The organism is Streptomyces sp. NPDC050617, from assembly GCF_040654795.1.
Classification (GTDB): Bacteria; Actinomycetota; Actinomycetes; order Streptomycetales; family Streptomycetaceae; genus Streptomyces.
Window position 1 is genome coordinate 176,500 of record NZ_JBFAIS010000010.1, and the last position, 53,753, is coordinate 230,252.

Below are 53,753 nucleotides of genomic sequence, written 5' to 3' on the forward strand. Positions count from 1 at the left end.
TGCGGCGCGCTGCGCGTGGGGCGGGGCTTGGGGCCCGGGGGTAGTTTCCGCCCGCTGGGCGGGGGCTTGGGGTGGGGAAACCCCCATCTGGCGGCCAGCGTGACCGATATGCCCGGCCTGTGAAGTTGATGGGGCAACGGGGTGGGGTTACCGCCCACTTCCGTGTCCGGTAAAGCGCTTTTGTCGGGCGGTAACTCCACCCTACCCGCGAGTACCCCTGCGGAGCGCAGCGCAGTTTCTTGCGCCCCGGCCTCGGGCCGGGCGACGGACAGCCAACGGGCCCCAGCCTCCGTCCCCGCCGCTCTTGGATCACGGCACCGCAACCACGACACCCCCGCACCCCACCATCTCGCCACAGCCACTTCGCGGCAGCGGCCAGCCGCTAAGCGCAGCGAGCCTCTCTAACCTCAGCCCCCGGCACGGCGGCAGGCAGTGAACTGGGCCCGGCCCGCCCCCTTCCCTGCCGCTGCCGGCGCTTTGGGCCCGCAGGGTCCGAGATGAGACCGGCAGTCGGACCACGCCGAATGCCGCCCCACGCGGCAGCGCCCCACCGTCAGCCGAAGAACCCGCCGCGCGCCGTCGCCTGTCGTTGGATCACAGGCCCGAGCCCCACTCCGCCCGCACCCGAAGCCCTCACCGTTGCCACTTCGCGGCGTCGGCCAGCGGCGGCAGGGGGGGTGGCCTTGCCCGTCGGTCGGTGGGTGGCCGGGGTGAGAGAAGGCTCGCTCCGCTCTGTCGCTGGCCGCTGGCAGGCTGTTACTCATAGGTAGGGTGGAGTTGCCGCCCGACAAAAGCGCCATACCGGACCCGGAACCGGGCGGTAAGTGCACTCTGTTGAATGGCGGGCCTGGCGTATCGGGCATAAGGGGCGCGCTGGCTGTCGGAGCGGGGTTTCCCCGGCCTCGGGCCGCTCTTCTACGGGCGGGAACCCTCCCCGGCCAGTGCCCCCGCGTGCAGCGCCGCCGCCCATCGCCCGCCCGCCGTTGGATCACAGGCCCGAGCCATCCCGCATCCGCACCCGATGACCCCGCCACAGCTACTTCGCGGCAGCGGCCAGCGCTATGCGCAGCGAGCCTCTCTGACCTCAGCCCCCGACACGGCGGCAGGCAGTGAACTGGGCCCGGCCCGCCCCCTTCCCTGTCGCTGCTGGCGCTCTGGGCCCGCAGGGTCCGAGACGAAACCCGCGCCCGCCCACGCCGAATGCCGCCCCACGCGGCAGCCGCGCAGGTGCCTCAACTCCACACCGGGCAGCACGTAGCGAACTAACCCTCAGTCCCACCGCCGCTGGTCCCTTGGATCACAGGCCCGCGCCACTCCCGCTCCCGCGCTCGATGACCCCACCGCGACCGCTTCGCGGCAGCGGCCAGCGCTATGCGCAGCGAGCCTCCCTAACCTCACCCTCGAACCCACCCGCGCCCAGCGAACCGAGCCCGGCCCGCCCCCTTCCCTGCCGCTGCCGGCGCTTTGGACCCGCAGGGTCCGAGATGAGACCGGCAGTCGGACCACGCCGAATGCCGCCCCATGCGGCAGCACCCCACCGTCAGTCGAAGAACCCGCCGCGCGCTGTCGCCTGTCGTTGGATCACAGGCCCGAGCCCCACTCCGCCCGCACCCGAAGCCCTCGCCGTTGCCACTTCGCGGCGTCGGCCAGCGGTGGCAGGGGAGGGGTGGCCTTGCCCGTCGGTCGGTGGGTGGCCGGGGTGAGAGAAGGCTCGCTCCGCTCTGTCGCTGGCCGCTGGCAGGCTGTTACTCATAGGTAGGGTGGAGTTGCCGCCCGGCAAAAGCGCCATACCGGTCCCGGAACCGGGCGGTAGGCGCACTCTGTTGAATGGCGGGCCTGGCGTATCGGGCATACGGGACGCGCTGGCTGTCGGAGCGGAGTTCCCTCGGCCTCGGGCCGCTCTTCTACGGGCGGGAACCCTCCCCGGCCAGTGCCCCCAAGTGCAGCGCCGCCGCCCCCACCGCCCGCCGTTGGATCACAGGCCCGAGCCCTACCCCGCCCGCACCCGAAGCTCCCACCACAACCACTTCGCGGCAGCGGCCAGCGCAAAGCGCAGCGAGCCTCTCTAACCTCAGCCCCGCCCCCCGCCGCAGGCAGCGAACCGGCCCCGGCCGCCCCCTCCCCTGCCGCTGCTGGCGCTCTGGACCCGCAGGGTCCGAGACGAGAGCCGCAGTCGACCGGGCGCAATGCCGCCCCACGCGGCAGCCGCGCAGGTGCCTCAACTCCACACCGGGCAGCACGTAGCGAACTACCCCCCAGCCCCACCGCCGCTGGTCCCTTGGATCACAGACCCGCGCCACTCCCGCTCCCGCGCTCGATGACCCCACCGCGACCGCTTCGCGGCAGCGGCCAGCGCAAAGCGCAGCGAGCTTCTCTAACCTCAGCTGCGAACTCACTCGCAGGCAGTGAACTGGCCCGGGCCGCCCCCCTTCCCTGCCGCTGCTGGCGCTTTGGGCCCGTAGGGTCCGAGACGATGCGCGCAGTCGACCGGGCGCAATGCCGTCCCACGCGGCAGCTGTCCGTGACGCCAACCCGCACCGGCCGCCAGGTAGCCACCCGACCCCTGCATCCATCGCCGCTGATCTCTTGGATCACAGGCCCGCGCCACCCCCGCCCCTGCACTCCGCCAACTCACCGCGACCGCTTCGCGGTAGCGGCCAGCGCTATGCGTAGCGAGCCTCTCTAACCTCAGCCGCGAACCCGCCCGCAGGCAGTGAACCGAGCCCGGCCGCCCCCCTTCCCTGCCGCTGCTGGCGTTCTGGGCCCGTAGGGTCCGAGGCGAGACCGGCAGTCGGGCCACGCCGAATGCCGCCACACGCGGCAGCACCCCGCCGTTGGTCGAAGAACTCACCCCCGACCCATCGCGGCAGCGGCCAGCCGCCAGTGGTACAGGGCGTTGGAGCTTCTCCGGGCCCCAGTTGTTGGTACATGGGCCGCCCCTTCCAGGGCGCATGATCTGCGGATTGCCGGGCCCGGACCCGCCCGTGGTGACATACGCCAGATCCCTCGGCTGTTCACCGCCTGCCGCTGCCGGCCAGGCCGGGGAACCGCTCTCTTCTCGTCCAGGCCGTTCCGGGCCGCCGGGGCGGCCGTCGCCCGCAGGGGTCTCCTGTGCGTACCGACACCGCTCCAGCGAGCAGAACGAAGTCCTACGCCGTCTCACGGCCCTGTTCGGTGGGCTGCTGCTCGCCCTGCCCGGGGCGCTGGCCGCCGCCGGGCCCGACGGCGTCGACATCGTGCTGTTCGGGCCGGTCGATTCAGCCGATCCGGTGCAGGCCGGCACCGGCTGCACCTACGACTACGCCGTGCCCGGAGCGAACTCCGAAGTCTTCGGCGTGACCTCTTCCCTCACCTTTGCTCCACCTCGGACGCCGCCGACGTCAACGGTTCCCGGTCCACCACCATCACCGCGCCCGCCGCCGCAGCCACGAACCTTTCGGCCGACTGCACCACCAGCAGCGGCACGGCTCGATCGCGGGCGCCGCCGACAGCGCCAAGTCGTTCCGCCTCCCGCCCAACCTGCTCTCCCTCGGGCAGGTCTCGGTCACCGGCACCCGCACCGCCTCCGCCCCGAGTGACACCAACGCCGCCAACGACAGCGTCTCCGTCATCCTCGCCACCTGCCCGTAGCCCCCCGCCGATCGGCCTGACGGCCCGAACGTCGGCCCGCAACGGTCCGAGCGACCCCGAACTGACAACGAGACCGGGGCCGCCCAGCGGCCGAAGCACCTCCACCGCCAGGGGGGTGTGGCTCACCCGGGCCCCCGCCCCCTGCCGTCAGGGCGGGGAGCGGGAGCCGCAACGACTCGTACGACTCGGTGCGTTCCGTGCCGCAGGTCTGGCAGCGACGTATCCCTCCGCCCTCGACCCGCCACTGGCGTGCGTGGTCGCACGACGGGGGGAACCAGCCAATTGCCGTCACCGTGCGGCGAGTTGGCTTCACGCCTCTGCCTGTGGTGCCACCGGGTGGCCCTGCCCTTCGTGTCGTGCCAGGAGTACGCGACAGTCCAGTGCCGCGCTGGCGTCGCGCTCCCGTTCCGCCCTGGCGAGCTTCTCCGTCAGGGACTGGCAGTAGTCGCAGGTGGTGACGTTCTTCGCCGTCATGCCGCAGCCTCTCTCGTGGCCGTAACCGTTGTACGGGCAGGGGGAGTTGCGTCCGCCGTGCCGGGCGGGGCTGCTTGGGTGCAGCCCCCGCTACGGCGACGCGCTGTGACGGTAGCGTCACAGCTCGATCGTGGCAAGAGTGCTACGTGGCAGATATGTCGAACGGTTCACGACAAGAGCCCCTCGCCGCTGGGGCTGAGGGGCTCGATCGCTGGTCAGCGACGGGTTAACCGGCGAAGTGGTCGAACTTCCCAGCCTGAACACCCTTGATGAGCGCGGCAAATTTGCTACGGCTCGTGCTCGTGCGCGCGTTCGGGGTGTCACTCTCGCGGATCATTATGGTGCCGCCCCGCTCCGCGATCTCGACGCAGTTCTCGCCCCCTGCGCCGGAGAAGGAAGACTTCTGCCATTTCGGTTCCATGCTTGGATTTCTCACAGTTCTCGCGCGATGTGGTGGATGAGCTGCCGTGATTCTGTTACGTCGAGTGCGGCGGCTTCTGCGGTGTCGAGCAGCGCCCGGTATTTCTTGAGTTCGGCGTCGGCGTCCAGGAAACGCCCTCCCAATGCGCTGTCGATCTGGACGGTGTCCAACTGTGGGACGACGCCGCCGGCGTACAGGACCGGTTGCGTGGCTTCGATGAAGCTTTCGCAGGTGAAAGGGATGACGCGGACGGTGACGCTGGGCCACTCCGAGACTTCCATGAGGTATTCGAGCTGCGACCTCGCCACCTTGCGTCCGCCGAAACGCATGCGCAGCGCGGCCTCGTGGATGACCGCCTCGAACTGTGGCGGGTCTTGTCGCTCGAAGACGCTCCGACGTCGCATCCGGTGTTCCACGCGCACGTCCGCCTCGTCGGAGGGGAGGGCGGGTACGTGGCCGGCGTAGATGGCGCGGGCGTATTCCTCGGTCTGGAAGATGCCGGGCATGGTGACGGATTGCATGGAGCGCATGAAGGTCGCGTGGTGTTCGAGCTCCGCGATATCGAGGAATCCCGGAGCGAGCAGTCCGCGGTACTCGTCCCACCAGAATTGGCCGCGGTGCTCGCGCGCTATGGCGCAGAGCGCGTCGATCAGTTCCGCGTCGTCGCACGAGTAGAAGGTGGCCAACCGGCGGATGCGTTCCTCGGAAACACCGATCCTGCCGGATTCGGTGTGGCTGATCTTCGCTTGATCGGTCGACAGCAAACCGGCCGCCTCGCGCGCTGCCCTGCCCGCGCTTTCGCGCAGCTTCCGCAGCTCGGCACCCAAGCGCGCCTGACGTGCGGTCGGGTTGTCCCTCGCTGGCATGTCACCTTCCCCTGTCTGGTCGGAGTGTCCCGCGTAACCGTGCCATGGTCCACCCGTTCGCACTACCAGTGCCCGCCTACTTGCTACGTAGCATGTATGCCACTAGCTTTCAGGCAGCACAGCGCCCCATGCCAGTAAGACCGCAGTGCAACCGCTCGGGCATGCCCGCAGGGCGTGTCCGTGGAGGCCGAGCCACGACGGCAAGCAGCGCGTGCTACCGACGCGTTGGGAGACGTAGCCATGAGCCTTGTACCCCGCAACCGCCACCCGGAAGTTCCGCAACGCCAGTCGTTCCGCGTCAGCCTGCCGAGCGGCGTCCTCGCCCCGAAGATCGCTCGGACGCTCGTATCCGATCTGCTGGTCCTGACCGACCACGGCTGTCTCGCCGACCCCGCCCAACTGCTCGTCAGCGAGATCGTCACGAACGTGCACATGCACACCGGCACACCCGTCGTGCACGTCGACGTGGCCGTGCGGTTCGCCCGTATCCGCGTGGCCGTGTGGGACGACGCGCCCTACGTACGGCCGCAGTTGAAGGAGGAGCGGGACGCCGACGAGCGGGGGCGCGGGCTGCACCTCGTGCACGCGCTCGCATCGCACTGGGGCGTGACGTGGCCCCGTAGCAACGAGCAATCCATCGCCAAACACGTGTGGTTCGCGCTCGATCACGAGGACAGGGAGGAGCTCGCAGCGTGCGCCGTCGCCGCGGCTCCTCCGAGGGCGAACCCGACGTCCCCTGAGTGACGCGAGTCGCCCGCGCCTCAGCGCGACGTCCGGACCTGCTCGGGTTCGGGGGCGCCGACCCCGTCCGTACGGTGCCGCGAGGGCCCGTCCCCCGCAGCCGGCCCCGGGCGGACCGGCCACCAGATGGCCCGGCCGAGGAGCGCGGCGAGCGCGGGGACCAGTACGAGGGAGAGGACGAGCGCGGAGAGCATGATGCCGAGCGTCATGGCGAAGGCGATCTGCTCGTTGCCCGGGGTGGCGGCGAGCGTGGCGAAGGAGGCGGCGAGGACCAGACCGGCCGTCGCGATGGCCGGGGTCGTGTGCCGTACCGCGCGGGCCACGGCGGCGCGGGCCGGGCCCGGTCGTCGCATCTCCTCCCGGATCCGGTCGCTGATCAGGATGTTGTAGTCGGTGCCCAGCGCGACGACGAACAGGAACAGCACCAGGGGGAGGGTGAAACTGACGCCCGGTTCGCCGAGGCCGTGCTGGAACAGCAGGGTCGCCGCGCCGAGAGTGGCGGCGAAACCGAGGCCGACGGAGAGCATCAGGATCACCGGTGCGAGCAGGCTGCGCAGGAGCAGCAGCAGGATCAGCGCGATCAGCGCGGCCGCGACCGGGAACACGATCCTCAGATCGTGGTCGACGGCGGTCGAGATGTCGGCGAAGATCGCCGCCGTGCCGCCCACGTGGGCCGTCGTCCCGGCGGGCGTGTGCTGGGCGACCGCGGCCCGGATCGGCCCGGAGGCCAGGTCGCGGGCGCGCTCGCTCCGCGAGTCCGCGGTCGGGTAGACGTCGATCCGGGCGGCTCGGCGGTCATCGTTCAGTACGGTCCGTGCGACCTGTCCCACGCCCTTGACCTGGGTGAGCGCGTGGGAGAGGCCGTCGAGCCGGCCGGTGGTGAGGGCGCTGCCGTCCTCGGCGGTGACGAAGACGCTCGTCGGGTCCGAGACGCCGGCGGGCAGCGCACGGGAGATCTCGGCCGCCGTGGCGGCGGAGGGGGTGCCGTCGCCGGAGTCGCCCTGCCCGTAGTCCATGCGGAGGCCGACCAGACCGGCCCCGAGCGCGGCGAGCAGCGCGACGGAGGCGGCCAGCATCGTCAGCGGCCGTCGGCCGACCAGCGCCCCGAAGCGGGCGGCACGGCCCTCGCGCGGCTCGTGGCGGAGGGTCCGGGACGGCCAGAACATCTTGCGCCCGGCGGCCGCGAGCAGCGCCGGCATCAGGGTGAGGCTCCCGGCCAGCATCACCAGGACGGCCACGGCGATCGCGGGGCCCATCGAACGGAACTGCCCGAACGTCGCCACGCCCAGCGTCGCGAACGCGGCCACGATGGTCAGCGCCGCCGAGGCGATCGCCGTGCCCACCCGGCCGGACACCTGCTCGGCCGCCTCGCGGGCGGGCTGCTCGGGCCGGGCCCGCAACTGCTCGCGGAAGCGGAACAGCAGGAACAGCAGGTAGTCGATGCCGATGCCGAGCAGCACCACCGAGATCAGGTTCGGGGTGCCCGCGTCCAGCTTCCGCCCGGTGAGCATCGCGGCGCCCGCGACGGCTCCTCCCGCCACGCCGCCGATGAAGGCGACCGTGAGCAGCGGCAGCAGGGCCGCCAGCACGCTGCGGAACGCCAGTACGTTCAACAGGATGATGAGCCCCATGATGAGGGCGCTGCCGACCTTGGCGGCGACCTCGTGGGCGTCGGTGGTGTCGACGGTGTCGGCGAGGTCCCCGGTGAACCCGGTGCGCATCCCCGCCTCGGCGAACTGCGTCCGGGCGGCGTCCCGGAAGGCCCGGTAGACGCCCTGGACGCCCTCGTCCGTGGGAGCGCCCCTCAGCTGGACGGAGAGCAGTTCGAAACTTCGGTCGGGCACCACCATCGCAGGGGCTATGGCAGGCGTCTGGGAGCGGTCGGGCACCAGGAACGCGGGCTTGTCGTCCACCCTCGGCATGACGACCCGGCGCTTCGCGAGCTTCGCCGCCTCGTTCTCGATCCGCTTCTGGTCGGCTGCGCCGAGAGCCTTGCCGTCGGAACGGGCGACCAGCACCGTCACCGTGGTGGCGTCGGCGTCCACCCCGAACCGCTCCTCGGCTACGCGCAGCGCGGCGGCCGAGTCGTAGCCCTGGGGCAGGAAGTCCCCGGTCCGGTTCTGGGTGACACGGGCCATCAGGGCCGGGGCCAGGGCGCTCAGCACGACCCCCAGCACCGCCCAGACGACGATGACCTTCCACGGGTGCTGGGTGGAGTACCTGGTCAGGGCGCGGATCATGCTGTCCTCCGGCGGACGGGCTCGAAAAGGAAGGGGGAGGGAGAGGAGGGGAGGGGGGTCGGCCGGTGTTTCCGGACGGACTCCAGCCCATCACCGTGACCGGGCCCCGGGCGTCGTGGCAGCGGATGATCCGGACCGGGGGACCTGGGTCCTTTCCCGGGCGCGACCAGGAGCCTGGTCCTGGTCCTGGGTGCGGGAGGCGTCCGTGAACCGCTGCCGCCACCGGCCCCTGTGCAACCCTGTTCAGGGGGCCGGGAGGCCGTACACAGAGGAAACGACATGCCCAGGAGCCGTCACACCGGTCCCGCCGACGCCCAGGAACCACCGCACGCCGCCGACACGGACAACGCCGGCGGGGCCGACAACGCCGGCGGGGCCGACAACGCCGGCGGGGCCGACAACGCCGGCGGTGTCGGCAGCGCCGCCGACATCGACAACGCTGCCGGCACCCGCAGCACTGCCGACGCCGACAGGGGCGGCAGCGCCGAGCCGCCGTGGTCGCGCAACGACGCGCTCGTGGCCGCCGGTGCCTGCGCGATGAACCTGCTCAGTTACGTGTTCTTCGACGCTCCCGGCGGCCGGAGCGAGGTGAGCGTGCTCGGGTTCGTCCTCGTGGCGCTGGCGGCCGTGCCGCTGCTCGCCCGGCGCCGGTACCCGGTGGCGACGCTCGCCGCCGTGCTGGCCCTCGACGCGACGGCCGCGCTGGCCGTACCGCTGCCCAGCCACTTCGGCGCCGTCCTGGTGGTCGCCGTGTACCAGGTCGCCAGGGACTGCTCCGGGCGCGGCACGGCGGTCGCGGCCGTCGCGACGGTGGCGGTGACGCTGCTGAGCCAGAGCGGGGGCCGGATTCCGCCCTGGCAGGAGGTGATCACCCCGCCGCTCTCCACCGTGATCGTCGTCGCCACGGGCCTGGCGGTCAAGCGCTGGCAGCGGGAGGTGGCGGCCAACCGCAGGCTCCTCGCCGACCGCGCGGTGGCCGACGAACGCCGCCGCATCGCGCGGGAGTTGCACGACATCGTGGCCCATCACATCACCACCATGCAGCTGATGGCCGGCGGCGCCCGAGCCAACCTCGGCGAGCCGGAGGTGGTCCGGGACGCCCTGGTCACCCTGGAGTCCTCCGGACGGCTCGCGCTGCGCGAGATGCGCCAACTCCTCGACGTACTGCGGGCCGGCGACGAACCGGAGGCCGCTCCATCGCTGCCCCAGCCGGGCGCCGACGACCTCGGCCGGCTGGTGGACGAGTCCCGCCTCGCCGGGCTGCCGACCGAGTTCGACGTCCGCGGGCCGCGGCGCCCGCTGCCGCCGACCGTCGGGCTCACCGTGTTCAGGATCGTCCAGGAGGCGCTCACCAACACCCGCAAGTACGCGGGGGCCGCCCGCGCGACCGTATGGCTGACGTACCGTCAGGACGCGGTCGTCGTGGAGGTACGGGACGACGGCGGGGGCGCGCCGTCGCAGGAAGCGCCGTCGGCTTCGGGAACGGGCGGTTACGGCCTGATCGGCATGCGCGAGCGCGTTGCCCTGCACGGCGGCACGCTGACCGTCGGCCCGCTGCCGGGCGGAGGGTTCGCGGTGGTGGCCGATCTGCCGCTGCCCACCGACGAGGCGACGGAGGGGGCGCAGCCGAAAGAGAACGCTGACGCCGTCCATGACGAATCGGGCGAGGCAGCGGCCCACAGCGAGGGAGCACATCGATGACCGGGCCCGAAAGCGGGAGCACGCGGACGCCACCGGAGATGCCGAAGGCCCCGCAGATGCCGGAGACACCGGAGACGCCGAAGATCAGGGTGTTGATCGTGGACGACCAGCCACTCGTCCGGCGCGGCCTCTCGCTGATCCTCTCCCCCGATCCGGCCTTCGAGGTGGTGGGCGAGGCCGAGGACGGCGCGCAGGCCGTCGAACTCGCCGGCCGACTGGCCCCCGACGTCGTGGTGATGGACGTCCGGATGCCCGTACTCGACGGGGTCGGCGCGACCGAGCAACTGGCCGCCACCGTGCCCGGCTGCCGCGTCCTGGCCCTCAGCACCTTCGACCTCGACGAGTACGTCGTGGGCGCCCTGCGCGCCGGAGCCTACGGATTCCTGCCCAAGGACAGTTCCCCGGAGGACCTGAGCGCGGCGATCCGCACCGTCCACGCCGGTGACGCCGTCGTCGCGCCGCGCCTGCTCACCCGGCTGATCTCCGCCTACGTCCGTACGCCGCGCGACGCGCGATCGGCCCCGGCCTCCCGAGGCGGTCATCCCGGCCGGAGCGACCTGACCGCCCGCGAGGTCGAGGTGTGGCACCTGATGGCCACCGGTCTCGACAACACCGGGATCTCCCGTGCCCTGGACATCAGCCCGTCCACGGTCAAGAACTACATCACCAGCATTTTCGACAAGCTGGCCGTCCGCGACCGCGCCCAGGCGGTCATCGCGGCCTACGAAACGGGCCTGGTCACCGCCGGCGACGCGGCCCGACACCGGCCCGGTGGCGAGTCCGGCGGCGGACCCGGTGACGGTTCCGCCCGGTAGCGGCCCCGAGGCCCGGGCCCAGGCCCGTACCGGTGGCGCCCTCGCCCACCCACCGGCGCGCGTCGTTGTGCGCGACGGCCCGTGCCGCTGTCGGCGCTGCCACCTCGGTCGCCGCTCCTACCTCGGTCGCTGCTGCCACCTCGGTCGGCGCTGTCGCCTCGGCCACCGCTGCCGCCTTGGTCGCCGCGGTCAACTCGGTCGCCTCGGTCACCTCGGTCGTCGCGGTCGCTTCAAAGGGGCCCGGCTCCGGCGGCGGCAGCATCACTTCCTCGTAGCGGCCGAGCGCCAGCACCATGCCGAGTGCCGCGGGCGGGATCAGTAAGGCGATGAGTACGACGGCGAGCGCTGCCATGGCCCTGTCCTTCCGTGAGAACAGCGTCCGAGTCACCCCGCGCGCGCCCGCGCAAACCCCGCTCCGCCGGCGCGCTCACGGCCGTTTCGGGGGCGCTTCCGTCACGTCGAGGAACACCTGGTCGGCCTGGGGCCAGGTGCGCGCCACCGAGCGCTTGATGCGCTCCGAGACCGTCTCGACGTCCTCGCTGTCCAGGCCGGGCACCAGGTCGATACGGGCCGCCACGAGCGTCGAGTCGAGGCCGAGCCGCATGGTGAGCAGCGTGGCCACGTTGTCGATCTCGGGCTGGGCGTCCAGCAGCGCCCGTATCCGGCCCCTCAGCTCCGGGTCGACGGCCTCGCCGATCAGCTGGCCCCTGGAGTCCTTGCCGAGCCGGTAGGCCACGTACACGAGCAGCAGCCCGATGGAGAGCGAGGCCGCGGCCTCCCAGAACACCTCGCCCGTGGCCATGTGCAGCACCATTCCCGCGATGGCGAGCACGACGCCGAGCACGGCGGTGCCGTCCTCCGCGACGACGGTGCGCAGCGCCGGGTCCCCGCCCAGGCCCGTACCGGGCTGATCACGCACCTGGTGCAGCGCGCGCAGCAGCGAGCCGCCCTCGGCGCCCAGCGCCACGCCGAGGACCGCGAGGCCGGTCGCGTAGCCGCCGGTGGTCTCCTGTCCGTTCGAACGCAGCGCCTCGACGCCCTGGAAGAAGGAGAAGCAGCCGCCCATCACGAAGATGCCGACGGCGGCGAGCAGCGACCAGAAGTACCGCTCCTTGCCGTAGCCGAAGGGGTGCCTGCCGTCGGCGGGGCGGCGGCTGCGGCGCAGGGCGGCCAGCAGGAAGACCTCGTTCATGCTGTCGGCGACGGAGTGCGCGGCTTCGGAGAGCAGCGCGGGGGAGCCCGTGGCCAGGCCGCCGACCGCCTTCGCGGCGGCGATGAGCAGATTGGCGGCCAGCGCCACGAGGACCGTCACCCGTGTCTTGCGGTCGGTACGGGCTTCCCGCCGGTCAGGCGGTGTCACGGTGTTCCAGCTCCGCCAAGCGGTGCTGCAACCGTTCGTTCTCCGCGGCGAGTTCGCGGTGACGGGCTCCGGAGGAGAGCGACGGGTCGTCCTCCCACCAGTCGATGCCCATCTCCTTGGCCTTGTCGACGGAGGCGACGATCAGCCGGAGCTTGATGGTCAGCAGCTCGATGTCGAGCAGGTTGATCCGGATGTCGCCCGCGATGACGATGCCCTTGTCGAGTACGCGCTCCAGGATGTCGGCGAGGTTCGCCCCGCCTTCGGGGCCGTACGTACTGGGGAGGCGGCTCGCGGTCGTCATCGGCGGCCGCGGTTCCCGGCGTGCGCGTACTCCCGCTGCTTGCGCGCGTCCGTGTCCTCGCCGTCGTCATCGACGTCGGCCTCGTCCTCGGCGTCCTCGTCGACCAGTTCGCCTTCGCCTTCACCTTCGCCTTCGACGTCGGCCTCGTCCTCGTCCTCGGTCTCGTCCACGTCCTCGGCTTGGTCGTCCGCTTCCGCTTCCGCTTCCGCGTCGGTGTCCTCGGCCTCGTCGTCGTAGGAGTCCTCGGCGTCGGCTTCCTCCTCGGCCCCGTACCGGTCCTCGGCCTCGTCCTCGGCCCCTTCCGTACGGTCCTCCTCGCCGCCCTCTTCCCGGCCTGCCTCGCGCTCCTCCTCCGCGACCGCGTCCTCGTGGCTGACCACGACCTCGCCGTCCCGGATCTCGCCCCGCCAGCCGTCCTGGGCCTCGCCGCGCAGTGAGATGTGGCGTGCGAAGTTCTTGAGGTCCAGCCGGGCGCGGCGGCCCTGGGCGCGCCAGATGTTGCCGGTCCGCTCGAAGAGGCCCTTCGGGTAGTACTCGATGATCAGCAGCACCCGCGTGAGGCTCTCCGCCAGTGCGTGGAAGGTGACGACGCCCTTTGTGGTGCCCTTGGCCCCTTCCGAGGTCCATACGATCCGGGCGTCCGGCACCTGTTCCGTGGTGCGCGCCTTCCAACTGCGGGTCGACCAGAAGATCTTGAGCTTCCAGTCCGAGGCGGTGTCGTCGGCGGAGTCCGCGCTCCGGACGCCCTTGGCGAAGGTGGAGAACTCCTGGTACTGGGTCCACTGGTCGTACGCCTCGCGCACCGGAACCCCGACGTCCACGGACTCCACGATGACGGTCGGCTTCCGGCCGCCGCCGCCCTTCTTGCGCTTTCCGCCGCCCAGCCCCTTGGCCGTCTCCACCACGTTGTCCTTGAGGTGGGACGCGCCGGCCTCCAGGGCGCTGCGCACCGGGCCCTTGCCCTCGGTGATCTTCCGGCCGCTGTCGAGCGCCAGCTTCGCGAAGCCGGGGCTGCGGCCCTCCGCGATGTCGGTCAGCTTCACGGTGCTCTCGCCGAGCTTGCGGCCCGCGCCGGTGAGCAGGCGCTCGGCCTGGGCGAGCGCGTACTTCTGGAGCTCCGTCTTGAGGCGGTCCACCGCCGGGTTGGCGGTCAGGGACTCAGCCACGGTCACCACCCGCCTTCCTCGTCCGCGATCCGGCTGTCCCGCCGCCGGTCTTTCCCGCGGTCTTCCCCGTGGTCCTTCCTGCGGTCTTTCCGGCGGCCGTTCCGGTGGTCTTCCCCGCGGACTTTCCCGCCGTCCTTCCGGCTGTCCTCCCGGCCGTCTTTCCGGCGGGCGCCTTCTTGGACGCCGTGCGCTGCGCGGACTTGGCGGCTCCGGCGGCCTTCCCGGTCGTCCTGGTCGCCCCGGTCGTCGTGGACCTGCGCGCCGACGGCTTCCGGCGGCTCCCGCCGCCCGCCGTGGCGGATTCCTCCGCGTCGCCGTCGGAGCCGGCGGCGGATTCCTCCTCGCCGCGCTCCTCGCCGCGTTCCTGGCCCTGCTCTTCGCCGCGCTCTTCGCTGTCGTCCTCGCCGTCGTCCTCGCCGTCGTCCTCGCTGTTCAGGACGGAGCCCGGAACCACACCCGACAACCGGTCCTGCACCCCGGCCGTACGGTCGTGCAACCGGTCCGCCAGCCCCTCCAACTGCCGGTTGACCAGCGCGCCGGTCGCGGCCTTGCCGACCCCGCGCAGGTCCTCCCGCAACTGGTCGCCGATCTCCTTGAACTGGGGGTTGTCCGCCAGTTGCGCGGCGGCGAAGTCCGCGATCGACTTCGGGTTCAGCTGGAGGCGCTTGCCCATCACCAGCGTCCCGATGCCGAAGGCGAGCTTCGCCTTCTTCGTCCGCCCGAGCACGTATCCCGCGCCCACGGCGAGCCCTACTGCCAGCCGGCTGTTCATATCTCTCCCGTTCTCGTCTGTTGCGTGTGCGTCTGCCTCTGCGTCTGTGCCTGTGGTTCGGTCTGCGCCTGAGCCTGTGCCTGCGGCTCGCTCTGCGGCTGTCGCGCCTGAAGCCGGTCGAGGAGTTCGTCCTCGCGCCGGTCGAACTCGTCCTCGTCGATCTCGCCCGCCTCCAACCGCCGCGACAGCGCGGCCAGTTCGCGCTGTACGGCCGACGGGTCGTAGTACTGCCGCTCGGCCTCGGTCACCACCTGCCGCAGCACCCAGCCGGTGCCGCGCAGCGGGGCCATGGGCAGGAGCAGCAGTTCTCCCAGGAGGCCCATGCGTCACTCCACGAAGCTGTACGGCGGCAGGGGGCCGTTCACCCGGAGCACGAGGTGCGGGTTCTCGCGGCGCAGCGCCGCGACGGCGGCGACGAACTCCTCGCCGTGCTCCCGGTCCACCAGGAACGAGATGTTCGCCAGCCAGCCGCCGCTCGGCGGTCCGGGGCAGGTGTCCTCCGCCTCGCCTTCGAGGGCGTCCCGCAGGAGCGCCGCGTCCTGCGGCTCGCGCTTCTGCACCGCCGTCGCGACCAGCTCGCCGAGGCGCAGCCGGTCCTCGTGGCTGCCGCCGCCCGCCGCCTTGTTCGCCTCGTGCAGTTCCCGCAGCTCGGGGGCGTCGATGAGCACCCGGTGGAGCACGGCGTCCTCGTCGTGGGTGGCCTTCACGTTGTACTCGGCCTTGCCGTCGAGGGTCTTCAGCCGTTCGAGATAGTGCTCCTCGTGCGCGGCGAGCGCGGCCGTGACCGCGTCGTCGTCGGGCGAGACCCCGCCGAACCGCATCGGCAGCACGGGCCCCGCCGAACTCGCCTCGGCGAGCACGCTCTGGTGCGCGAGCAGTTCGCGCCGCTTGGGCTTGAGGTCCGGCGGCGCGTCGCTCACCAGGGCCGCGAGCCGGCCCGCCGCGACGACGCGCACGGGTTGCGGCGGATCGCCGACGCCGGCCGTCTCCTCGGGCAGGCGCGGATGCGAGCTGCGCGTGATGCCGTAGACGTACGTGCTCACTCCTGCTCCTCCTTCCGGCTCCTCGAAGCGGTGCGCTTGGCGCGCGGCCGGGACTCGCCCTGGGAGTCCTGGGAGCTCCGGCTCTCCTCGCGGGCCTGGTTGAAGGCGTTCGAGACGGTCTCCGCCGCGCCGGACAGGGCGCCCTTGGACTTGCCGCGGGCGCCGGACTCGGTCATCTCACCGACCAGGTCCGGCAGGCCGGGGTCCTTGCGCGGGCCGGCCTCCAGGTCGAGCCGGTTGCACGCCTCGGCGAACCGCAGATAGGTGTCGACGCTGGCGACGACGACGCGGACGTCGATCTTCAGGATCTCGATGCCTACGAGCGAGACACGGACGAACGCGTCGATCACGAGCCCCCGGTCGAGGACGAGTTCCAGGACGTCGTACAGGCCGCTGGTGCCGCCCGAGCCCCCGCCTTGCTGTGCCGGGACAACAGTCATCGCGTGGTGCCTTCCTCTCATGGGATGGATCTCGTGGGGTGGATCTCGTGGAATGGGTCTCGAATCGGGTGGGTCTCGTCGGATGGATCTCGGCGAGTGGGTCTCGTCGGGTTGATTGGGCGCCCGGTGAGCCGGGCCGGGGGGCGGGCCGCGTCATCGGGCCGCTGTCCGGTTCGGAGTAGCCCCGGAAGCCGGGACCAAACACCGCCGCCTCTCCCAAACCGCCCTCGGAGAGCCGGTGGAGGGTCTGTCGAACGGGCGCAAGACCGGCCCGGGGATCACCCGAGGGATCACCCGGAGGATCAATCGAACCGTGATCGGCGCGGAGGAGCGGCTGTACGCGACGGTGGCAGGTGCCGCGTGACGGGCAGGACTTGGCCGGCGGCGTGCGGCACACGGCGCGCGGCCCCCATCCGGCACCGGCCCCCGCCCCCGGCTCAGGCCCCCGCCCGGCCCCTGGCCCCCGCCCCCCCCGGCTCAGCGCGACTGCGGGGCGCCGTGTCGCAGGCCGTCGAAGAGGAGGGCGGTGATCTGTCGGGCCTCGGCCAACCAGCCCTCCGTGGCGCGCATTCCGCAGATGCCGCCCAGGGCGCGCAACAGGGTGGAGCCTGTGACGTCGTCGCGTACGGTGCCGGCCGCGCTGCCGGATTCGAGCAGCAGGGAGAGGGCGTCGGCCATCCGGGTGCGTGCGTCGTCGAAGACCGGTGAGTCCGTCGCCATGATGCTTTCCAGCACGCTGGACATCCCCTTGCCCACCGCCGCGTGGTCCACGAGCAGCAGCAGGAAGCGCCGCAGCGCCTCCTCCGGGGCGTGTTGGTCCAGCAGGGCGCCGGGTGCGGCGCACAGGTTGTCGACCTCCTTGCGGTAGACCTCCTCGATCAGCGCTTCGCGGGTTTCGAAGTGGCGGTAGAGCGTTCCGACGGCGACGCCGGCGCTGCGGGCGATGTCCTCGACGTGCGCGTGCGCGTCGGCGTCGGCGCCGAGGAACGCCTGGCGGGCCGCGGACAGCAGTGCCTCGCGGTTGCGTCGCGCGTCGGCGCGCAACGGGCGTGATGCCGGCAAGAGAACCTCCATAAAGTGAGTCTGATTCCGTTTATGTGTATCGTTTCGTTTCCGGAGTCAGGTTCATGTTACGGAGGAGAGACCCCATGCCCATCACGGACAGCAGTCTCGACGGCCTTCGGGTACTGGTCACCGGCGGCAGCCGGGGCCTGGGCGCGGCGACCGCGCGCCGCTTCGTCGCCGCGGGCGCGACCGTGCTGACGGCCTCCCGCAGCCGGCCCGCGGAGGACACCGGCGCCACCTTTCTCGCGGCGGACCTCTCCACGCGGCAGGGTGTGGCCGAACTCGGCCGCCGTGTCGTCGAGCAGGCAGGCGGTGTGGACGTGCTCGTGAACAACGCTGGTGCGGCGAGCGCCCCGGCGCCGACCCTGAGCCGGTCGGACGAATCCTGGCTGGCGGACCTGGAGATGAACCTCCTCAGCGCCGTGCGCCTGGACCGGGCCCTGGTGCCGGGAATGGTCGAGCGAGGCTCCGGCGTCGTCGTGCACGTCTCCTCGATCGCCGGCCAACTGCCTCAGCGCACCGAGGCGTCGTACGCCGCCGCCAAGGCCGCGCTCAACGCCTACAGCCGCGAACTGGCCACCGAGGTCGGCGAGCACGGGGTGCGCGTGGTCTGCGTCCTCCCCGGTTTCGTCGTCACCGAAGGTGCCACCGCCCACCTGAAGCACATGGCCGAGAAGCAGGGCATCACCGCCGAAGAGGTCACGCAGCAGATCGTGGACCACCTGAAGGTCCCCATGGGCCACCCCGGAGATCCCGAGGACGTCGCCGAGCTGATCGCCTTCCTCGCCTCAGGCCGCGCGAAGTGGCTCACTGGAGCGCAGTTCCGCGTCGACGGCGGCATCATCCCGACCGTCTGAGCATCCACCGGCAGGTCGACGGCGGCATCACCCTGACCGTCTGAGCAATCACCGACACGTCGACGGCGGCATCATCCCGACCGTCTGAGCAATCACCGACAGCACGAACAGGACACCCCCATGCCCATCACCCTGACCTCCGTGGTCATCGACGCCGCCGACATCGAGAAGGAGAGCGCTTTCTGGCACCGGCTGCTCGGCGGTTCGCTCACCCCCACGCCGACCCACCACTTCGTCCAGGCCCCCGGCCTCCCGGTGCTCGTCGTCCAGTCCGCCCCCGGACACACCGCCCCGAACTGGCCGGACGGCACCCCCACCCCCCAGCAGATGCACCTCGACTTCGGCGTCGAGGACCTCGCGACCGCCGACCGTACGGCCACCGACGCCGGCGCCACCCGGCTGCGGCCCACCGACGAGGTCACCCCGGACACCCGCACCGGCAGCCGCGTCTACGCCAGCCCGGCCGGACACCCCTTCTGCCTGCGCTCGGTCTGAGCCGTTCACTTGAGGGCGCCATCGGCCAAGGCGGGCGGTGCGGGCTGTGCAGGACGTGTTGGCCGGTCGGGGGCGTCGCGGCGGCGGGGATCGAGGGCGGCGGTGAGGCGTCGGCGCAGGAGGCGGCCGAGTATGCGGTCGACCAGGCGGTTCAGCGCGGCGGCCAGCAGCAGGGAGGCGAAGAGCCCGAGGCCGATCGAGGGGAGCAGGCCGAGGCCGGGGACCGCTTTGAGGATGGCGCGGCTGACAGGAATGCCCAGGCTCTGGTGGACCAGGTAGAAGGGGTAGGTCAGGGCGCCGGCGTAGACGAGGAATCGCCATTGGACGTGGCGCAGCGGGCCGGTGGCGGCCAGGGCGAGCAGCACGAGGAAGCCGGTGAGAACGGCCGCGCCGACCGGCCAGTTGGAGCCGGCGTGTGCGGCGACACGGTCGTCCAGGACGGTCAGGGTGTAGCACCAGGCGAAGCCGGCCAGGAGCCACAGGAGGAGGTCGGGTCCGAAGCGGTGCATCAGGTAGAGCGCGATGCCGGTCACGAAGAGCCCGGCGTACTGGCTGAGCAGGAACTCGTCCAGGGCCTCGGAGTGCAGTTCGCGGCCGATGGACGCCAGGACGAGCCAGAGGAACCCGAAGGCCACGGTGCGCCGGTAGGTCAGGCCGATCAGCATCAGCACGCCCATGAGGAGGTAGAAGCGGGCTTCCACCCATAGCGTCCAGGCGACGCCGGCGGTGAAGTCCAGGCCGAGCGGGCTGGGGATCATCGTCAGGTTGCCCAGGGTGGTGCGCAGGTCCGTGGGCGCCCCTGACCGCTGTCCGGCGAGCACGGCGACCGTGCTGACGGCGACGATGATCAGGACGACGGCCCAGTACAGCGGGAAGAGCCGGGCGATACGGGAGACGGCGAACTGCGCGGGGGTGCGGCCCCAGCAGCTCATACAGATGACGAAGCCGCTGATCAGGAAGAACGCCTCGACGCCGAGCCAGCCGTAGCCGCTGATCGCGTGGAGCAGCGGTGCTGCCCGAGGGAGGTCGTAGGTCTCGCCCCAGAAGTGGGGGGTCGGGGTGCCGAGGTAGTGGTAGGCGGCCACCGCCGCGGCTGCGAGCAGCCGCAGCCCGTCGACCGCGGCCAGGCGCCCGCCCTTGGCGGACGCGAGGGATATCCGCTTCCCGGCTGCCGGGGACGGGCTGTGGACGACGGCGCGCGGGGCTACGGAGATGGGCATGGGAAGTCCTGTGGCCAGGCGGCCGAGGCGGCCGAGGCGGCCGGTCGAAGAGCGCCGTCTGTAGGGGGGAGGAGAGGGCGGTGCCTCCTGCGCGCCGGGCGGCGGAGGGCGCAGCGGGGCAGTCCGGGCCCGAAGTGAGCGTCACGGTCTGCCCCACCGCGTCCCGACGGTCGGCAACCTGCCTGGGTTCAGGCGGGGTTCACGGTGTCGGAGCCGTTGCCGCCTCGTAGCCGCAGTACGGCGGTGGTGGCGGCGAAGGCGCCGAGGAGCACCAGGAGCACCACGCTCTCCCCCCACCCGGAGAAGTAGATCGTCGCCATGAACGGCACGGCGCAACAGATGAGTTGAACGATGTTCCGGATGCCGGCGAAGGCACGGCGGCCCGCCAGGAACAGAGCCCCGATCATCGGGACGCCGAACTCCCACGGGATCAGCATGCCGATCCCGAGCGGGTCGATGACGACGACCGCGGCTATCAGCAGGACGGCCCACGCCAGCAGCGCGAGCACCCCCGCCGCGCCGCGCACCCGGCGGGCCGGTCGCAGGTCGGGCGGGCAGGCCAGCGGGAGCGCGGCGACCAGGATCGGAGCGAGCAGGAGGCCCACGAGTCCCGACCACGGGCCGGGCGGCGCGTGCCAGATCGGGGCGAGGAAGATCACCGAGCTGGCCACCGCCCCGGCGATCGCGCACAGCACCCCTGGAAGGTAGAACCCTGCCAGCGCGACCACCGCACCGAACAGGGTCAGCAGGTAGCTGCCGTTCGTGGGGGTCGCGAGCGCGTCGATGGCGCCGCCGGTGCCCGCGGAGCGCATGACGTACCAGTTTCCGGCGCTCTCGATGAGGTTGAAGGCGGCGTAGGCGGCCGTCGCGGCCAGGGCGAAGGGCGCGACGGCGGCGAAGAGCCGTCCGCCCGGGTGCGCGGAGCCGAGGCCGAGGCGCAGCCGGGCGGCGTGCGTGGCGATGCCGGCGCCCTCGCGGAGGCGGGTGCCCCGGCCCGCTCCCTCGGTCGCCTCCCGGTAGGACTCGGCTATCTCGTCGCCGAAAGCGCGGCGGAAGCCGGCCGGGTACAGGCGCAGCAGTGCGGGGCTCACGCGGTGGCCGCCTTGCCGGTGGCGCCCAGGCGCCGGGTGGCCTCGCGCGCGGTGGCCGCGATCCGCTCGGCCTCGACGGCCAGGGCCGCGCGACCGGAAGCGGTCAGGGTATAGGTGCGTCGCAGCCGGCTGTCGACGACCTCCTCTTTGTGTACCTGGATCAGTCCCTGTTGCAGCAGGCGCTCCAGCGCCCCGTACAGCGTTCCGGTCCGCATCTTCACCCGCCCTCCGGAGATCGACTCCACCTCGCGCGCGGCGGCGTAGCCGTGCCGCGGCTCGTCGGCGAGGGCGGTGAGAAGGAGCAGGGTCGGTTCCTGCATCGCACGGTCAGTCATGACACCACCATATGTCATTCACCGGCATATGCTGAAAACCGTCCACCACGGCACCCGTCACGCGGCACCCGTCACGCGGGAACCGGACGCGGGAACCGGACGCGGGTTTTCCGCCCGTGGCGCGGGATACCCGGACCCATGACCTGGTACGAGCGCATCCCGGCGAGCCGGGGCCCGGCCCCGCCCCCGGCAGGACGGCCGGGGATGCGCAGCGGCTGAGTGCGGGTGCAAAGCGGTCTGCGAGCGCCTGCGGGGAGGAAGCAGAAGCTCGTGATACCCCAACTACCCCTGGAACAACTGGCGGTGTCCGCGTACTCCGTCCCCACCGACGCACCCGAGGCCGACGCCACGCTCGACTGGGAGACGACGACCGTGGTCGTCGTGGAGGCCCGCGCCGGGACGGTGTACGGCACGGGCTGGACGTACGCCCCGGCCGCCGCCGGGCTGTTCGTCGACGAGCAGCTGGCGCCCGCGACGCTGGGCCGCTCGGCCCTCGACGTGCCCCGGCTCCATGACGCGATGTGCCGGGCGGTACGCGACTCCGGCCGCCCCGGCATCGCCTCGTGCGCGATCTCCGCCGTGGACCTCGCCCTGTGGGACCTCAAGGCCCGGCAGTTCGAGGTGCCGCTCGTGGGGCTGCTCGGCGCGGCCCGCGAGTCGGTGCCCGTGTATGGCAGCGGCGGCTTCATCACGTACCACGACACGCATCTGGCCTCCCAGCTCAGCGGCTGGGTGCACGGCCAGGGCATCCCCCGCGTGAAGATCAAGATCGGCGAGTGCCGGGGCCGCGCGGTCGTCCGCGACCTCTCCCGCGTCCGGCAGGCCCGCCAGATCATCGGCGACAAGGCCGAGCTGTACGTGGACGCGGGCGGCGGCTACAACCGCAAGCAGGCCGTACGCGTCGGCGGCGCGCTCGCCGAGTACGGCGTCGGGTGGCTGGAGGAGCCGGTCGCCGCCGACGACCTGAACGGCCTGCGGCTCATCCGCGACACGCTCGTCTGCGACGTCGCGGCCGGCAAGTTCGGCTACGACCTGCCGTACTTCGCCCGGATGGTGAGCGCGGGCGCGGTCGACTGCCTCCAGGCGGACGCCACCCGGTGCGGCGGCATAACGGAGTTCCTGCGGGCGGCGGCGCTGGCGCAGGCGCACGGCCTGGAGATCTCGGCGCACTGCGCCCCGCACGCGCACGTCCACGCGGCGGCGGCCGTGCCCAACCTGCGGCACATCGAGTGGTTCCACGACCACGTACGCATCGAGTCGACGCTGTTCGACGGGGCTCTCGACCCCTCGGGCGGCCGGCTGACCCCGGGGCCGGCGCCGGGACACGGGCTGACGCTGCGGCGCGAGGACATGGAGCCGTACCGGATCGCGTGAATGGCTGGAGTGGCCGGCCGGGGGGCGGGGAATCGGCCGCCTGTAGCCCCCGCCCGTAGCCTGCGATACGCGGGTACGAGGCAGGTACGACCCAGGTACGACCCAGGCACGACCCAGGCACGACCCAGGCACGACCCAGGCACGACCGGGGCCCGGCAGCGCTGGCTTCCGCCCCGCTGCCGGGCCCCGACCCTGCTCAAACCCCTTTATATGGAACAGAGTCACTGTCGGCGATCCGCCGCCAGGGGCCGGTCCCCCCGGCCGTCAAGGAGCCGTCGCCAGTGTGAAGGAGTGGCCGGCCGGGTCGGAGTAGGTGCGTACGTCCCGCGGTCCGTTGTTCTCCTTGGTGTCGATGGGGCGCGCGCCGAGGTTGACCGCCTCGCGCTCCGCCTCGTCCATGTCCTCGCGCGCGACGACGATCCGCAGGTGCGCCTGCTGGGAGTCCTCGGGGCGCGGCCAGCTCGGCGGCGCGTAGCCGTGGTCGCGGTGGATGGCCAGGAAGACGCCGTGGCGGCCGGTGACTTCGACGAAGTCGGGGTCCTTGCCCAGCGTGCTCTCCCCTCCCAGCAGGCCCGCGTAGAACTCGGCGAGCTGCTCGGGCTCCGCAGAATCCAGGACCAGGACGGTGGTCTTTTCTACGGTCATCGTCTCCCTCTCTGAGAAATCGACCGCAGTCGACCGCAGTCGGCCGCCATCGGCCGCAGTGGGCCGAGTCGGTCCGAGACGGGTCGAGTTGCGCCGGGCGAATGGTTGAGCTGGTGAAAAGCCGTGTTCCGGGTCCCCCGCCGGGGCGGCCCCAAACGCCGGCCGTCCAGCCTTCACCTATTCCGATCGGGCGCCTTCGAGGTGAATTTCCATCTTTACGCCGGCTTGTAGTTCCGAACTCGGTGAATAGGGCAGGTGGACAGAGCGGGGATACGCCTTGCAGCAGTGGACGGAGACCATGGACGAGCAGGTCGTGGCCAAGACATTCGTGGAGCTGGCGGACAATCTGGATGCCGCATTCGACCCGCTGGCCTTCCTTCGCCTCCTCACCGACCGCTGTGTGGGTGTGCTCGGGGCCAACGCCGCCGGGGTGCTCCTCGCTGACCGGTCCGGCGAGCTGAGGCTCATGGCCGCGTCCGACGAGCGCGTACGCCTGCTGGAACTCCTTGAGGTGCAGCAGTCGGAGGGCCCCTGCCTGGACTGCTTCCGGCGGGGCGCCGCCGTGAGCGTCCCCGATGTGATGGCGGAGGCGCGGCGCTGGCCGCGATTCGCGCCCCAGGCCCGCCACCGCGGCGTCGCGGCGGTGCAGGCCCTGCCGATGCGCTGCCGGAACGAGACCGTCGGCACCCTGAACCTCTTCTGCGCCGACGCGCGGCTCATCGGGCCGGTCGGCTCGCCCATCGCCCAGGCCATGGCCGACGTCGCCGCCATCAGCCTCGTGCAGCGGCGCTCGGCGCAGCGCAGCGCGCAGCTCAACGAGCAGTTGCAGACCGCCCTCGACAGCCGCATCGTGATCGAGCAGGCCAAGGGGAAGCTCGCCGAGCGCTACGCCATCGACATGGAACGGGCCTTCAACTTGCTGCGCCGCTACGCCCGGTCGAACAATCTGCGGCTGTCCGACGTGGCCCGCGACGTCATCGAGGGCTGCGCGTCGCTGCCTGCTCCGGGCGAGTGACCGCCGGCCGACCAGGTTGGGCGGGCCGACCAGGTTGGACCAGCCGACCAGGTTGGGCGGGTCGAACCGATGGGACCGGTCGACCTGACTGGACCGGTCGACCTGGTGGGAGCGGACGTTCCGGGTAGACCGCCAGGCGGCGGCGGAGCCCGCTCGCCCCCAGCGCGCGGGAGACGGATGGCGACGGCGCGAGGACGCGCAGCTCACCGCCGTGGAAGCGGGCGCGGCGGGCGGTGGCGACGAGCACGCCGAGGGCCAGTGCGTCGCAGTAGGTGACGCCCGACAGGTCGAGGACGATCCGGACGCCGGGGCCCTGCGCCCGGCGCAGCAGTTCGCGCAGCCGCGGCACGGTGGTGCGGTCCAGCCTGCCGCTGACGTCGATCCTTGAGGTGGCGGGGGCCGCGGGCGCCGCGACCACGGTGGCAGCGCCCAGGGCGGGAAGTGAAGGTTCGAGACCTACGGCCATGGGGAGCGCCTCCTCGGAACGGAGCGGTTCACACATCGCCGGGTCCGGGGCGCACCACTCAGCGTAGCCCTGTCGGCACGCCGCGAACAGCGTCGGCGCACAGTCGTCCGGCATACGCGCGGCGTCCACGCGGGCGATGAGAGGCGGCATCAGGCAGCACCGGGCAGCATCGAGCGACACCGGACCGCATCGGACCGCATCGAGCGACACCGGACCGCATCGAGCGACACCGGACCGCATCGGACCGCATCAGGCGCACCGGGCAGCGACGGCGGTACCCGGCAGCGACGGCGGTACCCGGCAGCCACGGGCGGCGTCGGGAGGGGCGTCACGCCCCGTCCGGCTCCAGCCCCGCGTCCGCCTCCTCGACCGCCAGCCGCTCCGCCGGCAGGTCCAGCGAGCGGCATACGAGCAGGTAGACGCCCGCCGACACGAGCAGCCCCACCGGCATCGACACGTCCAGCCCGCCGAGGAGCCGGGCCATCGGCCCCTCCGCGTCGCCGATCACCGAGAACGGCAGCATCACCGCGAAGCCGGTCCCGTACGCGAGAAGCCCCCGCCAGTTCCAGCGGCGGTAGATGCCGCGCGGGTTGAAGATCTCCCGGATCGAGTAGCGGCCCCGGCGCACCAGGTAGAAGTCGGCGAGGTTGACGGCCGTCCAGGGGGTGAAGAGCGTGCCGAGTACGGACAGGAAGTGGCCGAACTCCTCGACGAAGTTCTCGCTCGCGCCGAACGCGATCCCCGTCGAGACCACGGCCACGACGAACAGCGCGCCGACCCGCCGGGCGACGGTCAGCCGGAACCGGCCGAGCGAGTCGAGGCTGGAGAGCAGGGTCAGGCTCCCGCCGTACACGTTCAGCGCGCCCATCGTCAGCAGCGGCAGCACCGTGACGACCAGCAGCACCGTCCCGAAGCCGCCGAACGCCCGGTCGCCCGCGGCGATCACCGACTCCACGAGGCTCTTGCCGGGGAACAGCCCCGCCGCCACCGTGCCGACCAGCATCATCCACGCGCCGCCGACGCCCGCGCCCAGATACGTCCACCAGAACGAGGAGCGGACGCCGACCGTCGGCGGCAGATAGCGGGAGTAGTCCGAGACGTAGATGGACCAGGAGAGCTGGTAGACGGCGGCGGTGAACATCTGGATCAGGAACGGCGTGAGCGCGAAGGACCCCAGGTCGAGCTGTGGGTCCGTGAAGGGGCGGACGGCGATCACGCAGACCGTGAAGAGCGCCAGCGCCACCAGCACCACATACGTCAGCCAGCGGGACGCCTTGTGGATGACGTCGTAGCCGACCACGGCCAGCACGATGGCGATCACCGCGTAGCCGACGTAGCTGGCCCCCTTCGGCACCTCCGCCAGGTGGTCGAGGGTGGAGCCGACCAGGATCTGGTTGAAGGCGTTGTAGCCGATGTACGTCGTCAGCGCGACCAGCCACACCAGCAGCGCCCCGATGAACCCGAACTGCGGCCGGGACTGCACCATTTGGGGCAGCCCGAGCTGCGGGCCCTGGGTGGAGTGGAAGGCCATGAAGAACGTGCCGAGCGCGCAGCCGAGCACCACCGCGATGGCCGTCCAGACGAGGTTGCCGCCGAGCCCGACGCCGATCGCGCCGGTGGCGACGGTGGCCAGGTGGGCGTCCCCGGCGAACCACACCGGAAAGAGGTGCCACACCTTGCCGTGCCGCTCGGCCAGCGGCACGTAGTCGATCGACCGCGCCTCGATGACCGGCCTGCGACCGTCCGGGGGCGGCGCCGCCGTCCCCGAGCGCTCCGGGCCTTCGGCGCCCGTGGTGCCGGGTGAGCCGGTGGTGCCGACTGCCATGTCGCGTCTCCTCGCTCGCTGATGCGGTGGTGGGTTGCTCGCTGTCGCTCCTCGACGGGGCGGGCAGTCCGGCGGTACGGGCGCGGGGGCGGGTACGGACATACGCACGCGCACCCCGGCCCGTAGCCCCCCCGCACCGCAGCCCCGTAGCCCCCGCCCGTAGCCCCCCGCCCGTAGTCCCCGCCCCGTAACCCCTGCCCCCTCAGCCCGTCCGGTTCAGCGCCGCGTAGGCGAGCCGTTCCAGCAGGAGCGCGGACTCGCGCGGCGCGTCCGTCGCGGCGGTGATCACCTGCTTGGTGACCGACACCGCGAGCGGCGGGTGCGCGGCCAGCTCGCCCGCGATCTCCAACGCCCGTTCCAGATGGCCCCCTTCGGGGGTGACCTCGCTGAGCAGCCCCCACTCCCGCGCCTCGGCCACCGGCATCCGGCGGGCCCGCAGCACCAGGTCGCGGGTGCGGGCGGGGCCCACGGCCCGTACCAGCCGGGTGATGCCGCCGGAGCTGGGCAGGATGCCCAGGCCGACCTCCGGCAGCCCCAGCCGCGCTGTGGGGTCCGCGACGCGGATGTCGGCGGCGAGCGCCAGCTCCAGGCCGCCGCCCAGGCAGTGGCCGGCGATGGCCGCGACCGTGGGCTGCTCCAGGGCGGCGACCTCCTCGTAGACCGCGCCGGAGGCCCGGTAGTAGGCGGCTATCGCCTCCGGCGTCATCTCGCGCAGCTCGCCGACGTCCGCCCCGGCGGAGAACACCGCCGGGCCGCCGGTGAGCACCACGGCCCGGCTGGTCCGTACGGGCTCCGAGCGCACGGCCGCGAGGAGTTCGGCCTCCAGGCGGGTGGAGAGCGCGTTGAGCTTCGCCTCCCGGCGCAGGGTGAGCACGGCGACCGCGCCGTGGCGCGCGGTGTGGACCGTACCGAGGGCGTCGTCGGCCGTGGCGGGGGCGTCATCGACGGTGCGGGCCTCGGCGCTCACTTACGCCTCCGTCCGGAAGGAGAGCAGCCCGGACAGCCCGCGCTTGTCGATCTCGTTGGCGATGACGAGGCGCTGGATCTCCGAGGTGCCCTCCCAGATGCGGTCCACGCGCAGCTCGCGCCAGATCCGTTCGACGGGGTAGTCGCGCATATAGCCGCGGCCGCCGAAGATCTGCTGGGCGCGGTCGGCGACCCGGTTGGACGCCTCCGAGGCGGCGAGCTTGACCGTGGCGGCCTTGGCGTGCAGCAGCTTGCGGCCGTTCTCGGTGGTGTCGGCCTGGTCGAACTCCCAGGCCACCTGGTGGGTGAGGGCCCGGTTGGTGGCGATGTCCACGACGGAGTCGGCGAGCATGCCCTGGATGAGCTGACGGTTGATCAGCGGCTCGCCGCCCTGCATACGGCCGCGCGCCCACTCGGTGGCCAGCGACAGGGCCCGCTCGGCGGCGCCGATGGTCCGGGCGCCGATCATCAGCCGCTCCTCGGTGAACCAGTCGCGGGTCAGCTCGTACCCCTGGCCGACGCCGCCGAGCACGGCGTCCGCGCCGACCCGTACGTTCTCGAAGACGAACTCCGGGTGCTCGTAGACGAAGGTGTGCGTGTAGCGCGGGGTGCGCTTGAGGGTGACGCCCGGGTGGTCCTTGTCGATGATGAACAGGGTGGGCGCGCCCTCGCTGCCGGCCGTGCGCACGTTGGCCAGCACGATCAGGAAGTCCGCGGCGTCGCCGACCGTGACGAACCACTTCTCGCCGTTGACGACGTAGCCGTCGCCGTCCGGTTCGGCGGTGGTGGCGATGCCGGACGGGTCGGAGCCCGCGTCGGCCTCGGTGATCGCGACGGCGTCGCGGCAGCGGCCCTGGATGCCGGGGAGCAGATAGCGTTCGCGCTGCTCGGGGGTGGCGGCGCGCAGGCAGTTGGCGGGGCGCCAGACGGTGTCCCACAGGGCGTTGGTGAGCTTGCCCAACTCGTCCTGGACTACGGCCTGTTCGAGGACGCCGAGGCCCGCGCCGCCCCACTCGGCGGGCATATTGATCGCTTGCAGGCCGCTGGCCAGCACCTCCTCGCGGATGGCGGCGAGCGCTTCGGGCGGCAGGCCGTTGTCGGCCTCGCAGGCGTCCTCGTACGGCATGATCTTCTCGGCCAGTCCGGCGGCGCGCCGCTTCAGCTCGGCCAGCCGGGGGGTGAGGGCGAACTCCATGTGCTGCTCCTTATCAGTGCTACGCGTCGGGGGCGCGGTTCAGTTCTCCAGGACGATCCGGGCGTCGAGGCCCAGGCAGCCGTCCTCCGTCGCGAGCAGGGGATTGACCTCCAGCTCGGTGATCTCCGGGTGGGCGGCGGCGACTTCGGTGACCGCCGCCACGGCCGCGGCGAGCGCGTCGAGGTCCACGGACGGTCTGCCGCGCACGCCGCGCAGCAGGGCGGCGGCGCGCAGCTCGCCGAGGATCGCGCGGGCGTGCGCGGGAGCGACCGGGGCCAGCGCGAAGACCACGTCGCGCAGTACCTCGGTGGCCACCCCGCCGAGTCCGACCATCGCCACCGGCCCGAAGCGGGGGTCCCGCTGGACGCCGACGATCAGCTCCACGCCGCCGCCGAGGTCGGCCATCGCCTCGACGCAGAACCCTGGCGGGTCCAGCCGCCGCGCCATGTCGGCGTGGGCGGCGCGTACGGACTCCTCGTCGCGCAGGCCGAGCGCCACGCCGCCGGAGTCGGACTTGTGCAGCAGCCCGAGCGCCTTGAGGACGACGGGCCCGCCGATGGCGCGGGCGGCGTCGGCGGCCTCGTCGGCCGTACGGACCAGGCGGGCCGCGGGGAAGGCGACCCCGGCCGTACGGATCAGCTCGCGCGCCGACCAGTAGCCGTCGTCGTCCACCGGGGGCGCGGCGGATACCGGCCGGGGCGCCTCCACCGGGGCGGCGGTGCGCCGGGCGAGCATGCCCAGCGTCCGGGCGGCGTCCTCGACCGCGCCGAACACCGGCACGCCCTGCGCGCGCAGTTCGTCGGCGGCCGGGCTGTCCGCGCACATCGTGTGCACCACGACGGGCCTGCCGTGCCGCCGCACGGACTCGCCCATGGCGCGGGCGGTGGCGATCTCGCGGGCGGCCAGCGCCTCGCCGTACGTTCCGTAGCCGCCGAAATAGCCGGTGACCAGCACGGAGTCGGTGTCCGGGTCGGCGAGCAGCACGTCGAGGGTGCGGGTGAAGGAGGCGATGTCCTGCTCGCCCGCGCCCGCGAGGTCCACCGGGTTGCCGACGCCCGCGGAGGGCGGCAGCCCGGCGCGCAGCGCGCCCGCCGTGGCCGGGGCGAACTCCGGCACGTCCAGCCCGCACGCCTCCGCCACGTCGCAGGCGACGGAGGCGTGGCCGCCGCCGTCGGCGAGCACCGCGACCCGGCGGGCGGGCGCGGGCCCGAAGCGGTGCAGGGCGGCCAGCAGGTCCGCCATCTCGCGGGGGCTGTTGACGCGGTCCACGCCGGCGGCCCGGCAGGCCGCGTCGATCACGGAGGTGTCGCTGGTCAGCGCCCCGGTGTGGGACTTCGCGCCGCGCACGGACGCGGCGCTGCCGCCGACCGTGAGGAGTACGACGGGCTTGCCCGCCGCGACGGCCTCCGAGGCGGCGGCGACGAACGCGCGGCCGTCGCCGAAGTCCTCGCAGTAGACGGCGATCAGCTCGGTGCCGTCGTGGGCGGCGTAGGCCCGTACGAGGTCGGCGGCGTTCAGGTCGGCCTGGTTGCCGAGCGAGGCGAAGCGGGAGAAGCCGAGGCCGCGGCCGGTGAGGAACGCGCTGAGTTCGAGGGCCATGTTGCCGCTCTGCGAGATCAGCCCGACCGGGCCGGCCGGCAGCGGGTTGGAGGCGAGGTACAGCCCGGTCGTGCTGTCCAGCACGCCGAGGCAGTTGGGGCCGAGCAGCACGGCGCCCGCCCCGCGCACCCGCTCGGCGAGCGCAGCCTCGCGCGCCTTGCCGTCCGCGCCCAGCTCGCCGAAGCCCGCCGTGATGCCGACGATCGCCCGCGCGCCCACGGCCAGCGCCTCCTCGACGGCGGCCTCGAACCCGGCGGCGGGCACGGCGATCACGACGAGGTCCACGGGGCCGGGCACGTCGGCGAGCGAGCGGTGCGCGGGGCGGCCCAGCACCGGCCCGCCGCGCCGGTTGACGAGGTGCACGGGGCGTTCGCCGCTCATCCTCAGCGCCTGCACGCTGATCCAGTTCCCGTACTTGGACTGGTCGTCGCTGGCGCCGACGACGGCGACGGCGCGGGGCGAGAAGAGCGCGTCGAGAGCGCGGCCGGGGGCGGTGGGGCCGAGGGTACGGGCCGTGGTGGCGAGCGTCATCGGGGTGCCTCCGGGAGGGGCGCGGGTACGGGGCGGCCGGTGCCCCAGGCGTCGGCGCCGCCGTCCACGACGACGGTGGTGCCGGAGACGTACGCGCCGCCGGGGGAGGCGAGGAAGGAGATGACGCCGGAGACGTCCTCGGGGCGGCCGAGCCGGCCGAGCGGCACGGCCTGCTCCCACTGGGCGCGTTCGGCCGCCGAGTAGGCGTCGTCGAGGCCGTCGGTGGCGATGGTGCCGGGCGCGACGCAGACCGTGCGGATGCCGTAGCGGCTCCACTCCAGGCACAGCCCCGCGGCGAGGTTCTCCACGGCGGCGCGGGCGGCGGTGGCGTGCACCATGCCGGGGATGCCGCGGCGCGGCGAGAAGGCGATGAAGAAGACGACGCCGGAGCGCTGGGGGAGCATCGCGCGGAGCGCGACCTGGCGGGTGACGTCCCAGGCGGCGTCGACGGCGAGGCGGTGCACGGCGCGCCAGCCCTTGGGCGTGATGTCCTCGGCGGGCGCGGTGAACTGCCCGCCCGCGTTGTTGACCAGGACGTCGATCCGCCCGTACGTCTCGACGGTCCGCTCGACGACCTGGGCCACCTGCTCCTCGTCGCGGATGTCGGCGGGCAGCGCGAGGCAGTCGGCGCCGGCGGCGGCGAGTTCGGCGCGCACCTCTTCGAGCGGTTCGGGGCGGCGTCCGCAGACGACGACCTGGGCCCCGCCGGCGGCGAAGTCCCGCGCCGCCGCCCGGCCGATGCCGGTGCCGCCGCCGGTGATCAGCGCGACCTTCCCGGCGTGTTCTGTGCTCCGCACGGAGTCTCCTCCTCGGTTCGACCGGAGTGTCTGACTGATGCGTCAGTTAGCTCCTCGGGCGGAAGGGATGTCAAGAGAAAGCACAGAATTGCCATGGTGGAGAGCGAGATTGAGGGGAAGCGGCCCGTGCCTTGCCTTTGACTGCCGCGTCAGTAGACTGGGGCGCCGCAGGGAACGACCGGAACCGATGGGGGGAGACGGCGGACATGGCGGACAGGCCCCGCAGCGACGAGGACCGCCGGCAGGCCATCCTGGAGGCCACCTGGCAGCTGATCGCCGAGCGCGGTTTCCACGCCGTGCGGATCGCGGACATCGCCAAGGTCTGCGGCACCAGCACCGGCACTGTGCACTACTACTTCCCCGGCAAGAACGACGTGCTCACCGCGGCCCTCAAGTACTGCGTGGAGCAGGCGTTCAACCGGCAGAGCGTCGAGCTCAAGTCCATCGACAACGCCCACGAACGGCTGCTCAAGCTCATCGACATGCAGCTGCCGCGAGTGGGCCGGGTCCGCGACGAGTGGTCGATCTGGCTCCAGTACTGGGCGGAGGCGGTCGTACGCCCCGAATTCCGCCCCGCCCACAACGAGTTCTACGCCCGCTGGCACGAGGCGGTCGTACGGACCGTGCGGCGCGGCACCCGCCAGGGCGTCTTCCGTTCCGACGCCGACCCCGAGAACGTCGCCCTGCGGCTGACCGCGCTCACCGACGGCGCGGCCATCCAGGTCCTCACCGGCGCTCCCGGCATGACGATCACCGTCATGCGCGAACTCCTGGTGGACTTCGTCTCCCGCGAACTGGTCGCCCCCGAGCCGGTACCGGCGCGCGGCTGAGCCCCCGCGCGGGTGCGGGGGTCGGCGCCCATACGCGCGAGAGCGCGGCCCGCCCTCGGCGGCCCGCGCTCTCCCGGCTCGACCGCCCGCCGGACCATGACGGCCGGCGGGGGTTCGGCTACGCGATCAGAGGTCGAACTCGTTCGGGTCGATGCCCACCGCGTAGCACGCCTCGCGGACGACGGCCTGCTCGGTCTTGTCGAAGTCGCCGTCGGCGCCGCCGATCACGATGCCGATCTGGATGACGGCCCGCGCCTCGGTGGGCTTCTTCTGGACCTTGCCGATCGTCTGCAGAACGCTGACCTTGCCGAAGTCGAAGTCGGCGGTCAGCTTCTGGCAGTAGTCGTTGAAGCGCGCCTGGAGGTCGTCGGCGGGGAAGTTCTGCAGCACCTCGTTGGTGCCGATCAGCGAGGCGACGCGCTGCCGCTCCGAGGCGTCGATGGACCCGTCGGCAGCCGCCACCAGCGCACACATGGCCATGCTCGCGTCACGGAACGCCCCGCTCTTGAGGTCGTTCTTCTTCGCCACCAGCTGGCCCTGCATCGTGGTCGCGGAATCCTTGAGCTTGTCCCACAGCGCCATGTGCGTCTCTCTCCTCAAACAAATAGGGGTGCACAAGGCAGAACTGCGGCGGGGGTAAAGAAGTTCCCAAGAGGCTTACCAAGAGCCTTCCCGAGAGCCCCTGACGCGCTTCTCAGGTGGTGACCGGGTCCAGGACCAGCGGTTTGACCCTGCCCTCCAGCATCGAGCCGAGCCCTTCGACCGCGCAGACGTCCGCGTTCCGGGCGACGTGCACCGGCATGCCCGTCGCCGCCCTGAGCATCTTGTCCAGCCCGGGGAGGCGGGCGCTGCCGCCGGCCAGCATGACGCCGCGCTCCCCGAGGTCCGCCACGAGATCGGGCGGGCAGAGCCGCAGCACCCGCCCGATGGAGTCGAGTACGGCCGTGAGCGGGGTGTGGATGGCCTCCCGCACCTCCCGGCTGTCGACGCGTACGGAACGGGCGCATCCGGTCGCGACGTCCCGGCCGTGCACCTCCGCGCCGTCCCAGCCGTCCGGGCCGCTCCCGCCGAGGGCCTGGTGCAGGGGGCGCACGCCCTGGCTCGGCAGCACCAGTTCGTGGGCGTTGCGCAGGTGCTGGACCACCGCGTGGTCGATCGCGTCCCCGCCCAGCGGCACCTTCTCCGCCGCCACGATCGCGCCCAGCGAGAGCACGGCGACCTGGGTGGTGGCCGCCCCGCACACCACGATCATCGTGGCCTCGGCCTGCTCCACGGGCAGTCCGCAGCCGACCGCCGCCGCGATCAGCGTGTCGACCAGCTCGACGCGGCGCGCCCCGAGGCCCGTCATCGTCTCGACGGCCGCGCGCTGCGCCAGCGGCTCCGCCTCGTGCGGGACGCAGACCGCCGCCCGCAGCGACGGCTTGCGCCGCCACGCCCTGCGGACCTTGTCGCCGATGAGGAAGCGCAGCATGCGCTGGGCCATGTCGATGTCGACGACGGTGCCGCCGGAGACCGGGCGCACCACGCGGATGTGGTCGGGGGTGCGGCCCGCCATCCGTTCGGCGAGGGTGCCCACGGCGATGAGGGCGCCGGTGTTGGTGTTCACGGAGGCCACGCTCGGCTCGTCCACGATCAGGCCCTGGTGCTTGAGGTAGACGCGGGTGCGAGCCGCCCCGAGATCGACGGCTACATGGCAGCGGCGCAGCTGCTCGAGGCTGAGAGTCATGGCCTCATCGTCCGTTCGCCGACGACCGGCCGCATGTCGGGATGCGCCGTACGGGGGAGGTGCCATGACGCCTCGTCAGGCGACGGGAAGGGCGGCGGGAAGGGTGACGGGAAGCGCGGCGGGCACGGCGACGGCCCGGCGCCGCTTCCGCGCGGCGCCGGGCCGTATCGCTCAGTGGGCCCGGTCGCCGGGCGGCGGGTCCGCCGACCCGCCGCCCGACGTCCTCGTCAGCCCGTCATCCCGCGGGGGTCAGCCCACGTAGTGCTTCCCCGGTGCGAGGCGGATGCCGCGCTGCACGTCCTTGCAGTACTTCACGGCCCCGGTGTTGTTCACGTACGCCGCCGTCACCCAGGTGGGGCGGTCCCGCAGCAGGTACCAGATGGTGTTCCGGTTCTCGATTTTCTGCGCGTGGACCTTGCACCGGAGGCCGACCTGGGCCCCGCGCTTGAGGCTGCCGCGCGGTGAGGAGTCGGTGCTCGGGTACTGACGCTCGATCAGGTCGTCTCGCTGGGTGACGACCGTGCCGTACGGCTTGGCGGGCGGGGCCATGGCCGGGGCCGACGGGGTCGGCGAGGCCTGGGCCGGTGCCGCGCCGAGCAGCGTGGCGCCGAGGGCGGCAGCGGTGGCGAGTGCCCCGACGCCGGCCGCGGCTTTCCTGCCGCGGGTGACGAGGGTGGCGAGGGTGGGAGTCATGGACATGAGGGTCTCCTGATCCTTGTCGCGAATGACACAAAGCGACATTACGTGCGCCAAGAGCCCTTATTTCGGCGAAACTTCGGAAAGAGAGCCGTTTGACCGACACCCGGTTGGCGGATTGCCAGACCGGCCGCTGCTCCCGCCCCGCGGCGAATCGTTACGCCTTGGCGTCCGCGTAGCACTCGACGACCGCCGTGGTGAACGCGAACCGCACCGGCGTCTCGCCGAAGGCGGCGCGCCCGGCCCGGTCGCCCGCCGCGCGGATCGCCTCGACCACGGCGTCGGCCTCGTCCTCGGGGCAGTGCACGATCACCTCGTCGTGCTGGAAGAAGACGAGCTCCGCGCTCAGCGACGCCAGGTCCTGCCGCAGCGCGGCCAGCATCAGCACCGCCCAGTCCGCCGCGCTGCCCTGCACCACGAAGTTCCGGGTGAACCGGCCGCGGGCGCGGGAGGCGGGCGTCGAGCCGTACCCGCGCGTGTCCGAGGCGGGCGTCTCCTCCTGCGGCAGCCCCGCCTCGTCGGCCGCCGCCAGGGACGCCGGCGGGCTCGTACGGCCGAGCCAGGTCCGTACGAGCCTCCCCTCCTCCCCGGCGCGGGCCGCGTCGTCCACATACGCGACAGCGGCCGGGTAGCGGCGGCGCAGATCGGCCATGTGCTTGAGGGCGTCGCCCGACGTCTGGCCGTAGACCGCGCCGAGCATCGCGATCTTCGCGCGGTCCCGGTCGCCCCCGAAGGCGCGCTCGGCGAGGGCCGCGTACAGATCGCGGTCGCTGCCGGCCGCCGCCATCAGCCCCGGATCGCGGGAGACGGCGGCGAGCACGCGCGGCTCCATCTGGTCGGCGTCGGCCACCACCAGGCGCCAGCCCGGATCGGCGACCACCGCCCGCCGGACGATCTTCGGGATCTGGAGCGCGCCGCCGCCGTTGGTGGTCCAGCGGCCGGAGACGGTGCCGCCCGGCACGTACTCGGCGCGGAACCGGCCCTCGCGCACCCACGACTGGAGCCAGGACCAGCCGTGCGCCGTATGCAGCCGGTAGAGCTTCTTGTACTGGAGCAGCGGCTCGACCGCCGGGTGGTCGATCTCCTTCAGCTCCCACGCCCGCGTCGAGGTCAGCGAGATGCCGTCCCTGGCGAACGCCTTCACGATGTCGGCCGGCAGGTCCGGCCGCACCCGCGCCCCGCCGAACGCCTTCGAGACCTGCTCCGCCAGCTCCGCCAGCCGCCGCGGCTCCAGCCCGCCCGGATAGCGCTCGCCGAGCAGCTCGGTCAGCAGCTCCCGGTGCACGTCCGCCCGCCAGGGCACCCCGGCGCGGTTCAGCTCCGCCGCCACGAGCGTGCCGGCGGACTCGGCGGCCGTCAGCAGCCGCAGCCGGCCGGGGTGTTCGGCGGCGTCCATCCGGGCCAGCTGGCCCGCGTACACCTCCAGGAGCGCGTCGAGCGGGTCCGTGCCGGGCGGCAGCGGCACGGGGCCCGGCGCGAAGAGCGACGGTTGGGTGTCCGCGGCCCGCAGCGGCGAGTCCTCGGGCACCGGCAGCCCGCGCAGCCGCGCCCACGCCGCCGCGAGGGAGCGCGGCTGGCCCGCCTGCCCCTCCTCATGGCCGATGAGCAGCGCTTCGGCGGCCTCCACGTCATAGCACCGCTCGACGCGGACCCCGGCCTCCAGGAGGCGCGGATACGCCTCGGCGGTGGACCGCCAGACCCAGCGGTCGGCGTCCGGCTGCGACCGTACGGCCTCGGCGAGGCTCGCGGCCGTACGGACAGCGGAGGCGGGCCGTCCGCCGGGCGTCAGCGGGCAGAGACGGACACCCCCGTCGCTCGCCTCTGCCGCCGCCCACCTCATGGAGGGAGTCTGGCAGGGGGGTCTGACAATGGGGCGGGTGTGCGCGCCGCGGGGGTGGGCGCGGCGGCCCGCGCGGGTGTGGACCCCTGGCGCGGGCGCGCGCCGGTCCCCGCGGGCGCGGGACCTCACAGGAACGGCTCGCGGGGGCGCCCGAACCGCGGACCGGCGGCCGTCCGCGGCTCGGGCCCGGTGCGCTACCAGCTCGACTTGCGCACCCCCGGCAGGAACCCGGCGTGCGCCTGCTCGCGCAGGTTCACGCGCGAGAGGCCGAAGGCGCGCAGGTAGCCGCGGGGCCGCCCGTCGACGCTGTCGCGGTTGCGTACGCGCGTGGCGCTGGCGTCGCGCGGCTGGCGGCTCAGCTCGCGCCGGGCGGCGAGCCGTTCCTCCTCGGAGGCGTGCGGGTCGCGGGCGATCGCCTTGAGCAGAGCCCGGCGGGCGGCGTAGCGGGCGACCACGGCGCGCCGCCGCTCGTTCTTCGCGATCTTGCTCTTCTTCGCCATCAGACCTTCCCCCCTCGGGCCCGGATGCGGGCCACGGCGGCCTCGACGCCGATCGCGTCGACCGTCTTGAGCCCCTTGGCGCTCAGCGTGAGCCGGACGTGGCGGCCCTCGCTCGGCAGCCAGTACCGCTTGCGCTGGATGTTCGGGTCGAAGCGGCGCGGGGTGCGCCGGTGGGAGTGGGAGATGGCGTTGCCGAAGCCGGGCTTGCGGCCGGTCAGCTGGCAGTGGGCGGACAAGGCGCCGTGCCTCCTTCTTTTGAAAACGGGAATCGTTTTCGTATAGTAGCGGTTATGGCTCGCAACGAGACACGCCCCGTCATCAAGCTCCGGTCCACCGCGGGCACGGGCTACACCTACGTCACCCGCAAGAACCGCCGGAACGACCCCGACCGCATGGAACTGCGCAAGTACGACCCGGTCGCCGGCCGTCACGTCACCTTCCGAGAGGAGCGCTGAGCGCCATGAAGCCCGGAATCCACCCCGCCTACCGGCCCGTCGTCTTCCGCGACCGCGCCGCCGGCTACGCCTTCCTCACCCGGTCCACCGCCACCGGCGAGAAGACCGTCGAGTGGGAGGACGGCAACACCTACCCCGTCATCGACGTCGAGATCTCCTCGGCCAGCCACCCCTTCTATACGGGCACGGCGCGCGTCCTGGACACCGCCGGGCGCGTCGAGCGGTTCGAGCGCCGTTACGGCGGGCGCGGGGCCGGCCGGTGACGGCAGGACCCGACCCCGACCGGATGCCCGTCGCGATCGTCGGCGGGCTGCACTCCGAGGCGCGCCGCGCGGCGGTCGACCGGCTGCTGCGCGACGTGCCGGGGAGCGTCGCGCTCCACCACGACCTGTCGACCGCCGTCGAGGGAACGGTCCGCCGGACCGTACGCGACCGCGACGGCGTGCGGGACGCGGGCGAGGCGCCGCTCGTCAACGACTGCGCCTGCTGCGCGCTCCGCGAGGACCTGGTGCCGGAGCTGGAGCGGCTGGCCGACGCCGGGGACTGCCGGCTCGCCGTCGTCGAGCTCTGGGACTCCGTCGAGCCGAAGCCCATGGCCGAGGTCGTGGCCGTGCACGGCGGGACCGGCATGCTGGTCACCGCCGTGTTCACGGCCGTCGACCCCGCCCTCGTCGTGCCCTGCCTGGCCTGCGGCGACGACCTCGCCGAGGCCGGGCTCGCGGCGGCCCCCGGCGACCAGCGCACGGTCGGCGACACCTTCGCCCGGCAGCTGGAGTACGCGTCGGTGCTGGCCCTCGCCGACACCTCGCCGGAAGAGGCCGCCGACCCCGCCGACTTCGCCCTGCTCGACCAGCTCACCCCCGCCGCCCGCCGGATCGGCGTGGACTCCGGCGGGCTGGCCGACGCCGCGCTCGCCGGCTTCGACGTGGAGGCCGCCGCCGCGCGGCTCCACCCCGCCTGCGCCCTGCTGCCGCAGACCGCCGACGCGGACGGCGTCGCCACGCTCGTATGGCAGCGGCGGCGGCCGTTCCACCCCGGCCGGCTGTACGCGGCGCTGGAGGACCTGACCTGCGCCGCGGCGCGCAGCCGCGGCCGGTTCTGGCTCGCGGACCGGCCCGACACCCTGCTGTCCTGGGACGCGGCGGGCGGCGCGCTGTGCGTCGAGAACGCCGGGCCCTGGCTCGCGGCGCTGCCGGACGCGGCCTGGGAGCTGGTCGACCCGGCCCGGCGGGTCGCCGCCGCCATGGACTGGCACCCCGAGTACGGCGACCGCGCCCAGCACCTGACCTTCACCTCGCCGGGGCTGGACGGGGAGGGGCTGCGGGTGCTGCTGGACGCGTGTCTGCTGACGGACGCCGAGTACGCGGCCGGGCCGGCGGCCTGGCGGCGGCTGTCGCCCGCGTTCGACGAACTCCTCGATCCGGTTCTGTGACTTTCCGTGCGCATCGCGCTCCGAACCGCTGCCTGAACCGCCCTCCGATCGACCTCTGACCGCCCTTTGACCCGCCCTGTGACCTGCCCTGTGAGAAAGGCTTTTGTTCATGCCCCGACGTGGCGCCGCCGCCAAGCAGCTCAAGCCCCGGCCCAACCCTCTGCACGCCGCCGGCATTTCGTATATCGACTACAAGGACACCGATTTGCTGCGCCGGTTCATTTCCGACCGGGGGAAGATCCGCAGCCGTCGAGTGACGCGCGTCACCGCCCAGCAGCAGCGGCAGCTGGCCCGCGCGATCAAGAATGCTCGGGAGATGGCATTGTTGCCGTATTCCTCTACCGCGAAGTAGTGGCCGGAACACCCTCCGTGCACGTGCATCCGCTCATGCATAGGCACATGAACGCGGCTATGATCCGGAGCAGTTGATAGTTGACAGCTGCAATTTCCGGGAGAGTCCTGTGCCCCACGCGTACAACGGCATGGCTGCATCGGACCTTCAAGAGGTCGCGTGGCACAAGAGCCGTCACTCCAACTCCCAGGGTTCCTGCGTGGAGTTCGCGAAGCTGCCGGGCGGCGGTGTCGCCGTGCGCAACTCGCGCCACCCCGACGGCCCGGCCCTCGTCTACACGCCCGCCGAGATCGAGGCCATGCTGCTCGGCATCAAGGACGGGGAATTCGACTACCTGATACGGGACTAGCGTCCGCGTCCGCCAGGCCCCTACTGGTCCGGAACCTCCCGGCCCGGCCCCTCCTGGTCCGGTCCGGCGCGGCTCGGCCCGCGGTCCGGTCTCCGGGGTACGGCACCGGCCCCCGCTCCGGCACCGGCCCCCGGAGCCGGCCCCCCCGCTCGCCAGGTGGCTTCAGTCGTGCGGTCGGTGGCGTCAGTCGCGCGGGAGCCGGAACAGCGCCCAGACGACCTTGCCACGCAGATGTCCCGCGAGCGGATGCCACCCCCAGCTGTCGCTGAGGGTGTTGACGAGGAAGAGGCCGCGGCCGCACTCCTCGGCGGTCCCGGCCTCTCCCGCGACCGGGCTCTCCTCGCCCGGGTCCCGCACGGCGCACACCAGCCGCGACGTCCAGCGCATCAGGTGGAGGCGGACGGGTGGTTCGTACTCGGGCGGTGCGTACTCGGGTGGTGCGTACTCCCTGGTGAGGCGGACGACGTTCGCCGCGGCGGGTGCGGGCCGTTCGGCGGGGACGCCGTGCCGCAGCGCGTTGGTCACCAGCTCGGAGACGGTCAGCGCCAGATCGTCGAAGAGGTCGGGGAGGTCCCACTGCTGGAGCGTGGATCTGGTGAATCTGCGGGCCGCGCGCACCGCCTCGAAGCGGGCGGGGAGGGCGCAGGAGGCCGAGCCGGCGACGCCGGCGGGCTCGATCGGTGGGAGTCCTCGCCATAACGGCGCGAGCAGAGTCGATCCTTCGGTACCCATGCGAGGCACTCCTGGCGATCGTGGACGTGACGTGCACGTGTGCATGGCCCATCGTTCCGAATGCGTACGGCAGATGCAAGGGCAGATGCACGTGCACGCGCTCGCTTTGAAGGGGTTTGCCTGTCTCTATTGGCAATTCTCCCTACGCCCTCTTGCGTAAGCATGTGGCTTGTCTCTTGTCTGAGTAACCACGCGCGCACTCAACGGAGCCCGGAGATGGCAGACTTCGGCGCCGAGGGAGCGGGGGTTGCCCTCAGAAGGGTGTGGAACGGACAGGAAGGTCACAGAAATGACCACGAGCGATTCGAGCGGCTCAGTGGTGCGTCGCATCCTGCTGGGTTCGCAGCTCAGGAAGTTGCGGGAGTCACGAGGCATCACCCGCGAGGCCGCCGGATACTCGATCCGCGCCTCCGAATCGAAGATCAGCCGCATGGAGTTGGGCAGGGTGAGCTTCAAGGCGCGTGATGTCGAGGACCTGCTGACGCTGTACGGAGTGGCCGACGAGGCGGAGCGCGAGGCGCTGCTCGGCCTCGCCCGCGAGGCCAACGTCGCGGGGTGGTGGCACAGTTACGGCGATGTCCTGCCCGGCTGGTTCCAGACGTACGTCGGCCTGGAGGGCGCCGCCTCCCATATCGCGATCTACGAGGTGCAGTTCGTGCACGGGCTGCTCCAGACCGAGGGGTACGCCCAGGCCGTCGTCGTACGCGGCCAGCCGGGCGCCGTCGCCGCCGAGGTCGAGCGGCGCGTCTCGCTCCGCCTGGAGCGGCAGAAGCTCCTCGTCTCCGAGCGCGCGCCGCAGTTCCACGCCGTCCTGGACGAGGCCGCGCTGCACCGCCCGTACGGCGACGCCGACGTCATGCGCGGCCAGTTGCAGCACCTCATCGACATATCGGAACACCCCAATGTGACGCTTCAGGTGATGCCTTTCGCGCACGGCGGGCACGCGGGGGAGAGCGGCGCGTTCACCATGCTGCGCTTCCCGGAGTCGGATCTCTCGGACATCGTCTATCTGGAGCAGCTCACCAGCGCGCTCTATGTCGACAAGCGGGAGGAAGTCGCGCAGTACGAGCGGGTAATGGACCGGTTGCGCGCCGACAGTCTTTCGCCGGAAGGAACCCGCGAGTTGTTGCGGCGACTGCTTCAACTGGGCTAAGTCATAAGTAGGATGACAGCCCATCAGGAGCCCCGCGTCGGCGCGGGCCGCGCACTTTCCGTACTTCCCGCACTTCTCGTACTTCCCGTACCTCAGATAGGGATGGCATGTCCGACAACTCCTACCGCTCCTCCGGCTCCCCCGTCTCCTCCCGCACCTCCTACGCCTCTTTCAGCGAGCTGGCCTACCAGTACATCGATGGTGAATGGCGGGCCGGCAGCGGTTCCTGGGACATCGTCGACTTCAATCCGTACGACGGTGAGAAGCTCGCGTCCATAACCGTCGCGACGGTCGAAGAGGTCGATCTGGCCTACCGCGCGGCCGAGCGCGCGCAGCCGGCCTGGGGCGCCACCAACCCGTACCGCCGCCGCCTGGTCTTCGAGCGCGCGCTGCGCGTCATCGACGACCGCGAGGACGAGCTGGCCGCGGCGATCACGGCGGAGTGCGGCGGCACCGCCGTCAAGGCGGCCTTCGAGCTGCACCTGGTGCGGGAGTTCCTGCGGGAGGCCATCCACCTGGCGCTCCGGGCGGAGGGGCGCATCCTGCCGTCCCCGGACGATGGCAAGGAGAACCGCCTCTACCGGCTGCCGGTCGGCGTCGTCAGCGTCATCAGCCCGTTCAACTTCCCCTTCCTGCTCTCCGTGAAGTCGGTGGCCCCGGCGCTCGCCCTCGGCAACGCCGTCGTCCTCAAGCCGCACCAGAACACCCCGGTGTGCGGCGGCGGGCTGGTCGCCAAGGTCTTCGAGGAGGCCGGGCTGCCCGGCGGCGTGCTCAACGTCGTCATCACGGACATCGCCGAGATCGGCGACGCGCTCATCGAGCACCCGGTGCCGAAGGTCATCTCCTTCACCGGCTCCGACAAGGTCGGCCGCCATGTGGCGACCGTCGCGGCCGCGAATTTCAAGCGCGTCATCCTCGAACTCGGCGGCAACAGCGCCCTGATCGTCCTCGACGACGCCGACATCGACTACGCCGTGGACGCCGCCGTCTTCAGCCGCTTCATCCACCAGGGGCAGGTCTGCATGGCCGCCAACCGGGTGCTCGTGGACCGCAGGGTGGAGGCGGAGTTCACCGAGAAGTTCGTCGCCAAGGTCAAGACGCTCAAGGTCGGCGACCCGGGCGACCCGGCCACCCACATCGGCCCGCTGATCAACGCCGGACAGGCCGAGGCCGTCTCCTCCCTTGTGGAGCAGACCGTCGCCGACGGCGCGACGGCGCTGGTGCGCGGCACGGCCGACGGCACGCTCGTAGGGCCGTCCGTGCTGACCGGGCTGCCCGAGGGGTCGCCCGTACTGTGCCAGGAGATCTTCGGGCCGGTCGCGCTGCTGATCCCGTTCGACGGCGAGGACGAGGCCGTGCGCATCGCCAACGCCACGCCGTACGGGCTCAGCGGCGCCGTCCACACGGGCGACATCGAGCGGGGCGTGCGGGTCGCCAAGCGCATCGACACCGGCATGGTCCATGTGAACGACGGCACGGTCCACGACGAGGCGATCGTCCCGTTCGGGGGCGAGAAGCACTCCGGGGTCGGGCGGCTGAACGGCGACTCCATGGTGGACGCCTTCACCACCACCAAGTGGATCTCGATCCAGCACGGGCGGAGCCGCTTCCCGTTCTGACCGTTCTGACCGTTCTGGCCGTTCCGACGCCGGCTCACCGACGCCGGCTCACCGACGCCGGCTCACCGACGCCGGCTCACCGACGCCGGCTCATTGGTGCCGGCTCATCGACGCCGGCTCATGGACGTCGGCTCATGGACGTCGGCTCATCGGCGCCGGACGTCGGATCGCGGCGAATGAGGTCAGGATCTGGCCGCATGGGGTCCTACGGTGAGGGCATCGCAAGAGAGCCGATGAAAGGCGGACCCCATGCCCACCCACGTGATCGAGAACGACGTCACCGACGAACTCGGCACCCTGCTCGCCTTCCTGGAGGCCCAGCGCGGCGGGGTCCGCCGGGCGCTCATCGGCCTGAGCGACGAGCAGGCGGCCCAGCGCCCGAGCGCCGGCGAACTGTCCCTGTCCGGGCTGCTCAAGCATGTCGCGGAGACCGAGCTGACCTGGGTGGAGAACGCCAAGGAGGTGGAGAACTCGATCAAGCGCGACGAGTCCACCTGGCACCTGAGCTTCCAGCTGGAGGGCGCGGAGACCGTCGAGTCCATGCTGGCCTTCTGGGACGAGGTCGCCGCCGGGACCGAGGCGTACGTCCGCTCCCTGCCCAGCCTCGACGCCACCTTCCCGCTCCCCGCCGCCCCCTGGTTCCCGCCGAACGCCCGGCACTCGGCGCGCTGGCTGCTGCTCCACCTGATCGAGGAGACCGCCCGGCACGCGGGCCACGCGGACATCGTCCGCGAGTCGATCGACGGGAAGACGGCCTTCGAGCTGGTGGACCTGGAGGCCAAAGGCGCGGGCGGCGGCGAGGGCGCGGCCGGGTGACGACCGGACCTGACCGGAGGTGGGCACCGGCTCCGTCTAACCTGGTCGCGGGCGCAGGGCGGCCTGCGACAGGTTGAATGAGGAGTCGATGTCCGCGATCCGGCTGTTGGTCCTGGGCGCCGTCCGTCTGCACGGCAGGGCGCACGGCTATCAGGTCCGCAACGACCTCGAGAGCTGGGGCGCCCACGAGTGGTCCAACGCCAAGCCGGGCTCGATCTACCACGCGCTCAAACAGATGGCGAAGCAGGGACTGCTGCTCGCGCACGACATCGCCCCGAGTACGGTCGGCGGCCCGCCGCGCACCGAGTACGAGGTGACGGAGGCGGGCGAGGCCGAGTACTTCAAGCTGCTGCGCGAGGCGCTCACCACGCACGACGCCAAGGTGGACGTGTTGAGCGCCGGCATCGGCTTCATCGTGGACCTGCCGCGCGCGGAGGCCATCGGGCTGCTCAAGGAGCGGGTCGCGGCGATGGAGGGGTGGCACACCGAGGTGGCCCGGCACTGGACCCCGGCCGGGGACGAGGACTGGGGCCACATCGGCGAGATCATGGGGATGTGGCTGCACACCGCCGACAACGGCGCGCGGTGGACGCGCGGGCTGATCGAGCGCCTGGAGGCCGGGGCGTATGTGATGGCGGGGGAGGGCGACCAGTGGGCGGGGGTCCGGGAGGCGGAGGGTTCCGGCTCTTCCGGCTCGGGTTCCGCTTCGGGTTCCGCTTCCGGTCCTGGTTCCGGTTCCGGATCGTGTCCGCAGTAGCCCAAGTAGCAAGTACAGCTGTGTAATCAAGTTTGACTAGGGCTGGCCGAGGGGCTACCTTCCCCGGTTGGTAGTCAAACTTGATTACTTTCCGGAGAAGAGTTCGGGGAGAGTTCATTGACCGACACCGATCGCATGATCGTCGTCGAAGGACTGCGCAAGACCTATGGGGACAAGCCCGCGCTGGACGGCGTCGACCTGACCGTCCCGCGCGGCACCGTGCACGGACTGCTGGGCCCCAACGGGGCGGGCAAGACCACGGTCGTACGTATTCTCGCCACCCTGCTGCGGCAGGACGGCGGCAGGGCCGAGGTGGCGGGGTTCGACGTGCGGCGCGACGCCGACGCCGTACGCCACCGGATCGGCCTGCTCGGCCAGCACGCCGCCGTGGACGAGGAGTTGAGCGGCCGGCAGAACCTGGAGATGTTCGGCCGCCTCTACCACCTCGGCGCGCGGCGCGCCGCAGCCCGCGCGGACGAACTGCTGGACCGCTTCGGCCTGGGCGACACCGGGCGCAAGGCCGTGGCGCGGTACAGCGGCGGCATGCGCCGCCGCCTCGACCTCGCGGCCAGCCTGGTCCTAGCCCCGGACGTGCTCTTCCTGGACGAGCCGACCACCGGGCTCGACCCGCGCGGCCGCACCGAGGTCTGGAACGCGGTGCGTTCGCTGGTCGGCGGCGGTACGACCGTACTGCTGACCACCCAGTATCTGGAGGAGGCCGACCAGCTCGCCGAACGGATCTCCCTCCTCGACGCGGGCCGCGTCGCCGCCGAGGGCACCCCCGACGAGCTCAAGGCCCGGATCGGCGGCGACCGCGTCGACGTGGTCGTGCGCCGCGCCGACCAACTCGACGCCGCGGCCGCGGTGGTGACGGCCGCCGTACGGGCCGAGGCGGCGACCGACCCCGACGCCCGCCGGGTCAGCGCGCCCGTCGCCGATCGGGTCGCCGCGCTGGGCGAGACGCTGCGGGCGCTCGGCGCGGCCGGCGTCGAGGTGGAGGACATCGCGGTGCGCCGGCCGACGCTGGACGAGGTGTTCCTGCGCCTGACGGGCGCGGACGCCGCCCGCGCCGAGGAGGGGACGGCCGCATGACGAACTGGGTGCTCACCGACTCCTGGACCATGACCCGCCGCGGCCTGGCGCACCGCGCCCGGCGGCCCGTGCAGATGCTCGTCGGGCTCGCCTTCCCGGTGCTGATGCTGCTGATCTTCGCCTACTTCCTCGGCGGCGGCATGAGCGTTGCGGGCGGCGGCGACTACAAGGAATTCCTCATCCCCGGCATGTTCGCCCTCACCATGGCCTTCGGCCTGGAAGCCACCATGGTCGCCCTCACCCAGGACCTGAACCGGGGCGTCATCGACCGCTTCCGCGCCATGCCGATGGCCCCCTCTGCCGTGCTCGTCGGCCGCAGCGCGGACGACATGCTGGAATCGGCGGCGAGCCTCTTCGCGATGATCGGCGTCGGCCTGCTGATGGGCTGGCGCTGGCACAACGGCGTCGACGAGGCGCTGTACGCCGTGGGGCTGCTGCTTCTCCTGAGGTTCGCGATGCTCTGGATCGGCATCTACCTCGGCATGGTGGCCGGCAAGCCGGAACTCGTACAGGCCGTCCAGATCCTGATCTGGCCCGTCGGCTTCCTCTCCAACGTCTTCACCTCGGCCGAATCCATGCCGGGCTGGCTCGGCGCCATAGCCGAATGGAACCCCATGTCCGCCACCGCCACCGCCATCCGCGAACTCTTCGGCAACCCCGGCTGGAGCGGCGACTCCTGGCCCGCCGCCCACGCCCAACTCCTCGCCGTCGCCTGGCCGGTGGCGCTCCTAGCGATCTTCGGCCCGCTGGCGGTGCGGAGGTACCGGGGGCTGTCGCGGTGACGGGTGCCGGGCTGACGGCTGCCGGACTGACGGTCGCCGGGTTGACGGCTGCTGGGCTGGCAGCCGCCGGGTTGACGGCTGCCGGGCTCGTCACGGCTCGATGATGTCCCGCGGATCGATCTCGACGGGGAAGGGGACGCTCGTCCTGAGCTCGCTGCGAACCGGGTCGGCCCCGGTACCTCCGACGAGGTACCGGGGCCGCCGTGCGTACGGGACCGCGCCCCCCCCGCACGCGATCGGGGGCGATGCGGTCGTCAGTGGGGGATGCCCTCGATGATGTCGCGGGCGCCTTGGCGCAGCAGTTCGGCGCAGACGCGTGAGCCGAGTACGGCGGGGTCGTTCAGCGACTCGCCCCAGAAGTGGGCGTGCACGAACTTGCTCCCGTCGCGCGAGAACACCATGCCGCGCAGCGAGAGTTGTCCGTCGGGGTCTGTGGTGCAGTACCCGGCGATCGGGCTGTTGCAGTGTCCGCGCAGCCCGTGCAGCATGACGCGCTCGGCGGTGATCTCTTTCATGGTGCGTGCGTGGTTGAGCTGCTGGAGCAGGTAGGCGACGGCGTCGTCGTCCTTCCGGCATTCGAGGCCGAGCGCGCCGGCCCCGACCGCGGGCAGTACCTGGTCGACGGTGAAGACCTGCCGGCCGCGATCGGCGATGCCGAGACGTTCGAGTCCGGCGTGCGCGAGGATCATCGCGTCGAGCTTGGTGTCGATCGGGCGTTTGCCGTCGAGTTTCTCGACGCGGGTGCCGACCGCTCCGCGTACCCGAACGATGTTGAGGTCGGGGCGTACGCGGTTGATCTGCGCCTTACGGCGCACGGCCGAGGTCGCGACGGCGGCACCGGCGGGCAGGTCGTCGAGCGTCTGCGCGTCCGACCCTTCGGGGAAGAGCAGCACGTCGCGTACTTCTTCGCGGGGGAGGTAGGCGGCGAAGATCAGGCCGCGAGGCATGGGTACGTCGCCGGGGACGTCCTTGATGCAGTGCACGGCCATGTCGACCTGCCCGCGCTGCAACATGGTGTCGATTTCCTTGACGAACAGGCCCTTCCCGCCGAGTCGCGCGAGATCGCCTTGCCACTTGTCGGCTTCGGTCGTCACCGGCACGACGTCGATGTCGAGTTCGGGCTCGATCTTGCGCAGCAGGCCGGCGACCTGCTCGACCTGGGCGAGGGCCATGGGTGAACTACGGGTGCCGATGCGCAGTGGCCGGCCTGGGAAGTCGTTCATACCGCCCCTTCGTGTCGGGTCTCACGGTAGACCGGGCTGCCGGGGGTCTGGAGCGGTCCCACGATGCGCGCGGCTATCGCTGGATGCAGCATCGCTTTCGCCTCGGCGCGGCCTGCCCAGCGCCACGCGTCGAGTTCGTCGTGCTGCAATGTGATGCGGTCCGTGTCGGACTCGGTGAGCACCGGGCCGGCGAACAGGATTGCTATTCGGTCGTGGCGGCCAGGGTGGGTGGCTTGCAGCCACTCGATGGCGAACAGGTCGTGTTCCGTCACGTCGAGGTCGAGGCCGAGCTCTTCCCACACTTCTCGTCGAACGGCGTCGAGCGGGGACTCGTTCTGCTCGACGACGCCGCCAGGGAGGTGCCACGGGGCGGCGTCGCCCTTGTCGGGGTGGACGATGAGCAGATCATCGCTCGGGTTGGTGATGAGCACGGTGGCGGTCACGGGGTGGCCGGGGGCCGGAGACATTGCTCCTACCTTCTGTGTTGGCTCAGGGCGCGTGAACCCCGCCCCGTGCGTCACCACAGGGCGGGTCGTGGTGGTCTCTACGGGCGCGGGCGCGTCATGGGTAGCTCCCTTCGTCCGCGTGCCGGGTGGTTCCGCCTCGCCGCCGGGTCCTCGTGGGGTCACCGACGGGGAGGGGAGTTCAGGGGTGGCTGCGCGTGGCGAGCGTGTACAGGAGGGCGATGGCCGCGCAGCCGGCGAGCACGAGGAACGTTGCGAGCCCTCTCATGTGGCGTCGCCTCCCGCGGGCAGAGCGCGGGGCTGAACGACTTCGCCGGGGATGACCAGGCCGGCGTCGCCCGGAGGGTCCAGCGTCACGTAGTCGGCGCTGGTCCGGCGGTAGCGGGTGTGGCCCGTGTCCTGTGTGTGGCGGCGCATCCATTCCTCGGCCCAGTCCGGGCCGCCGGCGCGGATCGTCTCCCCACAATCGCGCTCTTCCCCTGTGACGCATGTGGCGCTGTACTCCGGATACGTGCTTGCATCCTGTTCGAACGTCCACGTCATGTACCGGAAAGTGCGGCTCATCGGCGGCGTCTCCTCATGATCTGTTCGGCCTCGGGGCCGAGGAGCCGCCGGAGGAGCCGGCTTTCGTCCGGCTTTCCCGAGGCGGTTTCGATGTCCTTGATCCGCAGCGCGATCCGCATCAACGCCGCGTCGTAATAACGGGGTTCGCTGTACCGAGCCGTCACGGCCATGTGCACCCGCCGCCGACTGGGCGACACAGTGCGCACCGGGCGGGAGAACTGGCCGTACAGCAACCACCACCGCTCTGCGCTGCGGCAGGCTCGGCGGAGACGGGCCAGCGGGGGATGCCTCACTGCTCGTTCCCGTTCGGGAGTTCGTTGGCGTTGTCGGCGCGCAGCTGTACGGAGGTGTCCGGCATGCCGTGCCCCGCGCGGCACTTGGCGCACCGGCACGGCGGGAAGGTGAAGGGGTCGGGCAGAGGGCTGTCCGGACCGAACCGAATGTTCGCGCCGTTCGGCACCAGGAGCGCACCGTTGACGCCCTGTTCTGCCATCAGCCGGGACAGCGCTTCCCGCGCTCGGCTCCTCACGAGAACAGCCACTTCATACGGCCCAACTCGGTCCGCACGCGCGCCAGAACGAGGCGGTCGGTGCGGCACTCGCTCTCAGCCGGCCACCATGCCGGGGCCATGCGCCATGCACCGCCCGATCGGAAGATGGCTTCAACAACAGTGTCGGCGCTACGAGTTCGAACGGCGGGGGTGCGTGTGCACATGGTCGCCACTCCTCATCTCCGCTGCCATGTAAGGCCGAAGCGGGCTGGGGAGTGCTCAGAATGCTCCTGAAGAGACGTACTCTGCAAGACTTCATGCGAAGTCGCTTCACCTTGTTGACGTGCATTGCAGGCCGCTCACGCAGGTGCTTTCATTTTGGGCGCGAGGGCGTTTCAGATGCGCGTAACGGGAAGGGGTGGGGGTATGTCGGAAGATCTGACCGGGCCGACTGGTTCGACGGTGCCGCGCAGGCAACTGGGGCGATATCTATCTGAACTTCGTGAGCAGGCTGGACTTACCGTCAAGCTGGCGGCGAAGGAGCTGGAGCGTTCCACGGCGACGCTGTGGCGGATCGAATCCGGTAGGACGTCGATCCGCAGTCATGAGGTCGAAGTCATGTGTCGGGTGTACGGAGCGCCATCGGACCTGACTGAAGCCTTGAAGGCCATCGCGAAGGAAACAAAGGCTCGGGGTTGGTGGCACGCCTATGGCGATGTGATCCCAGAGGGGTTCGACCTCTTCATCGGGCTTGAGGAAGCGGCGTCGCACCTTGATGTCTATGAATCCACGCTGATCCCTGGGTTGCTCCAAGCCGAGGAGTACGCGCGGCGCATCATCGAAGCGGGGCACCCGGACAAAGATCCAGCGGAAGTTGAGCGACGTGTACAGCTTCGGCTCAAGCGCCGGACGGCGCTCACCAGGGTAATCAACCCACCGCAAGTTTCAGTGGTCCTCTATGAGGCCGTGCTCAAGTGCCCAGTCGGCGGAAACCGAGTGATGGCGCGGCAACTGCGGCACCTGGCAACCCTCAGTGAGCTGCCCACTGTCACGGTCAAGGTCGTCCCCTTCGCCGCAGGACTGCACGAGGGCGTCATGTCCGGCCAGTTCACTGTCCTGCGGTTCCCCACAAGCGGGAACGGTAAGCCGACCGAACCGCCAACCGTTTTCGCGGACGGCTACACGGGCGACCTCTACCTGGACAGACCGACCGAGGTCGATCAATACGACATGGCATTCCGGGAAATTTCGAGTAAGGCGCTATCCGAAGAGACGTCACGGCGTCTGATTATCGAAACGGCGGAAAACTATGAGGGCTGACCTGGCTGGCACAAAGTGGCGAAAGTCCAGCTACAGCAATTCAAACTCCAACTGCGTTGAATGGGCACCCGCCGTCGCCGCTACCGGCGTCGTTCCCGTCCGTGACAGCAAGGACCCGAACGGCCCCGTCCTTGCTGTCTCCCCCGCCGCGTGGTCCGCGTTCGTCGCGTTCGCGGCCCGTAGCGAAGCCTGATTCGTCGCCAACGTAAGAACGCCCCGCACCGGCGTGTAGCCGGTGCGGGGCGTGGTTGTCAGCGGGCGGCGGCGGGCCTGCCACAGGGGGAGTAGCGGGCTGGCGACCAGGGCGCCGAGGCTAGGAAGTCGCCCCGCGTGCGCGGGGACCACAGTCCGGCCACCAGCACTGGACGCTCGCCGACGGGACCACCCCCGCGTGCGCGGGGAGCACATCTACCCGCACGCCAATGTGCTGCCCGAGTCGGGACCACCCCCGCCTGCGCGGGGACCACATCTCGACGACCGTGGATCGGTACGGGCATCTGGGACCACCCCCGCCTGCGCGGGGACCACCTCTACGTGGAGCAGGGCCTCAAGCCCCGGAAGGGACCACCCCCGCGTGCGCGGGGAGCACCGCCGATGCGGCGGCTGCGGGACCCAGTACGGGGGACCACCCCCGCGTGCGCGGGGAGCACAGCACGTGGGGGTTCCCCGGCGACCGCCAGCGGGGACCACCCCCGCGTGCGCGGGGAGCACGTTCTGCGCATTTCCTGATCAGTGCTTCGGATGGGACCACCCCCGCGTGCGCGGGGAGCACGGCACCCGCATCGGCGACAAGCCGGTCAAGACGGGACCACCCCCGCGTGCGCGGGGAGCACTCGGCCAGCGGGGCCAGGCTGCGCGCGGCCTCGGGACCACCCCCGCGTGCGCGGGGAGCACCTGGCGAGCGAGGGAGACCGGAGTAGCTCGCGGGGACCACCCCCGCCTGCGCGGGGAGCACCTGCTCGCCCCGCTGGGCGGCGGGTGGCGCCTGGGACCACCCCCGCCTGCGCGGGGACCACGGTGCCGCAGCGCTGCGCGCGGCGCTGGCGGAGGGACCACCCCCGCCTGCGCGGGGACCACTTGAGTTCGTGGCGCGTCGAGAAGTGCAGCAGGGGACCACCCCCGCGTGCGCGGGGAGCACAGGCGGCGACCTGCGACGTTACGCGGGCCGACAGCGGTTTTTACCCACTTCCGCAGAACCCGGCATATGGGGTGAAGGCATAGATTGGTGCGGCCTCCCCGTGAGCGAAAGCAGGGGCCAGTATGCACCGGGCCCACGTCTACCGCTGGGAAAGCTCGCCCACGGCAATCGCCGCCCCGGCAACCCCCGTCAGGACTGCGGCCGTAGACAGCGAGCCTTTTCCAACCCCAGGGAACTCGCACGGTGCCGGCGGCGTCCCGATAGCCCTTGTCGGCCCGGCAATCCACCCCGGCCCCCGCCAGGGCGCCGATGATGCCGTGGGTTCGCGCGGCCTTGATGTCGTGGACAGATCCCGGCGGCGCGGGCGAGGCCCACAGCAACCGTCCTGCCGGTTGTTGTGGGCCTCGGCGACGTACCGGTAGGCGGTGGTGGTGCCCGTACCGAATCCGGTGGCGAGCTGGGCGTAGGTATGGCCGCACCGTAGATGAGCCGGCACGAGCAGTGCCTGCCGTCCGGGGGCCGGCCGGCGCCATCGTGTTCCTTGCGCAAGACGACGTGCGGTCAACTCACGAAGTGCTCGGCGCCGATCACGAGCGCGGGGCGGTGGTCGAAGCGGCACCGATCCATTCGTGTCCGCCTCGTGCTCGGCCACCTGTGAGCCGGGCGCGAGCCGGACCCCGGTCGAGCTCGCGGCTCAGGGCCGACTCGGATTCCTTCCGGTGTGCTCAGCTGTGTTCAGCGAGGGGCAGTGCCGCCCGGGGCCTCTGCGCCCAGGAGCGTGAGTAGCCCGGGGAATCTCTTCTCGAGGTCCGCGCGTCGTAGTCGGATGCCCTTGCGGTTGCCGTAGTCGATCTCGTCGATGAGACCTGCCTCGCGCAGGGCCCGGAAGTGGTGGGTCTGGGTCTGCTTCGAGATCGGCAGATTGAACGAGTTGCAGCCCCGCTCACTGTCGCTGCGGTCGGCGGCCAACTCCATCATCACCGTACGACGGTGCTCGTCGGCGAGGGCGCGAAACACCGCACCCAGATCGAGCGCATCGGCCTCCGGGCCGACCAGGTTCCTCCCGGCCACGCGGCACCCCCTTCAGGTACGGCTTGCATCATACCTCAAGGGTGTGCTCCACTGAGGTACGAAATTGATCGTACCTTGACCCGGTGGCACTGCCCCGTGCCGCCGTTCCCTGAGCCCCGGCCCGGCACTCGCCGCGGACCTGGTCATCGACACTCCTAGAGGTCATCGTCATGAAGAAGCCCGAAGTGCTGATAGTCGGCGCCGGAATCGCAGGGCCCGCACTCGCGTACTGGCTGTCCCGGAACGGATACCGGCCGACGGTCGTCGAACACGCCCGGCAGCTGCGCTCCGGCGGTAGCGCGATCGTCGTGAAGGGGCCCGCGATCCCGGTCGCCGAGCGCATGGGCATCCTTCCGCAGCTTCGCGGGCTCGCCACCCGCAATCGGACGCTGACCCTGCTCGACCCCGGCGGCAGGCGGATCCTGCAATCTCCGCTCACCTCGGACAAGAATCCGACGGTCGAGGTGACCCGAGCCGACCTGTCCGAGGTGCTCCACCGGTCGGCGCAGACCGAGGCCGAGTTCTTGTTCGACGACACGATCACCGCCCTCGACCAGGATGAAGGCGGGGTGGACGTCACCTTCCGGCGGTCCGCGCCACGTCGCTTCGACCTGGTAGTCGGTGCCGACGGGATGCACTCCACCGTACGGCGCCTGGTGTTCGGACCCGAGCGGCAGTTCGTGAGCGACCTGGGCCTGTACGGCGCGACCGTCCCGTTGGAACCCGACGCCATCGAGGACCCGAGCGAGATGACGATGCTGACCGTGCCGAACCGGATGCTGGTCGTCCATCCCTCGCGGACCACCCCGCTCGCGATCTTCACCTTCCGGGCAGCACGGCTAGCGCCCCACGACCGCAAGAACATCGCCCTTCACAAGCAGACCGTGGCCGACGCCTACGCCGACG

The 53,753-nt window shown here is 71.7% G+C and carries 59 protein-coding genes, 2 pseudogenes and 1 CRISPR repeat array (1 of these 62 running past the window's edge); of the genes and pseudogenes, 23 read left to right on the plus strand and 38 right to left on the minus strand.

Going from position 1 to position 53,753, the window contains the following annotated elements; translation table 11 throughout:
- Window positions 1–3,354: 3,354 nt before the first annotated feature.
- Window positions 3,355–3,630: a hypothetical protein gene (locus AB0I49_RS16250; protein WP_363227599.1), complete on the plus strand. Its 276-nt coding sequence runs from the start codon at window positions 3,355–3,357 to the stop codon at window positions 3,628–3,630.
- Here AB0I49_RS16250 and AB0I49_RS16255 read toward each other — a convergent pair.
- From AB0I49_RS16255 to AB0I49_RS16270, 4 genes are all read right to left on the minus strand, one after another.
- Complete coding sequence (locus tag AB0I49_RS16255; RefSeq protein WP_363227600.1) at window positions 3,608–3,943, minus strand: hypothetical protein; 336 nt, start codon at window positions 3,941–3,943, stop codon at window positions 3,608–3,610. The two genes, AB0I49_RS16250 and AB0I49_RS16255, sit on opposite strands and share 23 nt — an antisense overlap.
- The gene (locus tag AB0I49_RS16260; protein WP_363227601.1) at window positions 3,940–4,104 is read right to left on the minus strand and encodes a hypothetical protein; all 165 of its coding nucleotides are present in this window, start codon (window positions 4,102–4,104) and stop codon (window positions 3,940–3,942) included. The genes AB0I49_RS16255 and AB0I49_RS16260 overlap by 4 nt, the downstream gene beginning before the upstream one ends.
- A gap of 226 nt (window positions 4,105–4,330) precedes the next feature.
- Window positions 4,331–4,525 (minus strand): DUF397 domain-containing protein, encoded by a 195-nt coding sequence (locus tag AB0I49_RS16265; protein ID WP_363227602.1) that lies wholly within the window; start codon window positions 4,523–4,525, stop codon window positions 4,331–4,333.
- 11 nt (window positions 4,526–4,536) lie between these two features.
- Window positions 4,537–5,391 (minus strand): helix-turn-helix transcriptional regulator, encoded by an 855-nt coding sequence (locus tag AB0I49_RS16270; RefSeq protein ID WP_363227603.1) that lies wholly within the window; start codon window positions 5,389–5,391, stop codon window positions 4,537–4,539.
- Between the two features lie 240 nt (window positions 5,392–5,631).
- On the opposite strand from AB0I49_RS16270, the gene AB0I49_RS16275 reads away from it, so the two are divergent.
- Window positions 5,632–6,135 (plus strand): ATP-binding protein, encoded by a 504-nt coding sequence (locus tag AB0I49_RS16275; RefSeq protein WP_363227604.1) that lies wholly within the window; start codon window positions 5,632–5,634, stop codon window positions 6,133–6,135.
- Between the two features lie 17 nt (window positions 6,136–6,152).
- On the opposite strand, the gene AB0I49_RS16280 is transcribed toward AB0I49_RS16275, so the two are convergent.
- Window positions 6,153–8,372: an MMPL family transporter gene (locus AB0I49_RS16280; RefSeq protein ID WP_363227605.1), complete on the minus strand. Its 2,220-nt coding sequence runs from the start codon at window positions 8,370–8,372 to the stop codon at window positions 6,153–6,155.
- 279 nt (window positions 8,373–8,651) lie between these two features.
- Here AB0I49_RS16280 and AB0I49_RS16285 point away from each other — a divergent pair, with 279 nt between their 5' ends.
- Both AB0I49_RS16285 and AB0I49_RS16290 read left to right on the plus strand, forming a co-directional pair.
- Window positions 8,652–10,073 carry a sensor histidine kinase gene (locus AB0I49_RS16285; RefSeq protein ID WP_363227606.1) on the plus strand — a complete coding sequence of 474 codons (1,422 nt, stop codon included), beginning with the start codon at window positions 8,652–8,654 and terminating at the stop codon, window positions 10,071–10,073.
- A gap of 38 nt (window positions 10,074–10,111) precedes the next feature.
- Window positions 10,112–10,888, plus strand: coding sequence for a response regulator transcription factor (locus AB0I49_RS16290; protein WP_363227678.1), 777 nt, complete (start codon window positions 10,112–10,114; stop codon window positions 10,886–10,888).
- Here the strand turns inward: AB0I49_RS16290 and AB0I49_RS16295 are convergent.
- From AB0I49_RS16295 to AB0I49_RS16335, 9 genes and pseudogenes are all read right to left on the minus strand, one after another.
- On the minus strand, window positions 10,812–11,240 hold the full coding sequence (locus AB0I49_RS16295; RefSeq protein WP_363227607.1) for a hypothetical protein: 429 nt from the start codon (window positions 11,238–11,240) through the stop codon (window positions 10,812–10,814). The two genes, AB0I49_RS16290 and AB0I49_RS16295, sit on opposite strands and share 77 nt — an antisense overlap.
- Before the next feature lie 75 nt (window positions 11,241–11,315).
- Window positions 11,316–12,248, minus strand: a complete 933-nt coding sequence (locus AB0I49_RS16300) for a cation diffusion facilitator family transporter (RefSeq protein ID WP_363227608.1) — start codon at window positions 12,246–12,248, stop codon at window positions 11,316–11,318.
- Window positions 12,235–12,549, minus strand: a complete 315-nt coding sequence (locus AB0I49_RS16305) for a gas vesicle protein (RefSeq protein WP_363227609.1) — start codon at window positions 12,547–12,549, stop codon at window positions 12,235–12,237. Before AB0I49_RS16305 ends, AB0I49_RS16300 begins: the two co-directional genes overlap by 14 nt.
- Window positions 12,546–13,721 (minus strand): SRPBCC family protein, encoded by a 1,176-nt coding sequence (locus AB0I49_RS16310; RefSeq protein ID WP_363227610.1) that lies wholly within the window; start codon window positions 13,719–13,721, stop codon window positions 12,546–12,548. The genes AB0I49_RS16305 and AB0I49_RS16310 overlap by 4 nt, the downstream gene beginning before the upstream one ends.
- A complete protein-coding gene (locus tag AB0I49_RS16315; RefSeq protein WP_363227611.1) occupies window positions 13,708–14,487 on the minus strand; it encodes a DNA primase in 780 nt (259 codons plus the stop codon). Before AB0I49_RS16315 ends, AB0I49_RS16310 begins: the two co-directional genes overlap by 14 nt.
- Before the next feature lie 101 nt (window positions 14,488–14,588).
- A pseudogene (locus tag AB0I49_RS16320) lies at window positions 14,589–14,810 on the minus strand (gas vesicle protein GvpG); the annotation flags it as partial.
- A 3-nt stretch (window positions 14,811–14,813) separates the two neighbouring features.
- Window positions 14,814–15,530, minus strand: coding sequence for a GvpL/GvpF family gas vesicle protein (locus tag AB0I49_RS16325; protein WP_363227612.1), 717 nt, complete (start codon window positions 15,528–15,530; stop codon window positions 14,814–14,816).
- On the minus strand, window positions 15,527–15,970 hold the full coding sequence (locus tag AB0I49_RS16330; RefSeq protein ID WP_363227613.1) for a gas vesicle structural protein GvpA: 444 nt from the start codon (window positions 15,968–15,970) through the stop codon (window positions 15,527–15,529). Before AB0I49_RS16330 ends, AB0I49_RS16325 begins: the two co-directional genes overlap by 4 nt.
- 477 nt (window positions 15,971–16,447) lie before the next feature.
- The gene (locus tag AB0I49_RS16335) at window positions 16,448–17,032 is read right to left on the minus strand and encodes a helix-turn-helix domain-containing protein (RefSeq protein WP_363227614.1); all 585 of its coding nucleotides are present in this window, start codon (window positions 17,030–17,032) and stop codon (window positions 16,448–16,450) included.
- Between the two features lie 86 nt (window positions 17,033–17,118).
- On the opposite strand from AB0I49_RS16335, the gene AB0I49_RS16340 reads away from it, so the two are divergent.
- Together AB0I49_RS16340 and AB0I49_RS16345 are read left to right on the plus strand one after the other, a co-directional pair.
- Window positions 17,119–17,892, plus strand: a complete 774-nt coding sequence (locus tag AB0I49_RS16340; protein WP_363227615.1) for an oxidoreductase — start codon at window positions 17,119–17,121, stop codon at window positions 17,890–17,892.
- 120 nt (window positions 17,893–18,012) lie between these two features.
- A complete protein-coding gene (locus tag AB0I49_RS16345) occupies window positions 18,013–18,387 on the plus strand; it encodes a VOC family protein (RefSeq protein ID WP_363227616.1) in 375 nt (124 codons plus the stop codon).
- A gap of 5 nt (window positions 18,388–18,392) precedes the next feature.
- On the opposite strand, the gene AB0I49_RS16350 is transcribed toward AB0I49_RS16345, so the two are convergent.
- The 3 genes from AB0I49_RS16350 to AB0I49_RS16360 all read right to left on the minus strand — a co-directional run bounded on the left by AB0I49_RS16350 (window position 18,393) and on the right by AB0I49_RS16360 (window position 21,033).
- Window positions 18,393–19,607, minus strand: a complete 1,215-nt coding sequence (locus AB0I49_RS16350; RefSeq protein WP_363227617.1) for an acyltransferase — start codon at window positions 19,605–19,607, stop codon at window positions 18,393–18,395.
- A 188-nt stretch (window positions 19,608–19,795) separates the two neighbouring features.
- Window positions 19,796–20,698, minus strand: a complete 903-nt coding sequence (locus tag AB0I49_RS16355; protein ID WP_363227618.1) for a hypothetical protein — start codon at window positions 20,696–20,698, stop codon at window positions 19,796–19,798.
- Window positions 20,695–21,033, minus strand: a complete 339-nt coding sequence (locus AB0I49_RS16360) for a PadR family transcriptional regulator (protein ID WP_363227619.1) — start codon at window positions 21,031–21,033, stop codon at window positions 20,695–20,697. The genes AB0I49_RS16355 and AB0I49_RS16360 overlap by 4 nt, the downstream gene beginning before the upstream one ends.
- Window positions 21,034–21,303: 270 nt before the next feature.
- On the opposite strand from AB0I49_RS16360, the gene AB0I49_RS16365 reads away from it, so the two are divergent.
- Window positions 21,304–22,407 carry an enolase C-terminal domain-like protein gene (locus AB0I49_RS16365; protein ID WP_363227620.1) on the plus strand — a complete coding sequence of 368 codons (1,104 nt, stop codon included), beginning with the start codon at window positions 21,304–21,306 and terminating at the stop codon, window positions 22,405–22,407.
- A 264-nt stretch (window positions 22,408–22,671) separates the two neighbouring features.
- Here AB0I49_RS16365 and AB0I49_RS16370 read toward each other — a convergent pair whose 3' ends face one another.
- Entirely contained in the window at window positions 22,672–23,052 is a 381-nt protein-coding gene (locus AB0I49_RS16370) for a VOC family protein (RefSeq protein ID WP_363227621.1), read from the minus strand.
- A gap of 277 nt (window positions 23,053–23,329) precedes the next feature.
- Between AB0I49_RS16370 and AB0I49_RS16375 the strand changes: the two genes are divergently transcribed.
- Entirely contained in the window at window positions 23,330–24,067 is a 738-nt protein-coding gene (locus AB0I49_RS16375; protein ID WP_363227622.1) for a GAF and ANTAR domain-containing protein, read from the plus strand.
- Here the strand turns inward: AB0I49_RS16375 and AB0I49_RS16380 are convergent.
- From AB0I49_RS16380 to AB0I49_RS16405, 6 genes are all read right to left on the minus strand, one after another.
- Window positions 24,027–24,533 carry an STAS domain-containing protein gene (locus AB0I49_RS16380; RefSeq protein WP_363227623.1) on the minus strand — a complete coding sequence of 169 codons (507 nt, stop codon included), beginning with the start codon at window positions 24,531–24,533 and terminating at the stop codon, window positions 24,027–24,029. The genes AB0I49_RS16375 and AB0I49_RS16380 overlap by 41 nt on opposite strands.
- Before the next feature lie 328 nt (window positions 24,534–24,861).
- Window positions 24,862–26,358 carry a cytosine permease gene (locus tag AB0I49_RS16385; RefSeq protein WP_363227624.1) on the minus strand — a complete coding sequence of 499 codons (1,497 nt, stop codon included), beginning with the start codon at window positions 26,356–26,358 and terminating at the stop codon, window positions 24,862–24,864.
- Window positions 26,359–26,560: 202 nt separating this feature from the next.
- Window positions 26,561–27,325 (minus strand): enoyl-CoA hydratase/isomerase family protein, encoded by a 765-nt coding sequence (locus AB0I49_RS16390; protein ID WP_363227625.1) that lies wholly within the window; start codon window positions 27,323–27,325, stop codon window positions 26,561–26,563.
- Window positions 27,326–28,519, minus strand: a complete 1,194-nt coding sequence (locus AB0I49_RS16395; RefSeq protein WP_363227626.1) for an acyl-CoA dehydrogenase family protein — start codon at window positions 28,517–28,519, stop codon at window positions 27,326–27,328.
- Between the two features lie 39 nt (window positions 28,520–28,558).
- Entirely contained in the window at window positions 28,559–30,649 is a 2,091-nt protein-coding gene (locus AB0I49_RS16400) for an acetate--CoA ligase family protein (protein ID WP_363227627.1), read from the minus strand.
- Window positions 30,646–31,446 (minus strand): SDR family oxidoreductase, encoded by an 801-nt coding sequence (locus AB0I49_RS16405; protein ID WP_363227628.1) that lies wholly within the window; start codon window positions 31,444–31,446, stop codon window positions 30,646–30,648. Before AB0I49_RS16405 ends, AB0I49_RS16400 begins: the two co-directional genes overlap by 4 nt.
- A gap of 206 nt (window positions 31,447–31,652) precedes the next feature.
- On the opposite strand from AB0I49_RS16405, the gene AB0I49_RS16410 reads away from it, so the two are divergent.
- Window positions 31,653–32,276, plus strand: coding sequence for a TetR/AcrR family transcriptional regulator (locus AB0I49_RS16410; RefSeq protein ID WP_363227629.1), 624 nt, complete (start codon window positions 31,653–31,655; stop codon window positions 32,274–32,276).
- 126 nt (window positions 32,277–32,402) lie between these two features.
- Here the strand turns inward: AB0I49_RS16410 and AB0I49_RS16415 are convergent, their stop codons facing one another.
- From AB0I49_RS16415 to rpmB, 6 genes are all read right to left on the minus strand, one after another.
- The gene (locus AB0I49_RS16415) at window positions 32,403–32,858 is read right to left on the minus strand and encodes a TerB family tellurite resistance protein (RefSeq protein WP_363227630.1); all 456 of its coding nucleotides are present in this window, start codon (window positions 32,856–32,858) and stop codon (window positions 32,403–32,405) included.
- A gap of 112 nt (window positions 32,859–32,970) precedes the next feature.
- Window positions 32,971–34,002: a rod shape-determining protein gene (locus tag AB0I49_RS16420; RefSeq protein WP_363227631.1), complete on the minus strand. Its 1,032-nt coding sequence runs from the start codon at window positions 34,000–34,002 to the stop codon at window positions 32,971–32,973.
- Between the two features lie 249 nt (window positions 34,003–34,251).
- On the minus strand, window positions 34,252–34,701 hold the full coding sequence (locus AB0I49_RS16425; RefSeq protein ID WP_363227632.1) for an SH3 domain-containing protein: 450 nt from the start codon (window positions 34,699–34,701) through the stop codon (window positions 34,252–34,254).
- A 154-nt stretch (window positions 34,702–34,855) separates the two neighbouring features.
- The gene (locus tag AB0I49_RS16430; protein ID WP_363227633.1) at window positions 34,856–36,538 is read right to left on the minus strand and encodes a bifunctional 3'-5' exonuclease/DNA polymerase; all 1,683 of its coding nucleotides are present in this window, start codon (window positions 36,536–36,538) and stop codon (window positions 34,856–34,858) included.
- Window positions 36,539–36,732: 194 nt separating this feature from the next.
- Window positions 36,733–37,038, minus strand: coding sequence for a 30S ribosomal protein S14 (gene rpsN / locus AB0I49_RS16435; protein ID WP_363227634.1), 306 nt, complete (start codon window positions 37,036–37,038; stop codon window positions 36,733–36,735).
- On the minus strand, window positions 37,038–37,274 hold the full coding sequence (gene rpmB / locus AB0I49_RS16440; RefSeq protein WP_363227635.1) for a 50S ribosomal protein L28: 237 nt from the start codon (window positions 37,272–37,274) through the stop codon (window positions 37,038–37,040). The genes rpsN and rpmB overlap by 1 nt, the downstream gene beginning before the upstream one ends.
- A gap of 54 nt (window positions 37,275–37,328) precedes the next feature.
- Here rpmB and rpmG point away from each other — a divergent pair, with 54 nt between their 5' ends.
- The 5 genes from rpmG to AB0I49_RS16465 all read left to right on the plus strand — a co-directional run bounded on the left by rpmG (window position 37,329) and on the right by AB0I49_RS16465 (window position 39,626).
- The gene (rpmG, locus tag AB0I49_RS16445) at window positions 37,329–37,493 is read left to right on the plus strand and encodes a 50S ribosomal protein L33 (RefSeq protein WP_363130316.1); all 165 of its coding nucleotides are present in this window, start codon (window positions 37,329–37,331) and stop codon (window positions 37,491–37,493) included.
- Window positions 37,494–37,498: 5 nt separating this feature from the next.
- The gene (locus tag AB0I49_RS16450; protein ID WP_363227636.1) at window positions 37,499–37,756 is read left to right on the plus strand and encodes a type B 50S ribosomal protein L31; all 258 of its coding nucleotides are present in this window, start codon (window positions 37,499–37,501) and stop codon (window positions 37,754–37,756) included.
- A gap of 23 nt (window positions 37,757–37,779) precedes the next feature.
- Window positions 37,780–38,925: a GTP-binding protein gene (locus AB0I49_RS16455; RefSeq protein WP_363227679.1), complete on the plus strand. Its 1,146-nt coding sequence runs from the start codon at window positions 37,780–37,782 to the stop codon at window positions 38,923–38,925.
- A gap of 109 nt (window positions 38,926–39,034) precedes the next feature.
- A complete protein-coding gene (rpsR, locus tag AB0I49_RS16460) occupies window positions 39,035–39,277 on the plus strand; it encodes a 30S ribosomal protein S18 (RefSeq protein ID WP_363227637.1) in 243 nt (80 codons plus the stop codon).
- A 109-nt stretch (window positions 39,278–39,386) separates the two neighbouring features.
- The gene (locus AB0I49_RS16465) at window positions 39,387–39,626 is read left to right on the plus strand and encodes a DUF397 domain-containing protein (protein ID WP_030880580.1); all 240 of its coding nucleotides are present in this window, start codon (window positions 39,387–39,389) and stop codon (window positions 39,624–39,626) included.
- A gap of 183 nt (window positions 39,627–39,809) precedes the next feature.
- On the opposite strand, the gene AB0I49_RS16470 is transcribed toward AB0I49_RS16465, so the two are convergent.
- The gene (locus AB0I49_RS16470; protein WP_363227638.1) at window positions 39,810–40,358 is read right to left on the minus strand and encodes an ATP-binding protein; all 549 of its coding nucleotides are present in this window, start codon (window positions 40,356–40,358) and stop codon (window positions 39,810–39,812) included.
- A gap of 289 nt (window positions 40,359–40,647) precedes the next feature.
- Here AB0I49_RS16470 and AB0I49_RS16475 point away from each other — a divergent pair, with 289 nt between their 5' ends.
- The 6 genes from AB0I49_RS16475 (at window position 40,648) to AB0I49_RS16500 (ending at window position 46,577) form a co-directional block, all read left to right on the plus strand.
- Complete coding sequence (locus AB0I49_RS16475) at window positions 40,648–41,511, plus strand: helix-turn-helix transcriptional regulator (RefSeq protein ID WP_363227639.1); 864 nt, start codon at window positions 40,648–40,650, stop codon at window positions 41,509–41,511.
- A 107-nt stretch (window positions 41,512–41,618) separates the two neighbouring features.
- A complete protein-coding gene (locus tag AB0I49_RS16480; protein ID WP_363227640.1) occupies window positions 41,619–43,130 on the plus strand; it encodes an aldehyde dehydrogenase family protein in 1,512 nt (503 codons plus the stop codon).
- A 249-nt stretch (window positions 43,131–43,379) separates the two neighbouring features.
- Window positions 43,380–43,946, plus strand: a complete 567-nt coding sequence (locus tag AB0I49_RS16485; RefSeq protein WP_363227641.1) for a DinB family protein — start codon at window positions 43,380–43,382, stop codon at window positions 43,944–43,946.
- A gap of 88 nt (window positions 43,947–44,034) precedes the next feature.
- Entirely contained in the window at window positions 44,035–44,703 is a 669-nt protein-coding gene (locus AB0I49_RS16490; RefSeq protein ID WP_363227642.1) for a PadR family transcriptional regulator, read from the plus strand.
- 135 nt (window positions 44,704–44,838) lie between these two features.
- Window positions 44,839–45,795, plus strand: a complete 957-nt coding sequence (locus AB0I49_RS16495; RefSeq protein WP_363227680.1) for an ATP-binding cassette domain-containing protein — start codon at window positions 44,839–44,841, stop codon at window positions 45,793–45,795.
- A complete protein-coding gene (locus AB0I49_RS16500) occupies window positions 45,792–46,577 on the plus strand; it encodes an ABC transporter permease (RefSeq protein WP_363227643.1) in 786 nt (261 codons plus the stop codon). Before AB0I49_RS16495 ends, AB0I49_RS16500 begins: the two co-directional genes overlap by 4 nt.
- 254 nt (window positions 46,578–46,831) lie before the next feature.
- Here the strand turns inward: AB0I49_RS16500 and hemC are convergent, their stop codons facing one another.
- The 5 genes from hemC to AB0I49_RS16525 all read right to left on the minus strand — a co-directional run bounded on the left by hemC (window position 46,832) and on the right by AB0I49_RS16525 (window position 49,357).
- Entirely contained in the window at window positions 46,832–47,800 is a 969-nt protein-coding gene (gene hemC, locus AB0I49_RS16505) for a hydroxymethylbilane synthase (RefSeq protein ID WP_363227644.1), read from the minus strand.
- A complete protein-coding gene (locus AB0I49_RS16510) occupies window positions 47,797–48,267 on the minus strand; it encodes an NUDIX hydrolase (RefSeq protein WP_363227645.1) in 471 nt (156 codons plus the stop codon). The genes hemC and AB0I49_RS16510 overlap by 4 nt, the downstream gene beginning before the upstream one ends.
- Before the next feature lie 261 nt (window positions 48,268–48,528).
- The gene (locus AB0I49_RS16515; RefSeq protein ID WP_363227647.1) at window positions 48,529–48,828 is read right to left on the minus strand and encodes a hypothetical protein; all 300 of its coding nucleotides are present in this window, start codon (window positions 48,826–48,828) and stop codon (window positions 48,529–48,531) included.
- On the minus strand, window positions 48,825–48,998 hold the full coding sequence (locus tag AB0I49_RS16520) for a hypothetical protein (protein WP_363227648.1): 174 nt from the start codon (window positions 48,996–48,998) through the stop codon (window positions 48,825–48,827). The genes AB0I49_RS16515 and AB0I49_RS16520 overlap by 4 nt, the downstream gene beginning before the upstream one ends.
- Before the next feature lie 119 nt (window positions 48,999–49,117).
- Entirely contained in the window at window positions 49,118–49,357 is a 240-nt protein-coding gene (locus AB0I49_RS16525; protein ID WP_363227649.1) for a hypothetical protein, read from the minus strand.
- 387 nt (window positions 49,358–49,744) lie between these two features.
- Between AB0I49_RS16525 and AB0I49_RS16530 the strand changes: the two genes are divergently transcribed.
- Both AB0I49_RS16530 and AB0I49_RS16535 read left to right on the plus strand, forming a co-directional pair.
- Window positions 49,745–50,638 (plus strand): helix-turn-helix transcriptional regulator, encoded by an 894-nt coding sequence (locus AB0I49_RS16530; RefSeq protein ID WP_363227650.1) that lies wholly within the window; start codon window positions 49,745–49,747, stop codon window positions 50,636–50,638.
- Window positions 50,628–50,831, plus strand: a complete 204-nt coding sequence (locus AB0I49_RS16535; protein WP_363227651.1) for a DUF397 domain-containing protein — start codon at window positions 50,628–50,630, stop codon at window positions 50,829–50,831. Before AB0I49_RS16530 ends, AB0I49_RS16535 begins: the two co-directional genes overlap by 11 nt.
- A 123-nt stretch (window positions 50,832–50,954) precedes the next feature.
- Window positions 50,955–51,776: direct repeats of the CRISPR family, unit length 29 nt; unit sequence GGGACCACCCCCGCGTGCGCGGGGAGCAC.
- Between the two features lie 227 nt (window positions 51,777–52,003).
- Here the strand turns inward: AB0I49_RS16535 and AB0I49_RS16540 are convergent.
- A pseudogene (locus tag AB0I49_RS16540) lies at window positions 52,004–52,341 on the minus strand (transposase family protein); the annotation flags it as partial.
- A gap of 170 nt (window positions 52,342–52,511) precedes the next feature.
- Window positions 52,512–52,847 carry a winged helix-turn-helix domain-containing protein gene (locus AB0I49_RS16545; RefSeq protein WP_363227652.1) on the minus strand — a complete coding sequence of 112 codons (336 nt, stop codon included), beginning with the start codon at window positions 52,845–52,847 and terminating at the stop codon, window positions 52,512–52,514.
- A 170-nt stretch (window positions 52,848–53,017) separates the two neighbouring features.
- On the opposite strand from AB0I49_RS16545, the gene AB0I49_RS16550 reads away from it, so the two are divergent.
- Window positions 53,018–53,753 carry the 5' portion of an FAD-dependent monooxygenase gene (locus AB0I49_RS16550; protein ID WP_363227653.1) on the plus strand. It continues 407 nt past the right edge of the window, so only the first 736 of its 1,143 coding nucleotides appear in the window; its start codon is at window positions 53,018–53,020; its stop codon lies off the right edge, out of view.

Bases quoted from the DNA above. Each gene is read 5' to 3' on its own strand.
- AB0I49_RS16370 (WP_363227621.1), bottom strand. From the start codon at position 23,052: ATGACCGTAGAAAAGACCACCGTCCTGGTCCTGGATTCTGCGGAGCCC.
- AB0I49_RS16495 (WP_363227680.1), top strand. From the start codon at position 44,839: ATGATCGTCGTCGAAGGACTGCGCAAGACCTATGGGGACAAGCCCGCG.
- AB0I49_RS16450 (WP_363227636.1), top strand. From the start codon at position 37,499: ATGAAGCCCGGAATCCACCCCGCCTACCGGCCCGTCGTCTTCCGCGAC.
- AB0I49_RS16265 (WP_363227602.1), bottom strand. From the start codon at position 4,525: ATGGAACCGAAATGGCAGAAGTCTTCCTTCTCCGGCGCAGGGGGCGAG.
- AB0I49_RS16380 (WP_363227623.1), bottom strand. From the start codon at position 24,533: ATGGCCGTAGGTCTCGAACCTTCACTTCCCGCCCTGGGCGCTGCCACC.
- AB0I49_RS16535 (WP_363227651.1), top strand. From the start codon at position 50,628: ATGAGGGCTGACCTGGCTGGCACAAAGTGGCGAAAGTCCAGCTACAGC.
- AB0I49_RS16490 (WP_363227642.1), top strand. From the start codon at position 44,035: ATGTCCGCGATCCGGCTGTTGGTCCTGGGCGCCGTCCGTCTGCACGGC.
- AB0I49_RS16420 (WP_363227631.1), bottom strand. From the start codon at position 34,002: ATGACTCTCAGCCTCGAGCAGCTGCGCCGCTGCCATGTAGCCGTCGAT.
- AB0I49_RS16515 (WP_363227647.1), bottom strand. From the start codon at position 48,828: ATGAGCCGCACTTTCCGGTACATGACGTGGACGTTCGAACAGGATGCA.
- AB0I49_RS16470 (WP_363227638.1), bottom strand. From the start codon at position 40,358: ATGGGTACCGAAGGATCGACTCTGCTCGCGCCGTTATGGCGAGGACTC.
- rpsN (WP_363227634.1), bottom strand. From the start codon at position 37,038: ATGGCGAAGAAGAGCAAGATCGCGAAGAACGAGCGGCGGCGCGCCGTG.
- AB0I49_RS16280 (WP_363227605.1), bottom strand. From the start codon at position 8,372: ATGATCCGCGCCCTGACCAGGTACTCCACCCAGCACCCGTGGAAGGTC.
- AB0I49_RS16290 (WP_363227678.1), top strand. From the start codon at position 10,112: ATGCCGAAGGCCCCGCAGATGCCGGAGACACCGGAGACGCCGAAGATC.
- AB0I49_RS16285 (WP_363227606.1), top strand. From the start codon at position 8,652: ATGCCCAGGAGCCGTCACACCGGTCCCGCCGACGCCCAGGAACCACCG.
- AB0I49_RS16295 (WP_363227607.1), bottom strand. From the start codon at position 11,240: ATGGCAGCGCTCGCCGTCGTACTCATCGCCTTACTGATCCCGCCCGCG.
- AB0I49_RS16315 (WP_363227611.1), bottom strand. From the start codon at position 14,487: ATGAACAGCCGGCTGGCAGTAGGGCTCGCCGTGGGCGCGGGATACGTG.
- AB0I49_RS16415 (WP_363227630.1), bottom strand. From the start codon at position 32,858: ATGGCGCTGTGGGACAAGCTCAAGGATTCCGCGACCACGATGCAGGGC.
- AB0I49_RS16530 (WP_363227650.1), top strand. From the start codon at position 49,745: ATGTCGGAAGATCTGACCGGGCCGACTGGTTCGACGGTGCCGCGCAGG.
- AB0I49_RS16425 (WP_363227632.1), bottom strand. From the start codon at position 34,701: ATGTCCATGACTCCCACCCTCGCCACCCTCGTCACCCGCGGCAGGAAA.
- AB0I49_RS16475 (WP_363227639.1), top strand. From the start codon at position 40,648: ATGACCACGAGCGATTCGAGCGGCTCAGTGGTGCGTCGCATCCTGCTG.
- AB0I49_RS16305 (WP_363227609.1), bottom strand. From the start codon at position 12,549: ATGACGACCGCGAGCCGCCTCCCCAGTACGTACGGCCCCGAAGGCGGG.
- AB0I49_RS16500 (WP_363227643.1), top strand. From the start codon at position 45,792: ATGACGAACTGGGTGCTCACCGACTCCTGGACCATGACCCGCCGCGGC.
- AB0I49_RS16430 (WP_363227633.1), bottom strand. From the start codon at position 36,538: ATGAGGTGGGCGGCGGCAGAGGCGAGCGACGGGGGTGTCCGTCTCTGC.
- AB0I49_RS16385 (WP_363227624.1), bottom strand. From the start codon at position 26,358: ATGGCAGTCGGCACCACCGGCTCACCCGGCACCACGGGCGCCGAAGGC.
- AB0I49_RS16480 (WP_363227640.1), top strand. From the start codon at position 41,619: ATGTCCGACAACTCCTACCGCTCCTCCGGCTCCCCCGTCTCCTCCCGC.
- AB0I49_RS16270 (WP_363227603.1), bottom strand. From the start codon at position 5,391: ATGCCAGCGAGGGACAACCCGACCGCACGTCAGGCGCGCTTGGGTGCC.
- AB0I49_RS16410 (WP_363227629.1), top strand. From the start codon at position 31,653: ATGGCGGACAGGCCCCGCAGCGACGAGGACCGCCGGCAGGCCATCCTG.
- rpsR (WP_363227637.1), top strand. From the start codon at position 39,035: ATGCCCCGACGTGGCGCCGCCGCCAAGCAGCTCAAGCCCCGGCCCAAC.
- AB0I49_RS16340 (WP_363227615.1), top strand. From the start codon at position 17,119: ATGCCCATCACGGACAGCAGTCTCGACGGCCTTCGGGTACTGGTCACC.
- AB0I49_RS16275 (WP_363227604.1), top strand. From the start codon at position 5,632: ATGAGCCTTGTACCCCGCAACCGCCACCCGGAAGTTCCGCAACGCCAG.
- AB0I49_RS16520 (WP_363227648.1), bottom strand. From the start codon at position 48,998: ATGGCCGTGACGGCTCGGTACAGCGAACCCCGTTATTACGACGCGGCG.
- AB0I49_RS16260 (WP_363227601.1), bottom strand. From the start codon at position 4,104: ATGACGGCGAAGAACGTCACCACCTGCGACTACTGCCAGTCCCTGACG.
- AB0I49_RS16395 (WP_363227626.1), bottom strand. From the start codon at position 28,519: ATGGAGTTCGCCCTCACCCCCCGGCTGGCCGAGCTGAAGCGGCGCGCC.
- AB0I49_RS16345 (WP_363227616.1), top strand. From the start codon at position 18,013: ATGCCCATCACCCTGACCTCCGTGGTCATCGACGCCGCCGACATCGAG.
- rpmG (WP_363130316.1), top strand. From the start codon at position 37,329: ATGGCTCGCAACGAGACACGCCCCGTCATCAAGCTCCGGTCCACCGCG.
- AB0I49_RS16485 (WP_363227641.1), top strand. From the start codon at position 43,380: ATGCCCACCCACGTGATCGAGAACGACGTCACCGACGAACTCGGCACC.
- AB0I49_RS16455 (WP_363227679.1), top strand. From the start codon at position 37,780: ATGCCCGTCGCGATCGTCGGCGGGCTGCACTCCGAGGCGCGCCGCGCG.
- AB0I49_RS16330 (WP_363227613.1), bottom strand. From the start codon at position 15,970: ATGACTGTTGTCCCGGCACAGCAAGGCGGGGGCTCGGGCGGCACCAGC.
- AB0I49_RS16350 (WP_363227617.1), bottom strand. From the start codon at position 19,607: ATGCCCATCTCCGTAGCCCCGCGCGCCGTCGTCCACAGCCCGTCCCCG.
- hemC (WP_363227644.1), bottom strand. From the start codon at position 47,800: ATGAACGACTTCCCAGGCCGGCCACTGCGCATCGGCACCCGTAGTTCA.
- AB0I49_RS16360 (WP_363227619.1), bottom strand. From the start codon at position 21,033: ATGACTGACCGTGCGATGCAGGAACCGACCCTGCTCCTTCTCACCGCC.
- AB0I49_RS16510 (WP_363227645.1), bottom strand. From the start codon at position 48,267: ATGTCTCCGGCCCCCGGCCACCCCGTGACCGCCACCGTGCTCATCACC.
- AB0I49_RS16400 (WP_363227627.1), bottom strand. From the start codon at position 30,649: ATGACGCTCGCCACCACGGCCCGTACCCTCGGCCCCACCGCCCCCGGC.